Here is a 53,404-nt window from a genome sequence, read left to right as displayed (position 1 = left end):
CCGCACGGATGGCCCGTGCATTGCGCCCGATGATGTTGACGATGACTTTCTCTCCGGCAGGCGACTGCAGGTGGTCGTGGGTCACACCCGGATCGACCGCGTTGACGATGCGCACGGCCTGATTCATCTGCGGCTGCGCGGGCGGCACTTTCACCTCCGGTACCAGACCGCCCGCTGCGAAGGCCAGTTCGCCACCCTTGAAACGTGGGCCGGCCGACAAGCCGTTGAGCGAGTCGAGGAAGGCCACGCCGACTTGGCGCACGGCGGCCGCCCGCACCACGTACTCGCCTGCGGACAGACGCGCCGGGATCGAATCCGAGGTGGCGCTGCCCGGCCCGGAGACAAGGCCGCCTCCCGCGAACTTCTTGATTCCACCCAAGAGCGCCATCACAGCGGCGACCATGGCTACCATCGCGGCCACCGCGAGTGCCGGGCCAACGTAGGGAATGGAAGCCTGCGACGCCGCCGCCCCAGCTCCCGCCTTGGCCGCATCCATCGACACCACGGCGGTGGTTTCGGTGGTCTTTTGGGCGACCTTGGCGGCGCTGGCCGCCGCATCGACGGTCTGCTCCTGCTGGATGAAACCGAGCTTGAGCGCCAGCATCCGAGCCTGCATGGCGATCCACTGCTGAAACGGCTGGATCACGATCTGCTGCAGGAAGGCATCGGCCACCTGCTGAAAGATGCTCGCCAAGGCACTGCGCCAGGTCTGCGCGCCGGTGATCATCCCGTTGAGCGCACCACCAAAGCTCTCGCCGATGCGATTCCACAGCGGGGCCATTTCATCGACGGTGAGCTTGGTGCGATCCAGCTCGTTGCGCCACGCTTGCACGCGAATCACCGCATCCGGCCCGATGGCCTGCGCAGCTTGCTGCATGGTCGGCAACAGGCGCTCCATCTCGGTGGCTGATTGCTGTTGCAAGGCCACGATCTGCTGACGCGCCTGCGCTTCGGTTAGCAGCCCAGCCTGCTGCTGGGTCTGAATGGCCTCCTGCGCATTACGCAGACGCTCAGTGACTTGCCGCCACTGAGCTTCAAGCGCAGCCAGATTGGCCTGTGCAGCCTTCACATTGATCAGCCGATCAACGAGCGACACGCCGTCGGCATCGCTTTCTGCCGCCAGTCGCGCCCGTAGATCGCGGTAGCTGCGCTCAATGGCTGCTTGCCGGTCGGCATCCGTGGCGGTGCCGGTGATCTGGGCCAGTTCCTCACGCGCCTGCGCCAAGGCATCGGCCAGCTCACGCTCGGCTTGCGCTGCCTTGCGCGCATTGGCCTGCTCGATGTCCGTGCGCCGGTTGTTGAGCGTGATCAGGTCGGCTTCCGCCTTGGCGACCTCGGCCTTGGCTTTCAGTCGGTCGTTTTCCGATTTGCCCGTGGCGGCGACTTGCTGACTGCGGGCCAGCTCCTGCTGCTTGCGGGCAATCTCGGCATCGACCTCGCGCTGCTCTAGGGCAGTTTTCTGCGTGTAGTAATCGCGCACCGATACCAGACGGTCTTCGAGCGCAGCATCCAGCGCAGTTTGTTGCCGGTTCAGACCGTCCTTGAGCAGCGCGAACTCGGCGTCCAGCTGCGCTTTCATCAGCGTGGTCTGCGCGCCGGTCGTGTCCTGCGCTGGCTTGACGGCTTTGGGCTTGGTCAGGCGCTGAAGCAGTTCCGGATCGGCCTGGATCTTGGGTGCCTTGACCTCGATGGGCTTGGGGTCGAACAGGCTGTCACGAAAGGATGCCAGTTCATCCAGCCGTTTGACCAGATTGCCCTTGAGGTCGGCAATGATGGCCTTGGCCCCATCGGTATTGCCTTTGAGGGCTTCGACCGCCGCCGCCACACCGGCACCAATGGCCTCGCCCAAAGCGACGAAGGCCTTGCCAACGGTGGCGGCACCCAGTGCCAAGGTCTTGAGCACCAGCACCACGCCATCCAGGATCGCGCGCAGTGTGCCGCCTTGCTTGGCCGACTCGACCATGCCACCGGCCATATCGTTCAGGGCGGGCAGCAAGGACGCGATGATCTGGTTGCCGATGCTGGTGGTGGCCAGTTTCAGCTTGTCGAGGGCATCGTTGAAGTTGCCCGCCTGCGCCGCCGTTTCGCTGCTCATCTGCACGCCGAGCGCCTGCATCTCGGCAGCCAACTCGTTGATGCCGTCGCGCCCCTGATTCAGGAACGGGATCAGCTCGGCTCCCGACTTGCCGAACAGTTGCACTGCCAGCGCGGTTTTTTCCGCGCCGTCGGGCATGGCTTTGAAGCGTTCGGCCAGATCGAGCAGTACCTGATCGGTGGCACGCAGGGTGCCGTCCTGGCTCTTGAACTCGACACCGACGGCGGAGAATCCGCGAGCGGCATCTTCCGATCCGGTCGCAGCCTCCAGCATCGTGGTGGAGAGCTTGCGCAGACCCTTCTCGAACGATTCGCCCGAAACACCGGACTGCTCGGCTGCCGGTTTCCACACCGACAGGGTCTCGACGCTGACACCGACACGCTGCGACATCTCGTCCAGCGCGTCGCCAGTGTCGATGGCCGATTTCACCATCGCGGCCAGTCCCGCCACCGAAACTGCCACGCCGAGGTTGGCCAGCACGCCATTGACGCTCTTGGCCGTATCTGTGAGGCCACCCAGACCCCGCTTGATCGAGTCGAAGGCGGTCTTGGTCTGGTCGACGGCACTGATCAGGATTTGGGCACGATTGCTTGCCATCAGACTTTGTCCAGTTCTTGTTGAATCGCCCGCGCCAAGGCTGGCAAAGCACGCTGCACCCCACCCGCCAGATTCAGCCGCCGCTTGAGATCGACGTGCTTGACCAGTACGGCGATGGGAATCTCCTGACCGCGCTTGATCTGTTTCGCACCAGTACGACCGCGCTCGGCACGCTTGAAGCGGCCCAGCTGCCCGGCGTTCTCTTTGATGTTCTCGGCCATCAGCAGCACGCGACCGTTCTTCTCGATGAAGAAGGCATTGCCCGAACGCATCAGGCCGTCGATGACCGCCTTGAAGCGTTTGGGGCCGATGCGACCGGGCAGCAGCGGGATCAGCAGGTTGCCGCTCACCGTGCCGCCTTTTTCATGCAGACCGAGCCAAGGGATCTTGCTGCCCACCAGCAAGGCGGGCAGCTGCTCTGGCTTCTTGTCGAACACCTTCACGCCCATCGAGGAGATGAAACTGTTGCGCTTGACGGTGAAGGCACTGCGCATCTCGGATCGCGCCGCATCACGCACTTCACGCCCGCCCGATTGCATGCCCTTGGCGACAGCGGTGTGGATGGCGCGACGCCGCTCGGTGCTCCACGCCGCCAACTGGCGCGGGGCCAGCAAGCCGGTGGTGGTGAGCGAGAGACGCATGGGTCAGTCCTTGAGCAGATCGCGTTGCAGTTGTTCGATGCCACGCTTCTCGCCCTGGGCTGCCACCGCATGAATGCCGAGCAGCTGGGCAAGTTGCTGCCGTTCAATCTGTCCGTCGGCATCCAGAAAGGCTTGCGCCTGAGTGAGCGTGTAGGCCATCACGTCGCCAAGCCGGTGCCCGGCGTGGATCAGGCGGGCGACGGCACTGTCCCAGCCGAGGTCGTCAGTGAGCGCAGCGTCGGCGCGAGTCGCTGGGCCGCGCCCTGAATCGCCGGGACGACGTGCGCCACGAAAAAATCCGCGTTGACCTCGAACACGGCGGCGGCCAGTTGCACGGCGTCCTCCAGCGACAGGTCGTTGATCCACGCACGCTCGCGCCGGGTGGTGATCGCCAGCAAATCCAGCACGGCATCGCCGTGCCGTCCCAGCAGCGCCATCCAGTCCGGATCGCTGGTGATTTCCTCGACCAGCGGGCGCACCACAGCCAGCAGCCGTGGCAACTCACCCAGACGGATCGGCGTCATTTCCAGCGCGGTGCCGGACAGCGTCACGACGACAGGCTCAGGGGGGAAGGTCTTGAAGCCGTCCATCACAGCAGTACCAGACGGCCGAACTGACCGAGATCACCACCGACTGGCTTGGTCAGATCCGCCAGCACTTGGCCCGAAAGCTCGAACTTCAGCAGTTCGTCCGTGATGATCGAGAGTTCCTTGGCCGGGTTGATGGCCACGCGGTAGAGGTCGATCACCACCTCGCGGTTGCCGTCGGCGGTGTTGAGCCCCTCGAAGCGAATCCATCGCTCGGGCAAGGGCTGGGTGAACATCGCCGTGCTCTGCGCCGCGCCATAGGCGTAATCGACGTTGAACGGCTCGGTGTAGGGGCCGCCCGACGTGGCATCGAGCACCACCAGTGAACCGTGCTTGGCATTGACGCTGTACTGGCTGGCCGGGAGCGTCTTGGGCGTGGCATCCGAGTCCTGGATCTGCACGGTGGACACGTTTTGCATAGCCAACGGATACAGACTGCCCGGCGTGACCGGGTTGGGCAGCAGCTCGCCAGTCACTGTGCCGGGGGTGATCGTGGTCGTGGTGCCGTAGAGCGCGAGCGCCAAGTTGGTGGCGATCAGCTCTTCCAACGTGCAGGCGAACTCGCCTTTCTTGGTCTTGATGAGCTGGAGGTCAGTCAGGCGCTGGCCCGACTGCGCTTCCTGGTGCTCGATGGTGTCCACCGACAGCGACACCTTCAGCTCGGGCACGTTGCCAACGAAGGTCAGTCCGGCCGGGTTGCCGAGTTCATCACGTGCGCCGATGTAGACGCGGCCTTGTCCGGAAAAATAAGCCATGTTCAGTCTCCTTGGGTGGCTGCAGTTGTGGAAACACCGGACGTGGCATCACGGCGGGTGGGTTTGGAATCGGTGGCTGGGGTGGCCGCTTTGGCCGTGCCTTGTGTGATCAGCCAACGGGCGCTGGCGTCATTCAGATCAAGGCGATCACCCACGGCGAGGCGCTTGCCTGCGTGGGTATGGGGTTTCAGTAGTTCGATGTGCATGGGTTCATCCTGTTTGGGTGAGGTCGATGGCATGGGTGCGGTAGCGGATCTCGTAGCGGGCGGGCAGCGCGACGGCCCCAGCGTCGGCGTCGTCGAACTCCCATTCGCAGTCGATCTCGCGCACGGCGATGGCCAGACCGCCTAGATTCGGGTCGGCGAGCATTGCCGCGTGGGCCGCGACCAGCGCCTGGTCGGCGACGTCGAAGGCATCCGCACCGCGTGCCACCACGGCAAGCCGGACGATCAGCATCCGGTCGACCAGGTGGTTGGCGTGGGCGGTAATGCTGTCGCCATCGACGAACAGCAGCAGCGCTGGACTGGCCTCGCGGGTGACCGGCACGGCAGGCATGCGCAGCACCGGTGTCGGGGCAATCGCAGATGCCAGGCGCGTGACGATCTCCCGCAAGGCGCGCTCGCGGACGGAGTTCATGGGGAGTTCCTCAGAGTTGGGAGAGCGAGGCCCGACGCTCGGTACCGTCGCCGATGGCCCGCACGTCGCGCACCTGAAAGGTGTTGCCTGCCACCTCGACGGTGTTCCCGGCTGCCAGCGTCAGCCAGGACGCCGGGTAGTCGATCTGGTAGTCCCGCGACAGTGCAAAACCATCGAGCACGGTTTCGTCCGGGGCACGGAAGGCGCAGTGCACGGTGCTGCCCGCCACCGTGACGGCGGTCAGCAGTCCTGCACTGCGGGCCGCCTCGTACAACGTCGCGACATCCATCAGGCAGCAACGAGCTTGATCAGCACGCCAGGGCGATGGCACATCGGCAGCGGGTTGCTCTGCGTGTGCAGATCAGTGCCCCGGTCAAACTTGCGTGGCTCCTGCTTGGCATACAGCGGCTGGCCGATGGTGTTCACGGTCTCGTTGAAGTCCGCTGGCGCGAAGTAGGTCGCGAAGGTATCCACCGTGCCGACCGGGAAGGCATGGGCTTCCCCTGCGGCAATGAAGCGGCGCGACCCAAGCGTGCCGTCGGCCTGCACAAAGGACGCCTGGCCGCGGTATTCCTCGAAGGTGATGCCGCTATAGCTAAAGCCCGAGCGCATGTCGTTGATCAGCACTGCGCCCTGCTGCCAGTTCTGGTAGGCGGTCTTGACCTCCTTGTGGGTGGTCAGTGCCCGGAAGAACTCGGTCGAGCACAGCACATGCACGCCGGTCGAGAACTCGCCGGTGAGCCCATCTTCCATGAGGCCCAGCAACTCGAGGCAGGCAGTCTTGATTTGCCCGTTGTCGGCCGCCGTCGAAAACTCGAAGGACACCGATTGCGCAGTGATGTCGAACTCGTCGAACAGATCGACGAGCTCACTGCCATCAGCGTCGAGAATCTTGCCCTTGAGCGCCCCCATGCGCAGATGCTCCAGAGTGATCGCGTGCTTGTTGCGCATGGTCTCCAGATGGCGGGCCATGACACCGCCGATGGCTTCCATTTCGGTTTCGGAACCGAAGGCGCGCAGTCCTTGCACTTCCTCTGGCAGCACCACGTCGTCGTGGGGGATGTGCGGGATCACGAAGGAGCGCAGGTTGCGCTTGCCACGTTCACCCACCGTGCCGGGCGAACCGGGCGCGCGGGTGGGCAGCAGGTTCAGACGACCGGCGTACTCCTCGACGATGATCTGCCGGGTGCGCACCGGCTTGGCCGGGAACAGGTTGAGTTGCTCCAGCCGCCCATAGCGGTTGGGCAGGAGGTTGATGGCGGCCGTCAGGCTGGCCATCGAGAAGCCGGGGTTTTCAAAAGGGTTCTGCATTTGGGATCTCCAGAAATGACGAAACCCGCCAGCGGCGGGTTTTGGGGGGAGTGAAATGGATCGTCGGGACGCAGTCAGGCGCTGTCGCGCACCAGCACCCCAAGGGCGGTGAGTTGGGCAACGGCAGTTGCCTTCTGTGCAACCGTCAGACCGGTCGGCCAGACCAATGCGCCGCGCGCGACGATGGCGTGACGGGCGATCAGGATCGCGTCCTCACGGTCGATCAGCGTCGCATCGACGTCATTGCCGAGCACGCCAACGGCGGTTTCCGTGCCGTCCGAGGCGCTCGGGTCGAGGGCCTTGAGCTTGGCGGTAGCCGTTTCGCGGCCCACCACGGTGCCCAGCGACAGGTTCTGCGCGGCCGCGACGGTGTCCTGGTCACGCGAGTAGAGATTCGGCGCTTCGTACTTCAACAGGTCGCCGAGATTCTTGGGTTGAGAGACAGTGGGCATGGCTTACTCCTTGGCGGTGAGTTTCTTGACGGCAGCGACCACCGGACTGTTTTCCGGGTGCTGGCTGGTTCCTGCCTCGGCGGTGATGCGCGAGGCGATTTCGGGTTGGTCGGCACGGGCGTCGAGCAAGGCGCGGCGCACCTGCGCTTCCGAGAAGCCTGCTGCGAGGAATTCCGCCGTGCGTTGGGACTGGCCCGCGATCAGGCACATCTCTGCAATGGCCTGTGCTTGGCCGCGCCCGCTGGCAAAGGACTGCGCCAGTGCGGCTTGGGCAGCAGGCGTCGGTTGCGAATCGCTGTCGGTCTGCGGCTGGTCGCCCTGTGGGGCGGTGTCGGCCGGATCGCTCGGATTTTCGTGGTCGTCTTTGGGGTCGGTCATGGTGTTCTCCAGGGTGAAAGGTTTGCTTCGGGGCGGGTTTGAAATGGATTGAGTGGACAGGCTTCGCGGCGAGGCGCGAGCCACGCCAGGCTGCGCCAACCGCTGCTTGGCAGCCAACGCGTCGGTGAACTCGGTCATCACCGCATCAAACGGCATCACCGCGTCGGCGAGGCCTGCTGCCACCGCCTGCTCGCCATAGAACAGCCCCGCCTCGGTGGCGCGCACGGCATCCGGATCGATTCCGCGCATCTGTCCGACCTGATTCACGAAGATGTCGTACAGGCGATCCACCTCGGTCTGCAACGCGGTGGTGGCCTGGGGGGTGAGTGGCTCGTGCGGGGAGAAATCGTTCTTGTGACTGCCCGCGAAGACAGCGGTGTAGTTCAGGCCGTCCTTGGCGTCCTTCACCGACTGGTCGACGTGCAGCGCGATCACGCCAATCGACCCGACGCCAGCGGTCTGCGACAGTGTCAGGCGCTGGCAGGCAGCCGCGATGGCAAAAGCCGCCGAGTACGCGGCATCGTTGGCGTGCGCCCAGATCGGCTTGATGGTGCTGGCAGCGCGGATGCGCTCGGCCAACTCAAACACACCCGAGGCCTCGCCGCCGGGCGAATCCAGATCGAGCAGGATGCCCGCCACCTGTGGGTCGGCCAGCGCGGCGTCCAGTCGGGCTTCGATCTCGCCGTAGGACATCAGGCCAGAGGCGGCTTCGATACCCATCGAACGTCTGACCAGCGTGCCAACCACCGGGATGACGGCAATGCCCGCCTGACCCGATGTGGCGCTTTGGCGCGGCATGGGCAGCGGCATTGCCATGTCCAGATCGGGCAAGCCGATGCGGGAACCCAACACGGAGAGGATCACGTCGAGTTTGGGACGCGCAATGAGGAGCGGCGTCCCGTAGAGGCGGGACGCCAGATGAACGAGTTGCATGTCAGTTGTCCTGTTGGTCTTGCGGCACGGCCACCGTGGCGGCCGCATTTATGGGAGCGCCCAATGTCGATGGTTGGGGCGCTTTGTCGTGACGCGGGTCAGAGTCGAAGACCAGTCCGAGCGCATCGGCACGCTGGTTGTCGGCGGCGATCTCGCGGTCGATGTCCTCGGCGTCGTAGCCGAAGGCCGAGATGGCTTCCGATCGAGACAGCAGCCCGGCGCGAATAGCAGTCAGCATCGCGTCGAATTCCTTCTTGGGATCGACCCACTGCCAACCCTGTGGAATCCATTTGGCCGCGAAATAGTCGCGCTTCTTCTCGGTGAACTGCGGCAACGCCAGCGCGCCGTCAAGTAGCGCCTGCTCCATCCAGGCACGCCAGATCGGGCGGCACAGCTGGTGGACGATCACGCCGTGCTGGATGGCCTCACAGCGGCGGCGAAACTCCAGCAGCCCAGCCCGGATCGACGAGTAGTTCACTTGCGTCAGGTCTCCGGTCAGCATCTCGTAGGTGATGCCCATCGCTGCTGCCACCGCCCGGAACTGCATGCGCAGGAATTCGGCGTAGCTCGCGCCAACGTCGGCGGGCTGACTGAACTTCACGTCCTCGCCGGGCTCCAGGATCTGCATCGTGCCCGGCTCCAGCCCGGCCAATGCCGCACCGCTGGCATCCGGCAAGCCTTCACCCATCAGGTTGTCTTCAGGTGACAGGCGCGTGATGAAGCCCGCGAACATCGCGGCGGTTTTCTTGCGCACGAGCTCGGCGTCGTCGTACTGGTCGAGTTCGTTGAGCTTGACCAGTGCGCGCGCCAGCCACGGTTCGCCCCGGATCTGTCCAGGCCGCAAGGGACGAAACAGGTGGATGATTTCGCTGGCTGGGACACGCACTGTGTCGAGACCGCCCACCACGCCACCTGTGCCTGACATCGGGGCCAGTGAGCCGTCACCCGGATGCGAGCGATACAGGTGGTAAGCCACCCGCCGTCCGAGCTTGTCGAACTCGATGCCCGCACGGATGACGTTTCCGGAAGCCAACTCCTGATTCAGCGTGGCTGGCAGGTGTTCGGGTTCGAGTAACTGCAACTGCAGGCCCACCGGCAGGCCATCTTCCGGGCGGCGATAGCGCAGCCGCACCAGACATTCCCCGCCTTCGAGCATGGCGCGACAGGCCAAGGCCTGCAGGCCGTAGAAATCAGTCAGTCCGGCGGCATCGGCTTCCTCGCACCAGTCCCACCACAGGCTGTGGATCGCTTCGCGCAAGGACTGATCGGCCAGCATGCTCTGCGGCTTGATGCCGGTGCCGATGGCGTTCGAGACAAAGGCTTCAACGCCTGCCGCTGCCCAGGCATTGCGGCGAACCAGATCGCGGCTCTTGGCGCGCAATTCGTTCTGGGTGAACGCCAGTGCTGCGACTGCGCCTGGATTGCCGACCTGCCACGCCAATGCGCGGCGGCCGCCACCGATACCGTCATAGAACGGAGTGCCGCCAAGCAGACTCATGCCGACGCGTCTACGCATTCGGTCAAACCATTGCATGTTCAGAACCCTTTGCCGGTGGTGACCCGGATCTGGCGTGGCGCACCGGGCCACAGCCCGGTATCCACGGCCTGCTCGAAGAGGTCGCGCTTGACCGCTGCGATTGCAGCCTGGAGTTCATCGACGCTGCGGTACTCGACGGTCTTGTCGCCGAACGTCACGCGCTTTTCGCCCTTGACCAACGCAGATTCCAACGCGTCGAGGTGTGCTTGTGTGTAGGCCATTAGCGGAACACCGTGAGGTTGATTTCGGAGGAGTCGTCGAAGGATGCGGCCGTGGTGGCGCAACTGACGTCGACGTACTGGGCGGTCTTCTGGTCGGTACTGGATCGCACGATGGCAACGCGCTGCGTGCCGCTGTTGGTGCTGCTGCGAGCAAGCGCCGTCCAGCAATAGTTGGCGTCGGGCATGGCGGCGGCGAAGGTCACGCGGTAGCGGCCAGCCGCCGTCCGGGTCACGCTGGCCACGTTGTGCGATGCGCGCACGACGACCTGCGTGCCGACATAGCCGAAACACACCCACGCCCGGGCCACGCCGGGGTGGGTGGCGTCGATCTTGGTCTTAACCTCGAGCCCGACACGACTGGCCAGCGCACTGATGCGCGATGCGAGGCTCATCAGACCAGCGCACCCACAAAGACCGCGACGAAGTCTGTGTCGGTATTGCCGACATCGGTGGCTGCGACGGCACCGATGTTGCTGCGCGCCTGAAGCTGCTCGGCTACGGTCAGCGACTGCGCCGCATCGAATCGCACGCGGTTGTTGACGGCGGCGAGCAGGGCATCCAGACCGCTGGTGCCGTTCTGCAGCAGTTGCTGGATTTCCACCAGCGTGTCGTAGGCGGCATCGGCACCGCCCAAGATCTCGGTCTTGAGCGCATCGAGCAGCGAGACGATCTTGGTGGACGAGTACGTGCTCGTGGCCGCGACGTGCGCATCGTCGATCACCGCCGAGGACACCACGGCGGCTTTCAGTTCGTTGATGGCCGCGACCAGATTCGACTTGTCGGTGGTGGTGAGGTTGGCCAGGTTGCCTGCCTTGGCACGGACGTCGTTGAACTCCTGCGCGACGCGAATGACCAGGCTTTCGATACGGGTAGCAAGACTCATGTTTTCTCCTTGAGGTGTCAGGACAGCCAGCGGCTTTTGATCACGCGCCGACCGGTGTTGCGGTTGCCAGAAACAGCGAGGCCACCGCGTTGGGTGGCCTCGTTGATCGATTCGGTAGGTGTTTCAAGGGCTGGCGGACTGGCCAGCCCCAGTTGTCGCTCCAGTTCCCGCCAGTGACGTTCCTCGAAGCGATCCAGTCCCGCCGCCGATGCAGCCGCGCGGGCGTAGACGTAGCAGTCGAGCGCCTCATTGCGCTCACGCATCTTTTGCCACTCACGCACCGGGAAGCCGTTGCGGTCGCGGCGGGTGATCAGTTGTTCCGCGCAGAGTTGCTGGATGAACTCAGCATCGATCTTGGGCAGATGGACGAACCCGGCCGGGAACACCGTGGTCAATCCGTCCTCGCCAACATCTGCGCTCTTGCGCAGGTTGTTGTAGAACTCGAGCTTGGCGATGCTGACCGCCACCGTGTACACCTTGATGCCCCGGCGCAGCTTCTTGCCACCCTGCGAGACATCGATGGCGGTCGGCGTGCCGATCAAGGCTGCACCGCGAGGCACCCCCTTGACCGCCATCACACGCGAATCGCGGCAAGCCCGCACAAAGGCGTAGGCCTCCTGCGTTGCAAACCCGGTATCCAATGCAAAACGCACCAGCGGCATCGCCGCGCCGGAGGCGTGTGTCCAGGTTTCGGCCAGCATTTCAGCGAGGCGCCTCCACACCGTGTCGCGGGCGGTGTCGCCCATCAGCACGCGGTGCTCAACCAGCCAGGACTCTTTGCCGCGCCCGAAGGCCCAGACCGACGCCTCAATGCGATCTTTCTGCACGTCGGCTGCGCCGACCAAGAGCAGACCACCTTGTGGCACCGTGCCGACGCGGTAGTCTTCTCGCCGCTCGACCAGCCGTTGCCAGTCCGGGGCTTCGCCTTCCTCGACCCAGGTTTCACCCAGTTCGGTGTTCTTGAAGGTCTTGATGGCAGCGGCAGATCCCGACTCTTTGCTGACGGCGGCTTCCCACGCAGCAGCGATCTCACGCCACGAACGCCAGCCTACCGGGCTGTATAGCGACGACAGGTGGAAGCCTGCCGTCTTACCAGGGCCATCGGTGATCATCGCGCGCCACTCGCCGTGCTCCAGCATCCACGTCTTGTGATGCTCGGCAATGGCGGTGTCGCATGACTCGCAGATGTAGGCAGCGGTTTCCGGCTGACCCTTGTCCCAACGCAGCTGTTCGAAACGCAGCCACTGCCGGTGAGAGCAATGCGGACATGCAATGAAGTAGCGACGTTGGTCACTGGCCTCGTACTCGCGTTCGATAGCCGATGCCCCTGAGATCGTCGGCGTCGAGACGATGAAGATCTTGCGCCGCGCGAAGGTGCGTGTACGCGCCTCGGCCAGCGAGATCGCATCCCCTTCACCCTCGACGTCCAACGGATAGCCGTCGACCTCGTCGAGGAACAGATACCGCACCGGCATCGAGCGCAGCCCGACCGCGCTGTTAGCCCCGGTCATCACCAGCACGCCACCCCGGAACTCCTTGGCCAGGATGGTGTTGCCGGAATCCCGGCTGCGCGCCGGTGCAATCAGTTCAGCCAGTGCGGACGACTCCTCGATCAGCGGATCGATCCGCTGCTTGGAGTTGCGCTTGGCCATCTCCACTGTCGGCCACACCGCCATCATTGGCCCGGGTGCGTGATGGATCACATAGCCGATCCAGTTCGAGCCCATCTCGGTCGCGCCAAGCTGCGCCGCTTTCATGAACACCACACGCTCGACCGGCGAGGTCGGCGACAGGCAATCCATGATTGCTTTCAGGTACGGCGTGCGACTGGTACGCCAGCGCCCGGGTTCGGCAGATGCCTTGCTGGAGAGCATCCGATGGCGATCCGACCATTCGGACACGGTGAGCAGCGGGTCGGGCGTCAGTCCTTCGCGCCACGCGCGTTCGATCTCGGCAGCGCCTTCGTAGTCCATGTCCATCAATCCACCCTCGGGCGCATTTCGCCCAGTTCCTGCAGGTGCTCACGCACCGCCGCCTCCAGGGCGATGTGCATCGTGTGGGGATCGACGCCGAGCTTGGCTGCCATCTGTGCCGAGATGCGTGCGGGCCAGTTGAGCCAGGCATCGCGTTCGGAGCGCGCCAGCTTGAAGACATGGGCGATGGCCTGCGGCCGATCCACCAGCTCGCCCTTGAGTCGGGCCAGACGCACCTTGTTGGTTTGCGCCTTGACCACTTCGTTGACCGTCCGCGCTTGCAACAAGGACGTGCCACCTGCTGCGGATGTTGCCAATGAGGCTGCTTGCCCGTCTCCTGTGGCCCCGCTGGATTCCTGGACGGCGACCTTGGCCGCGCGGGTGGCCGTGCCATTGCGCGGTGCATCGGAATTGCGCGCCCACTCGCGGTCGACGCGCTCGGCATCAATCGTTCCGTCTGCCTCCGGCGTGATCCGCCCAGCAGCGATGGCCTTGCGCACCGCTGCATCGGACACCCCTCGGTGGCGTGCGTAGGCACGAATCGAAATACCCATATTTCCCCTTCGGGGCACCTTCAATCATTTGTTCGTCATTCCTTCGGATTGAGCTTGGCTTCCATCTGGAACAGCGCGTTCATACGTTCGTCATCAACACCATGAAAGGACACGGACATGAGCAAGCTCGAACAACTCCTGACCCAGATCGCGCAAAACAAGCTGGGCATCGAAACCCTGGAAACCCGCCGCTCGGACAGCCTCGATTTCCACGATGTAGCGGTCTGGTGCCTACGCGATGCGCTTGAAGCCGCCTTCAACGCTGGTCTCGAGCAGGGGCGCAATGCCAACCCGTCAGACAAGGCCAACACCTGATTGCGAAGCGAAGAAGCCAAGCAGAAAGCGCTTGGCTTCACTTAAGAACAGCGCGTTCATCACATCACCGTCCACCACATCGAGGGAGCAAAACATGACCACCACCCAACTGACCCCTGCCCAGGACGCGATCCTGGCCCACGCGGTTGAACACAGCAGCGGCAAGATCGACTGGTTCCCCGACAACATCAAAGGCGGCGCACGCAAGAAGGTGCTCGACGGACTTTTCAACCGCGCACTGATCACCACCGATGGCACCGACTGGCTTGTCGCTGCGGAGGGCTACGACGCCCTGGGCATTCCGCGTCCCGACGTGAACAGGAAGGGCATCGGTCAGTTCGAAGCCAATCTCGACCGGATCATCGCCAACGCTGAAGGCGCGCCTGCGGCCGCGAGCAATCCCGAACTGGAAGCCGCCTTAACCGCCGCCGAAGCAACGTGGGTCAAGCCGCGCACACGCGAGAGCAGCAAGCAGGCCGAAGTGATCCGGATGCTGCAACGCCCCGAGGGCGCAACCATCGGCCAGATCTGCACCGCCACCGGTTGGCAGGCGCACACGGTGCGCGGCACCTTCGCCGGAGCCTTCAAGAAAAAGCTCGGCCTGACCATCGTCTCGGACAAGCCGCAGGGTGGCGAGCGGATCTACCGCATCGCCTGAAAACGAGCACAGCGAGTTTCGGCGAAGCCAAAAAGATGGCGAGAGGAGCCATGAATAGCTTGGCTTCTCTCCCCACCAGCGCGTTCATACAGATGTCGTGATTGACGACGCCAAACCAGGAAAACCGCCATGAGCACCATGACCATCACCATCGAACGCACCCCACGCACTCTGCAGTTCGCAGGCCAAAGCCTCCAGGTCGAAGAGTTGAGTGTCCGCCTGCCGTTTGCACGCAAACCTGCCAACCTCGGCGAACTGGGCGGGAGCGACCAGCACAAGGTCTACGTCACCGAGACCAAGGAGCTCGCCCCTGCCGAATTCGACGCCTTTGGGCGCAGCCTGCTGGTGTCACGCGACTGGCTGCGTGGCAAGGGTGGCGGCACTGGCGACGGCTACCTCTGCGTCGAGGTCACTGCTCCCGGACGCCCTTACCTCTACGTCAATCCCGAGGGCGGTGATTACGCCCGCTACGTAGCCCGTCTCGGGTAAGCGAAATTGATCGAGGAAGAGGCCAGGAACAGCTTGGCTTCTCAATCGAACAGCGCGTTACTACAGGTGTCGCAACGATCAACCCGGAGAAGACACCATGACCACCAACCAGATACCCGCCACCCAAAACGAAGCCTGGGGTTTTTGGGGCACGATGAACGAACACGCCAGCGCCGCATGGCCCCTGGCCATGAACGCCATTTCGGACGCCACCCACCAGCCCCTCGAATCGGTGCGGACCTTCCTCGACAGTCGCCACGGACGCCACTTTGCCGACGACGTCCAGAACGGCTTGTACCAAGGCCAAGCCTTGCAGGATGCGATCAAGGCCGCCACCCAACGTTGGATGGGCTGGACGATTGGCCGCCAGACCAGCAAGCAGTACGGCATCCCGCGCGGCCTGCCTTACCTGACAGGCTTTGTGATCCACTGCGAAATCTGCGAAGAGATGGCTGCCTGATGAAAACGCCCGCCACCGAACGGGAGCAGGCGCTGCGTTGGCTGATTGCCAACCGGCGTCCAGACGTCTCCATCGAGCAGGCTGTGCGCGTCATGTGCATGGCACTGCCGCGCGATCTCACCACCCTGCAAATCCTGCGGCGCGTCGCTGAGGAAGAAGAGGCCAAGCAGCCTGGCCAGCCATTCAACTGGCGCACAATTCCTGGTCTGCTGCCTCGCGGATAGCCGTCTGGCCGGTGAAGTCCTCCCACCGGCGCACGATCACATCCACGTACTTCAGATCGAGTTCGATCAGCCGCGCGACGCGACCTGACTTTTCGGCCGCAATCAACGTTGTGCCAGATCCACCGAACGGATCAAGCACCACGTTACCCGGGCGGCTCGAATTGCGGATCGCCCGCTCGACCAGCTCCACCGGCTTCATTGTCGGATGCAGATCGTTCTTCTGCGGCTTCTTGATCGCCCACACATCGCCCTGATCGCGGTCACCACACCAGTGGCGTTGCGCACCCTCGGGCCATCCGTACAGGATCGGCTCGTACTGGCGCTGGTAGTCGGCACGGCCCAGCGTGAAGGTGTTCTTGGCCCAGATGATGAACGTCGACCACTTGCCACCGGCGGCGCGAAAGGCGGCCTGCAGCACATCCAGCTCGCTGGATGACATCGCCACATAGATGCCGCCCCGGCAGTTCGCCACGGTGGGCGCCAATGCTGCCAACAGGAAGTCGTAGAAGCCATCGCCCAGGTTGTCGTTGAGGATCGCGCGGTCCTTGCCGCGCATCTTGTCCTTGGCGCTGTTGGCATAGTTCACGTTGTACGGCGGGTCGGTGAAGACCATGTCTGCCATGTCGCCTTGCATCAGCCGGGCATAGCTCTCTGCCACGGTCGAGTCACCGCACAGCAGTCGGTGCTGGCCCATGATCCAGACATCGCCCGGGCGCGATATTGGAATTTCGCCAACCTCCGGTACCGCGTCCTCATCGGTCTGACCCTCGTTGTCCGGCTCTTCGCCCGCGATAAGTTCGGCCAGCGCGTCGGTGTCGAAGCCGGTGATGTCCAGATCGAAACCTTCCAGCTGCAAAGCCTCAAGTTCGATCCGCAACATCGCGTCATCCCAGCCAGCGTTCTCCGCGATGCGGTTGTCTGCGATGACCAAGGCGCGGCGCTGGGTTGGGCTCAGGTGATCCAGTACGACCACGGGCACGATTTCCAGCCCGAGTTTCTGCGCAGCGGCCAAGCGGCCATGCCCAGCGACGATGATGCCGTCACTGCCTGCAAGGATCGGATTGGTGAAGCCAAACTCGGCAATCGATGCGGCGATCTGCGCCACCTGATCATCCGAGTGCGTCCGCGCATTGCGGGCATAGGGCAGCAGTTTGGCTGTCGGCCACTGCTCGATCTTGTCGGCCAGCCAGTTCATGCCGCCACCTCCATTTCGCGTTCAGTGGCGATCTCGTCGAAAGATTGGCCGGTGGCGATCAGCGTGACCGGCACGCCGGGGTGGTTTTGCTGAAAGCGCTTGATGGCCACGTCCACGTACTCCGGCGCAATCTCGACGCTGCGACAAATGCGGCCAGTGCGCTGCGCGGCCAGCATCGTCGTGCCACTGCCGCCGAACGGCTCGAACACGATGTCTCCGGCGTCTGTGTAGGACTCGATGGCGAACTCCGGCAACGCCACCGGGAAGACGGCGGGGTGATCAATGTCCTGACCGATCTTGCCCTTGTGGCGCATCACACGAATCACTGAGTCGGGGATTCGGGTGTCCTGCGTCGGCTGACCCTTGTGCGTCCAGCCGCCGACCTCGCCATCCTTACCGCGCATCGCCGTGGACGACCCGTCAGCGCGCAGGTGGGATTCCTGGCCTGCGTGCTTGCAAGGAACAATCTTGTTGGGTTTGCGGGTGCTGCAATTGAAGTGGAAAACAAACTCGAAGCTGGGAGCCAATCGGCCCTGCCAGTCGCCGGGCATGCCTGGCCCCTGATCCCAGACGTACCACGCGAAGCGCCGCCACCCTTGCTGACGCATCCAGGACAGCCAGCCGTCCCAATAGGGGATGACTTCGTTGTCGCGGTGGATCAGCCCAAGATTGACCAGCACCTGTCCGTCGCCCGCCATCGGCAGATGTGCGAACACACCGCGCATCAGGACATCCCATTCGGCAATGCCGCCGGAGGTGTAGTCGCGCTGGTTGCCATACGGCGGCGAGGTGAAGCAAAGCTGCGCGGTGTCACCCTGCATCAGCGTGGCGACCACGGCTGGGTCGGTGGCGTCGCCACAGATCAACCGGTGCGAGCCGATGGCCCAGACATCGCCCTCGCGCGACACCGCCACCACTGGTTTGTCAGGTACGTCATCAGTCGTATCGGGTTCGTCGGCATCTGCATCATCTTGCGCCGCAGGTTCTGCTTCGGTGGGCGTGGCATCTGCCAGCAGCGCATCGATCTCGATGTTCTCGAAGCCGGTCAGCGCCAGTTCGAAACCCGCTTCGGAAAGCTCCGCCAGTTCGAGCGCCAACACCTCCTCATCCCAGCCAGCGTCAAGCGCCAGCCGGTTGTCGGCGATGACCAAGGCGCGCTTTTGCGCGGTGGTGAGATGGGCCAGTTCGATCACCGGCACCTGATCCAGCCCCAGCTTGCGTGCAGCAGCCAAACGACCGTGGCCCGCGATGATGCCGTTGTCGCCATCAACCAGAACCGGGTTCGTCCAGCCATATTCGACGATGCTGGCGGCGATCTTGGTGATCTGCGCATCGGAATGTGTGCGCGGATTGCGGGCGTAGGGAATCAGCGCCTCGACCTTGCGGTACTCGACGTTGAGCGTATTCAAAGAGGGTGTCCTGAAAAAAGAAAACCCGCCGACGACAACCGTGGGCGGGTTTTGGGGTTGGTGCGAACTGACGGGGTGCGAACTGCGAACCGTGCGAACCTTGGTTCGCACCCTGACGCTAAAAAAGCGCCGCGCTCGCGCCCCCCGCATTGGTTTTTGGCCAGGAAGGACCCGTTGATTTCTGGGCTGCTTCCTCTGCCGTCACCTCTGTCCAGACGATAGATGAATACTACGCAAGATCAGGTCGTTTTGTTGCAGGGGCAAAAACCGCTGATTGCCGCGTGATGGAGCACATCTCCGACCATACGCGCCAAATCACGCCAAAACCCTACGCGATCACCACACCATTGAGTTGATCTGCGACCGTCTGCAATGCTCGCTGCCAATGCCGCCATGCCGTCGTGCGGTCGCAGGCAAAGCGGATCGTGATGTCCCGCCAGCCATAGCGCTTCGCGCGCATCCATACGAGATGACGTTGCTCAACTGTGAGCCACTGCACCCAGCGCATGACCTCCAGCATTCGCTCAATCGCGTCTGGACTCGGCGGAAAGGATCGGTACACCCTCTCGTCCGCTGCAAAGGTCTCCCATTCGCTCCGGACAATGGCGGGCCAGCAGTTGAAGTATCCCTGTACTCGAACAGGAGGCAACCGTCGACTGGTGCTTGCGGCCTCTTCAAACCGAGCAGCAACGTCATCGATAGTCCACTTAGTCATTGCGTCGCCCTCCGTAGAGTCGGTCACCGATGCGTCGCACGATCTCGCGCTCGATGAAGTCCAGACGTTCGTCGGACGCGTTGACCACCAGGATGTGTTGGTCACGCCAGCCACGTTCCTTGATCGCATCCAGATCCGTGGCCTGAGGCTGCAGACGACCCAGGGGGCAGCGGTATTGGGGTGTCGGCACCTTCATGTCACAACTCCTGCGTCTCGACAGCCCAGTGCAGCAAGGCCAGGGCGTCGGCTTCGTTGTCGTCGACTGGGGTGTGACCACGCAGGCGGACGGACGCGATCATGTCGTCCTTGCCCGCATTGCCCTTGCCGGTCGCGTGCTTCTTAATCGTGCCGACTGGAACACCCTGGTAAGGGATGTTGTGATGCTCACACCACGCGGTCAGGTGTCCCATGAAGCCACCGTAGGCGTGCGCCGCATCAACGCCAGCGTGCCGTCGAACCTCCTCGAAGAACACCGCGTTGATGTGATTGCTGGCCGAGAGCAATTCGTTGAGCCAGCGCTTGAAACGGAGGAAACGCATGCCGCCCCCTTCAAATCGCTGCGGCTTGAAGTGCTCCGTGCCGCTGGTGATAGTGCCGTCCAGGTGCTGCAAAGCCCACCCGGTGTGTGTGCCCAGATCAAGGGCCAAGATTGTCGTGTTCATCGTCTTTACTCCGTGTTGGGTGGGCGAGTGACGGATGCGACGGGTTCTTTGGAAAACAGCCCTTACGTGCGCGCACGCGTAGCGCGTCAATCAGGAAACCCGTCAAATCCGTCACTCGCCCGGATTGCTCAGTCATCTCGGTAGGGGTAGCCATGGCTGTACGGCTTGGGCCTGAGGGCTATGCCCGTGATCCCACGTGCGCCCCCGGTCAGCCGACACTTCTCGAACTTGCGGGCCGCCATCAGTTCGGAGAAGCGCTTGACGGAGCCCACGTACTCACCCGCGCGCTCGGCCCATTCACGCCAGTCGGCGAACAATTCGGAAACGCCTTCGCGGTGGGTCTTGGCCAGCAGGCAACGCTCTTCGATCCACTGCCCGAGCGCGTCCTCGGCCTCGAAATACTCCTCAGTCGCCGACACCACACTGGCGGGTGGCTTCAGTCCGTGGCGTTGCCAAAGGCTGCAGCCCTCGACCGCCCACGCCAGAATGCCGTCCCGTTCCTTGAGCAGCTTTTCCGTCAGCCTGCCGTCACGCCGTTCGGGCGGGATCGTCACCGTGAACGGGATCAGGTGCAGTCGCCGCTTCATCGCCTCATCCACGTTGCGGATCGATGGCTTGTGGTTGCCTGCGATCACCAACTTGAACTGCGGTACGTACTCGAAGAAGTCCTGGCGCATGAAACGCGCAGACACCTTGTCGCCACCGGTGATGGCCTTGACCTTGGATTCGTTCCAACGCCGACCCTGTTCGGTTTCGATGGATGACACAAAGCGTGCGCCGCGCAGGCCCGCCAGATCGGTCGGATGCCGGTCGGTGCGCGCCTCCATGAACGTGTCCATCGGCGCGTTGGCCGCGTAGTCGCCCAAGATGGTGGTCAAGACGTTGACGAACACCGACTTGCCGTTCGCGCCGGTCCCGTACAGGAAGAACAGCGCGTGCTCGCTGGTCACGCCCGTCAGGCAGTAGCCGACCATCAGTTGCAGATAGGCAATCAGCTCGGCGTCGCCGCCTGTGACATCGGCCAGGAATGCGCGCCACGTCGGACTGTCGCCCTGCGGTGTGGCCGTGGTCACCTTGGTCATCCGGTCATCGCGCCGGTGCGGTCGCATGCGGCCCGTGCGCAGATCAACCACACCGCCTGGTGTGTTGAGCGCCCAGACGTCGGCATCCCACTCCTCGGCGGTGGACGCGTGCTTGGGATCGGAGCGTGCGATTTTCTCGACGGACGAGATCGTGGCGGAGCTGGCCAGCTTGCCTGTGAGCCGAGGGCTGTCCGCCTTGAGTGACGCCATCCGGCAGATACCGCGCGCCAGATGAGACACATAGAGCACCTGATCCGGATTCCAGCGCACGCCGGTCCAGACCAGCCATTTGCCCCAAAGCGCGCAGTAGCGCCAGTCCTCGCCATAGCGGCGTGTGAAGGCCGAGGACAAGCCGTCCTCCGTAGTCCAGTTGACACCGGTCAGCAGATCCGGTGGTGGCGTCTCCTCGACCGACCGCATCACCGGCATCCGCTCGCCGACGGCGAGGAAGCCCCTCACATCGAAGCCGTCCGGAATGGCGTCAGCCGCATCCCATCCTTCCGGCTTGTCATCGGGTGGCACCAGGATGGCGACCGTGGTCGCACCCGCGTTCAGGATTGCTTGCGATGCACGGTCAGCGTAATCCCAGCCTGGCGCGTCCCGGTCAGGCCAGATCAGCACGGATTTGCCCGCCAGCGGCGACCAGTCGGTCTTATCGACGGGAGCGTTTGCGCCATGCATGGCCGTGGTTGCCACCACGCCGATGGCGATCAGGGCCTGCGCACACTTCTCGCCCTCGACCAGCACAACGTGACCAGCGGCCGCCAGCCCCGGCTGGTTGTACAGCGGGCGCGGATCGGGCGGAGTCATCTTGCGCCGCTTGGCATCCCACGGCCGGAACTCCTTCTTGCGCCCGGGTGGGTCGTAGCGGTACACGACCGCAATCAGTTTGCCGGTGGCATCGAAGTAGTCCCACTTGGCCGTGGCCGGGCCGAGATCATCAACCGGAGCTTCCTTCTTGGCGCGGCGTACCGGCACTGATCGCGAACGACCGAGCAGATCAGCTGCCTCGTCGAGCACCCGGGGAAAGTCGGTGTGGACGTTGGCCCCGAGGTAGGCGGCGATCAAGGCAAAGATGTCACCGCCATCGCCCGTGGCACGATCCGTCCAGAGACCAGCCTTGTCGCCTTCGAGTACCACCTCAAGGCTGTCGCCCGGGCTGCCCAGGATGTCCCCGATCAGAAACTTGCCACGACGCTTCTTTCCTGCCGGAAACATCGTAGTCAGGACTGATTCCATCCGTGCGATCAGTTCAGTGCGAATCTCGTCCCGCTCGCTGTCATTGACGTTGCGCCGGCCCGTTTCTCCCGGTGGTGATGTGTCATTGAAATCAAGCATCGGCACCACCCTCGTGTGACGTCTGCTGCGCAGCGATCCAGGCTTCCAGCTCGTTGGGTTTGAAGCGAACCAGTTTGCCGACGCGGTAATGCGGAATGCGACGCTCCTGTCGCTCCTTGGCTTGAGAGAGCCAATACGACGGCAGATTGAACATCAGTGCAGCCTGGCGCACGTCGATCAGCTGCTCGCCCAGTACGTGATTCAAATTCGAGGTATTCATGCTTGTGTCCTCCAGCAGCGGTCTTGCCACGCGCACATCCGGCATTCAAAGTGGGTCGAGTCATGGAAGGCGCGCGGCAGGAGCTCTCCCGCCTCGGTCGCCGTGATGACCTTGACCGCCCGATCCGACATGCGTTGGGCCAGTGCTGCGTCAAAGGGCACGAGCTCGGTGTAGATCTCCATCGTGTCGGCGTTGAGTGCCGTGAAGATCGCCGGGTGCTCGTGCAGTTCGAGATAGGCTTGATAGATCGCCACTTGCGCGGCGTAGACGGGCTTGGAGAGAGTCAGGCCCTTCTTGTCCAGATCGCTCCAGGACTTGTTGCCGAGACACTTACATTCCCAGAGCGCGGGATAGGCGAAGCCCTCGGGGCCGCCGACGATGACGCCGTCGATGTGGCCTTGCAGCCGGCCATCGGCCACCGAGAAACCGAACTGCTCGCCGTCGGCCTTGCGGGTGCGCAGGTCAAAGCCCGCGTCCCGGAGCCACGCGACCATGCAGTCCTCCATGACGTGACCGCGTTCGAAGATCCGCAGCATTCGGCCCGGGGTGTCACGCCCGTGGTCGATGGGTGCCTTGGCGTACTCGAACTGCAGCGCTCGCTCGCAGGCCACGCCGAGACGTGAGGCCCCGAGGTACTGGCGCTCGGACTGGCGGGCGCGAGCCTGTTGCAGGCCCGTGTCCACCAGGGTGGTGACCTGACCCGAGATGCTCGATGAGGAGTTGAAGTCGATCATGGCTTCTTCCCCTTCGGCTCTTCCCAGGGCAGGTCGTCCTCCAGATCCGCAAACGGGTTGGCCAGAGGGTCGGGCGCAGGCGTCATGCCGCGTACCGGTGGGTACTTGCTCGCCTCGTGGTGCGCGACCATTGCCTCGGTGTAGCAAGTGACGATGGCGTCGATCACTTGCAGCGCCTCGGCTTCGGAGTAGTCGCCCAGCGGCTTGGTGAATCCAATATCGCCCGCAGCCTCGCCGAAGGCCTTGAGGCACTTCTTCATCGCGGCCAGTTCGACATCAGATGGATCGATCATGGCGACCCCCGTACTGTCGACGCGACCTTCCTTGACCCGCAGCCAGTTGCCGTACAGCGCATGAAACGCGTTTTGGCAGCGTTGTGAGCAGAACACCCAGTCGATGGGATAGCGCCGGGGATGGCCGACACCGTGACGGTTGTCGGTGTGGCCGAATCCCCGGGCCTGTCGTTTGCAGACCCAGCATTTCATCGGCCTCCCTCACTGTGCCCACGACGGCTTGCCGGTCACCGGTGCGCGTTGTGGAGCCGGTGCCTGATACGCAGGCGCAGCCGCCTGCGCCGGAGCGCCGGAATGTCCACTGCCCGGGGCCTTGGGCGGCACGCCCATCAGTTTTGCGTAGTCGGGGTGATCAGGCTCGACCGCGATCTTGACCACGTTCCGGTCTTGGCCCTTGCCATCCTTCTCAATGTCCACGCGCGCCAGAAACTCCAGGCCATCCAGTTCATGAAAACCCTGGATGCGGCGCGCGGCGGCGGCCTGCGGGCTGTTGTCCTGGGGATGAACGTTGCGGGCGCTGTTGAGCGCGGCGCGGATAAAACTGCGCCCCATCTGACCCCAGGTCGGCCCCTTCTTGGAGTGCAGGCCGATGTTGCTCCACATCTTGCGCTTGGCATGGTCGCCCGCCGTGACGACAAACTCGGCGGCGAGGTAGACAGAGCCGGTTTCGAAGGACTCGGTGGCGTAGCCGCCGCCCCAGCCTTGTTCCGGATCGTCATAACCACCGGGCTTGATGGTCATGCGCACTGGCACGACAGCCCCCTTGGGGATCAGGTCAAAGCCCGACTGTTGAGGATCGGCATCTTGGAAGTCAAAATAGTTGGAAGACATGGCGATTACTCCTTGGATTCGGTGGTGTTTGCTGTAGTGGGGGTGCCGGTGCTGCCGGGCATGGGCAATGGCGACTGGCCTGCGCACTTGGCGATCAGTGCACCGAGATGCGGCGGCTCCAGCAGGTCGAGGCGACCGCTGCGGTCTTTGGCCGGGAAACCGTAGGGATTGACGGTGTGCGTGACGAAGGCGCGGTATGTACTGCCGTCCTCGGCCTTGATCTCGGCCAGCGTCACGACCTCGTCGACGATACCGGGCAGCTCCAGGCTGGTTTTGCTGCCTTCGATCTGCGGCACGAACACCTTGCGGTTGTAGTCATCGAGACGTTCGTCGAGGATGGCGACGAACACCACGTTCTTGCCGCGTGCGTGCTGCAGATGAGTCAGTGCACCGATCATTTCCTGGCCAAGCAGGCCATAGGCGGCGCGCAGATCGGGTTTGCCGCTACGGTCGCTGGTGGCACCGGGTTGCGTCTTGCACCATGCGAAGCACTGCCGGGACAGCTGCGTGATCGAGTCGAGAAAGAAGGTCTGGTAGCGGTCGAGCTGCGTCGGGCTGCCAAATTTCTCGATGACGTGGTCGTAATGCGCCTGCGAGAACGGGCTCTCCGGCGGCAGTGACTTGTCCGGGCCTGCGAGGAACACGAAAAAGTCGCGGCTTTCCGGCCACGAGGCCGGGCGGATGGTGTCGCCCGGCCAGTCGGCCACGGCGAGATCACCCGCCTCGATATCGAGGAACAAGGTGGTGGCAGGGTCGAGGTCTTTGAGCCGGGTGGTCTTGCCGATGCCGGATTTGCCCAGCATCAGCAACTTCACACCCTTGCGCTCGGCCAAGCGCTGCTGCGCGGAAATGATCGGGAGGGACATCACGCCACCTCCTTCAGTTGTTCCGCAACCGCCGGATTCCAGAGGATCTGGTAGCCGCTGTGGCCGTTGCGCGAGTACGGCATGGCTTCGGCCCATGCTTCACCGGCCTCGGTCAGTTCCCACTCGTCCCGGTCGTTGCGGAACTGAAGGCCGCCGGATGCCAGCAACTGGTTCGTGGCCTTGGCTGAGCGACTCAGCAATTTGCCGAGCTGTGTGGCGTTGAGCGAGCAGATCGGCTCGTTGGCGGCAGGCAAAGCGCGGCGCAGCACTTCCGTGGTCAGGCCGGTGTTTTCCTGAATGCAGGTCAACGTGGCAGCCATTGCAATGCCGGTCTTGACACCCGGTACCTTGGCGACCGCTTCGCCGATCAGCAGGATGGCGGTGACGCGATCTTGGGTCGGCGCGGGCAAGGCAGCCATCGTGGTGGCGGCGGAATACGCGCCTGTCTTGCGGATTGCAGGCAGCACTTCACCGGTGATCCAGCGCTTGAAGCGCTTGGCGGCATCCTTGGTGCTACCGAGGATCAGTGCGTAAAGCCCCGACTCGTTGACGTGGTTTTGGCGTTGACGGCCACCCGCCGTAAGGGTCTCCAATTTCTGGAGATCCTCGGCATCGACGTGGGACTTGATCGCCTGAGACGGATTGCCCATCTCCAGGGCGTCGCAGACATCGGTGGCGTTGAACCACGGCTGCCCGAGTTCATCGACCTGGACGCGCACGGCGTGCGCTTCGAACTGGAAGGGAATGATCGCGCTCATGATCAGTCCTCCCAAGACACATCGGCGATACGGTCGGCTCCACGCGCGGCACGTTTGCGCACCTCGGTGTGGAGTTCTTCCAGCGCGGTGCGGCGGCGGCCGAGCGCCAGCGATTCCGCGTTGGCTGTCTGGATGGCAAAAGCCAGCTCGTCCACAGTGGCGGCATTGAGCGGGACAACGACGTCCTGACCGTCCGCGCGGCGATATCGGATTTCGTCAGGGAGGTGTTCGCCGTAGATGGACGGCAGCTGTTGACGCAGCGAGGCGATGAGATTGGTGCTCATGGTCATTACTCCGAATCGATGGAGAGGGTGAAAGACGGCTTGCCGGAATCCACAGTGCGAGCGGCGGCGAACTGCTGTTGCAAAGCAGGCGGCCAGTTCGTGAAGCGGGATTCGGAGACGGACAACTTGATGTCGAGGTAACCCTCGACCTTCTCGCCTGAGGCGACGATGCGTTCAGCGATCTCAGCCAGTTGCTTCTGATCCCAGCTGACCTTCTTGGGCAGCTCGAACTTCAGGTGCAGCGGGCCATCGCTGATGTGTGCGGTGCCGAAGTCACGGCCGGATTCGCGCAGCGCGGTGCGTGCCTGCTCGCCGTAGCACTGATCCAGTGCCGCATCGAACTTGGTGCGCGCCTTCTTGAGCCAGTCGATGGCTGCATCGAGGTTCTTGTCGATCTCGTGTTTCTGCGCGGGCGGCAATGCGGCCAGTTGGTTGACGGACATCTCGGCGATGTCGGCGGGGAAGATGGTGATGTCATTCATCGCATCTCTCCTCAAACCGCCGCGCGTTCGGATGTCGAGTCGTGCAGCGCTTCGCGCTCAAACTCGAGGATCGCGTCGACCGGGTAGCCGACACGCTTGGACAGCTTCAGGTAGCGTGGACCGCGACCCTCACTGCGCCAGCGCTGCAAAGTCTTGGGGCTCACGCCCCAGCGTTGCGCGAGCTCGTTTTCGTTGAGCACGCGGCGATCACCGGGTGACATGGTGTTGATCGCCTGCTGTGGCGACCGGGGGATACCGCTGGTTGGTGTCTGCATGGAATGCTCCTGTGACGTTGTTGAGTAACAGGTGTCATTCCAAACTTCGGGTGGCGAACCTTTAAGGGACGCAATGGCGAACCACGACGGAACTCCAGGTTCGCCAATGGCCCAGTGCAGAAAAGCAAACGGCGAGCACATGGCTCGCCGTCATCGGATGTATCTGGAAGCAGATCAGGCGTCGGAGAAACCGAGCAATCGACGCTGCGCAGCCCAATCGCGCGGCAGTTGCTCTTGGCGGCCACGCAAGGTGTGCAGATTCAGGTGGCGTGGCTGACGTCCTTCGAATATCGCCTCCACGATATCGGGGGCCAACATGGTCATGCGCAGGACCTCGGCAGCCCAGCCCGGTTCCACTTTGAAGGCGTGCGCCAAGTCTGTTGTCGTGGAGTAGGTGCCATCGTCGATCAAGCGCTTCCAGTAGAAGGCCTTGCCCAGCGTTTTGATCATCGGCACATCGAAGCCACCGATTCGGTCCGCGATCTCGGGGGCTGGCGGTATCAGCAGCTTCCGGTTCTGGCGGCGCTTGATCGTCAGGGGCACCAAGGTAACCCGCTGCCCCTCGCTGACATAACTGCGCGCCTCGGCTCCGATCTCGATGCGGACGGCGCGCTGGCGCTGGTGGGTCGTGGCATTCATGCCAAAGCCTCCTCGACACGCTCTTGGGACTCTTCGATCAAGGGATGCGTGCTGATGTCCGCACCGAATCCGATCCAACCGTCCTCTCGCCAAACGATATCCAGGCCGTGCCCGTGTAGTTGCACGCGTTCGATCAACAGCCGTGTGATCCGTTGCTGCTCGGCAGGGAACAGTTGCGACCACACGTCACCGATGCGCTGCATGGCGACCACCACCTGTGCCTCGTCCAGCGTCGCCCCCGCCGGATGCTGCTGGCAGGATCTCCACACTGCGATCAGCATTTGCGGCGATGAGAGCGCAGCATGGATTTGCGCCAACACGGCATCTTCGATCTCGGCGGCTGGCAGGTGGCCCACGTCCGGCGTATGCGGAGCCAGGCTGGCACCGGCGTTGCGCCGCTTGTGCAGGTAAGGCACGTAGTAGCGGTACTGCCGACCATTTTTCTTTTTGACGAAGGAGTGCAACATCCGTTGGCCATCCGGTGCAAACAGAAGTCCCGCCAGCAGTGCCGGATGCTTGGCTCGGTGTTCGCGCGGAGCCTGCTTTCGCCTCTCAATGAAGGCGTGTGCCGCATCCCACAATTCTTGAGAAATGATGGGGTCGTGCTGGGCCGAGTACCACGTCTCGTGATTGCAGATTTCGCCGAGGTAGATGCGGTTACGCAGCAAGGTGAAGAGGTACTGCTGATCGATGCTGCGCCCCAGTCGCTCCCGGCCGGACTGGGTGACCCATGCCTTGGTGGTATGCCCTTCGATTTCCAGTTCGCGGACGAGTCGCGCAGCCGAGCCATGCTCGGCGTATCGGCGGAAGATGTCACGCACCAGCGCGGCTTCACGGTCGTTGATGACGAGCTTGCGTTCGACCACGTCGTATCCGAGCGGTGGGACTCCGCCCATCCACATGCCTTTGGCCTTGCTGGCGGCGATCTTGTCGCGGATGCGTTCGCCGGTGACCTCGCGTTCGAACTGCGCGAATGACAAAAGGATGTTGAGGGTCAATCGGCCCATCGATGTGGTGGTGTTGAACTGCTGCGTGACCGCGACAAAGGAGACGCCGTTGCGGTCAAAAACGTCGACCAGCTTTGCGAAGTCCGGCAGGCTGCGCGTGAGGCGGTCGATTTTGTAGACGACCACGGTATCGATCTTCCCCGCCTCGATGTCGATCATCAGTCGGCGCAGCCCGGGCCGTTCCATGTTGCCGCCAGAGTAGCCGCCGTCGTCGTATCCGTCGTCGACGGCTATCCAGCCTTCATGCCGTTGGCTTGCAATGAAGGCCAAGCCTGCATCACGCTGTGCCTCGAGGCTGTTGTATTCCTGATCGAGGCCTTCGTCAGTGGACTTGCGGGTGTAGACGGCGCAGCGCTTCTTTGGCGTGACTGCGGGAATCTGGTTTCGACGCACTGAGCTCATACTGCCCTCTTCTTCGAAGCTGGTGTCTTCAAACCAAAGAACACCGGGCCTGACCAATGGCTACCTGTGATGCGTTTGGCCACAGCGGACAGGCTCTTGAAACGTTGCCCCTGGTACTCGAAATCATTCGATCCGCGTACCAGAACACGATGTTCAATGTCGTCGTAGATGCGTGTCAGGACGGTACCGGGCAGTAGGCGTTGGCTATCGCCGCGCAGTTGCTTGGGCAAGATGCCGGTTTCGCCAACCTCCTCAAGCTTCTTGCGCAGTGACGGTTTCAAACCGCCAAACGCACGCTCTTGCATCCGGTAGGCCAGGCGACTTTCCAACCAGACCCGATGGTGGTGATTCGGCCGCTCCTCAAAATGGTCGTCCCAGAGAGCCCAAAGATCATCCATCGAAAGATGGGGAATAGCCGCGACGCGGGCGGCGACTGATGCGGGCGTGGGTGAGGTTGCGTGTGCTGTCATGGGCGAACTCCGTTGTTGTGATCGGGGTTCGCATTCACGCGCTGTTGGCCGGGGAAGCCAAGGCAAACGTGCTCGCTGTTTTGGGGGATGTCGCGCGATTGGCGGACACGAAGGCGCAGCAGCGCGGCAGCCAAGAGATCAGCGATTTCTTGATGCCCGTGCCGTGGCCGTTCAGGTGATGTGCAAATGGAGATAGGTTCGATTTCTGTCATGGCAAGCGTTCCGATGGAAAACGCTGCTCATGCTAGAAACCAAGGGCACTTCGCGTAACGTGATTTAGCGGGAGTGCGCGGGTCTTGCACTATGTCTTTTTGGGCCGGTACCAAGCCGCTCGCTGGCCATTCACTTCGCGATACCGAAGCTCGAAAAGGCGGGATTCGTGCACGACCTGCCGCCAACTGCTGCACCCATACTTGGCGGGCAGTTGATCGGGGTGCCTTTCTGCAATCCATCGTCCAGCAGTAGTGACCGGCGTCCACTCGTCGACAGCCAACTGATCTGCTGCCTCATGCAATGCGCGAACAATTCCGGCTGCGGGCCAATCCACCGAGCCATCCGGCGCTATGCCGTTGATCACCAGATCGCGGAAGGCATCGGACTGGGCAAACTCCGCCGCCAGACGACGGGCCTGATCCATGTGCTCCGCCCAGCCTCGCAGTTGCTCAAAGTGTTGATCGACGCGACTGTAGGCCGCCACCAAGGACTCTTGCGCACCACGGCATCCGTCCAGACTCCAAAGGTCGTGCTGGTCGATAAAGTGGTGCACCAGGTTGTTCCGCAACAGAACCAGTTCCTTCAGATCGTTTTGCGTCGTATCGAAATCCGCGGCAGACATCCGCAAGCTCATCTTCATCTTGAACGAGATGATGTTGTCGGGCGCATCTGGTTCGGCGACCTCGTCTTGGTCGCCGCTGGTGACATACGTTCCGAGCAGCGTGCCAACCAACGTACCCAGAGTCTTGTTTGCGGCATCCGCAATGCGCTCCGCCTGGTTTGATTCGAGGGGTGATCCTGACGCGGAGATTTCGTGGTGGGCCACGATGGCCTTCATCAGTTGCTCGTACTGCTGAAGACGCAAGAGACAACGACCCAGCATTCGCTGCACCTCGCGTTGCAAGGTCTGCAGTTCTTCATCTATGGGTTGGATCGGCAAGCCTGTCATCGAGGGACTCACCGTACTGGCAATTGCCCGTTCGAGACGAACTGATCGAAGCTGTCAAAGCTCTCGCCGTCTTGCCAAGACCGATCCCATGACCGTGGTTCAGCACTTTCCAGTAGCAGAAGGGTCAGGACGCGATCTCCTGTGGTGTAGCTGTGCTTGAACTCGCGCAACTTCATGTGTGGTGCCTCCTCCGGGCACCAGATCGCGGCAGACATCTCCGTGCCATCCCACTCCTGCTCAACGGTGGAATCAGCAGCCAGGGTGCCGGGTAATGGTTCCTGCGGATCGTCAGTGCGCCGAATGCGGGCGCGCGTCTTGACCGCGCTGCTGCTGCGCCATTCGTACTTCACGAAACCGTTGTCCCAATAGACAAGGATTGCTCGCTGCGTGGTGAATTTGATGAACCGAATACACAGCGCCTCGAACGACACCTGGAACCGTTTGGCAAGGGCGCTCAGGACATGCAAGTCGATGCGCTGGTTTGAGATCCACTCGCGCAGCAAGTCGCCAGGCATCAGCAGGTTGCTGGCAAAGTCGTCCGACTCACGTTCGATGACACGGATAGTGTCCGCGCCGGAGTACACGCTTTCCTTGTCGCAGTTGAAACTTTGCCGCTGATCACGGTGAAGGATGAAGTGGCCCAGTTCGTGAGCGATGGTGAAACGCTGGCGCTCGGGGTTTGCCTTGCCGTTATAGAAGATGCCCCACTCTGCGGTGTCCTGTGGGTTGCGCACCAGCATGCCTTCGCAGCTATTGATGTCCAGCACCATCGGGGCCTTGATCTCCCGCACCCCTTTGCCGTAAGGCGTCTCTGGAAGCATTTGCCGGACGACTTCCAGATCCACGGCATCTGGCATGCCGTCGGCGTGCCAGGCCCGCAACCATCTCAAGACGGTGCTGGCCGCGATGGAACCGGTGAGGGGCTGGGATACGCTCAATTGTCAGACAGCCTTAGCTCTTGTCAGGGAACATGATTTTGAGGGCCTGACGGTAGCGATCCTTCTCCTCGTCCGTCATTCCAGCGTACTCGCGGAAGAAAGCCACATCTTCTGGACTGGCTTGGGGAACCTGATCGACGGGCTCCCCCATCACATCCTCCATCGTCACGCCCAGCACCTTGGCTATCGCCTGAATTCGCTCGGCAGAAGGGCGCTGGCCGTCCTTCATCTCCAGTTCCCATATGTACGCCTTGGTACAGCCGACAGCGTCGGCGACCTGTTGCAAGGTCAATTTCTTCGCCTCGCGTAAGCGTCGCAGGCGTGCTCCGAACGCTGAAGCCATAGCGATGCTCCTGTAGGGGAAAACAGTCAGTTAACAAAAACAAGACCGCCAGTATAGCCGCGAGATACAAACGAGGTCTAGATGTGCCGATTTGATTGACAAGCGGAAATCTGAGGTTCAGAATCGCGCTTGTATCTCGCTACTTTACTTGTGCGAGGTGCGTGTTCAGTAACCCAGTCGCTGGCCAGTGCAGTCCGTACATCGGTCGCAGACCTTCGACGCCGATCCAGAAAGGACGATCAAGATGAAGAAGACCTTTGTCGACGTGATGCTCGAGCTGCCGGTGGATGCCACGTTGCGCGACTTCCTGACCACCCACAGCCTGCCGGTGCCCCATGGCTTTGCCTGGGATGACACACCTGAGACCAGCCAGTTTCTGGTCGAAGCGGTTAAGGTCTGGCCCGACATTGCTGCCCGCGACCGGATGACAGCCAACCTCATGGCCAGCGTTCAGTTGGGCGATGCGGCAGGCAAGCAGGCGATGTTTGAGGCGGCCGTGGCCGATGGTGCTGCGCTGGCGGGCTTGGCGCTGTGTGCAAGTGACGTCCACCGTTCCTTCTGGCTCTACGTCCACCACCCGGCGCTGTTCGAGCGCGCCTATGACTTCAGCTTTTGGGAACAGCATGGGCAGCAGACGCAGCAATACGACCTTGGCTTGAAACGCCAACCGAACGGTTCGGATGCCAATCTGACAGCGTTGCGTCATGCCATCTCGGCTTTCTACAAGCGCGAACTGCAATGCGGAGACGGCAGCGTGGCGCACTTGGTCGAGCGCAGTCCGGGGGTGTTCCTGTTGTCGGTCCATGTCAAGGACATGGCGATGCTGCGCCTGGAGTTTGAGGGAGCGACCCTGAAGCGCCGGGTCGGCAACCCCAACATTCACATGGTGCTGGAGTACGCCAAGTCCACCGGTGTCGTGCGCACGCTGGTGCGCGGCGGGGCAAAGTATCAGCAAATGCTGGTCGAGGCCTTCGCGGAGCATGTGCTGGGCGTGAAAGCAAGCGCTCACAAGATCAAGTCGCCGACTCTGGATCTGTCGATGCTGCGCACCGGGTTCGATGTGCCGGAGGTCTTTGAGGACGGTTTTTCGATGGTGCAGCTCAAGGCACTCACCCTGCTCAGCCCCGACACGGCGCTGAAGATCGAATGCACGGCGATGCAGTCCAGCCAGCAACGCTCGGTACACGATTTGCTGAAGGAGAAACTCCCAGGCCCGCTGGAGGGTCAGTGGGCGGTGACAGCGGCACAGGTCAATCTCTATTACCCGCCCGAGCCGGGCAGGACTCGCCCCAAGGTGGTCACCATCGAAGTGACCAGCAAAGGGCGGCTGAACCTGCACAAGTTCGACGCCAAGATGCAGGCGCAACTGGAGGGTTACCTTGTCGCGGTGGGCATCTTGCAGAAGGGCCAGACCCTCAGTGCCCAGGAATTGCCGCCAGAGACCGACGCAGTCAGTTCATCATCGGCCTACGAGGACTGATCAATGGCGACGCACGATGCCTGGGCCTTGGTTTGCCGTCTGTTCGCGGGTGGCACGCCGGTACTGCGTGCCACGCTGTCGCCACGCGAGGTATCTGCTTTGTCTGTGCTCGGCAAAACGGTCAGGCCAGCAGTGCTGGATCAGTCTTTTGTGCTCTGCCCCCACTGCCAGCAGCATCGGGCGCAGGTCTGGAGTGACGGCCGGGGCGGTCGGATCTGCCGTTGCCCGGAGTGTGGCCAGGTGCCGGTCGAGGCAATCGATGGTGCGGCATTGGCCCTGGATGAAGACTGGCTGCGGCAGAAAATGCGCCTCGCGCTCGACATCAAGAGTCGCGACGACGTAGATGATTTGGGCGACGGTGCTTGGCGGCTCGGTAACGCCCGCCGATCTCCGGTCGTGCTGGCCCGAGATCTGACGAGAGTGCTGCATGAGCCGACCTTGCTGGATCGTGTCCGAGTTGCGGGTAGCAACATCCGAGTCATCACTCCCAGGCCGCGCACGACTCGTGGATCGCCATTCGGCTCAGGAGTGGAATGGCTGGCGCTGGAAGAACGATTCACGTTCTATGGCGGCGGGATCTCGTTCATCCCTTCGGCACCGTCTGCAGCGCCAGCAGTGGCCGATCCGGCCGCACCTGTGAACGGGCCATTCTCAGCGGACTTCAAGTGGGCGACGCTGCCGGACGTGCAGGCCACGCCGATCCGGTTCACCGATGGTCAGGCTAAGGTCTTCGAGTCGCTGTGGTCGTTCAAGGGAGTCGAGGTGGACGGAGAAAGGATCATGCAGCGCGCTGGCCAGAAGAGCGACAAGCCGATTGACCTGTTCAAGATCAAGTCGAAGGACAAGGGCAAGCCGGAGCACGAGGCTCGACTGGCGGCCTACGGAGCACTCGTCGTCACGCAGCAACGCGCAGGCTTGTATTCCATGCCTTGCGCGGCGGCAGTGTTGGCGTGACGGACTGCTGCTCCAAGCAAGCCCGACAACGAATGGCAATGGCACGCGCACAAATCATGGTCGCAAAAGGCCATGTGCGTGTGCCACGGCGAAGAAGTTAGCGCCGATTTCGAGAGAAGAGAGGGCGGAACGGAGCGCAACTGGGGATGTTCCTGCCAGACCACAGGACCCCGGTCGCACACGCAGAATGTGCGGGAACCCCGCGTGGCATGCGGGAAGCACAAATGAAAACGCCCAACTGAGAACAGTTGGGCGTTGAATTTTGGTGGCCCGGGGCGGAATCGAACCACCGACACAAGGATTTTCAATCCTCTGCTCTACCAACTGAGCTACCAGGCCAAGAGGCAAAATTATAGCAGACTTGCGCAGAAGTGCAAGCCCCCGTTTTCTGGCGATGTGACCCGCTATAATGATTGCATGAATATTCCAGCTTCCAGCGCTGCGCTGCGCGTGATCGAGAGTGATATCTGTATCGTTGGCAATGGCGCAATTGCCAAGACAACTGCGCTGGGCCTTGCCCAGGCCGGTTTTAGCGTGACTCTGCTGGGGCCGCCTTCGCCGCCGGCCGCACCGGCCGGTTCCGATCCGGGCTGGGATGCGCGCGTGTACGCGCTCAATCACACGGCCTATCGTCTGCTAACTTCGCTTAAAGTGTGGGGAGCACTCGATGCCAGCCGGGTCGCGCCAGTGGATGCCATGATCGTACACGGTGATGGCGCGCAGGCCGGTGGTCTAGGTTTCGATGCCTATGGCGCGCGCACCGATACGCTGGCGTGGATCATGGAAGACCGCAATATTGCCCAGGCACTCGATGCAGCACTCAAGTTCGCCCAGAACGTGCAGCAGGTGGAAGGGCGTGCCACGGCCCTGTTGCAGACCCAGGACAGTGCCACTGTGCAACTCGCAAATGGCAGTTGCATCAAGTCGCAGCTGGTAGTGGGGGCCGACGGCGCCCAGTCGTGGGTGCGTGGCCAGTGTGATATCGGGTTTGACTATCGCAGCTACAATCAGCGGGCCGTGGTCTCCAACTTCGCCTGCGAACTGCCGCACCATGGCGCCGCCTACCAGTGGTTCACGGGCGTGGATGGCATCGTGGCGCTGCTGCCGCTGCCCGGCAATCAGGTATCGCTGGTGTGGTCGGCACCTGATGCGCTGGCCGATACGCTGCGCAGCGAGTCGGCCGCGCAGATTGCGGCACGGCTGGCCGTGTATGCGCAGGAAAAGCTCGGCGCGCTGACGCCGCTGCAGCCGGAACTGGTGCGTGATTTCCCGCTGCGCCTGATCCGCCCTCATTCCATGGTGGCGCAGCGCGTGGCGCTGGTAGGCGATGCTGCCCATGTGGTGCACCCGATGGCCGGCCATGGCATGAATCTGGGCTTTGCCGACGTGGCGCAACTGGTGAAAACCCTGAGCGAGCGCGAGCCGCAGCGCAGCCTCGGTGACGAGCGCGTGCTGGCCCGCTATGCGCGCGCACGCAAGGAAGATGTGCTGCTGATGCAGTTGACCACGGACGGTCTGGCGCGGCTGTTCGGGGCAAATATCGAGCCGCTGCGCGTGGCGCGCAATTTCGGATTAAACTTGCTGGATAAATTGCCTGCAGTGAAGCGTCGCCTGATCTCTCACGCATTGGGAAAATAGTCGTCAAATCACGCAAAAATGCGGGTCTGTGTGTCGTTACCGGAGAAGTTATGAGTATGAGTAAGCTGGGTTTGCTGTTGTTGTCGGCACTGATGGCCGGTTGTGTGAACGCTGAAACGCCGTCGACTGAGGCGATCCGCAAACTGGTGGAGCCCCGTCTGGGCGCCAATGTGAAGGTCGACTCGGTCAAGGAAACCCCTTACGCCGGCCTGTATGAGGTGCGCGTCGGCACCGATATTCTGTACACCGACAAGACAGCCACCTATCTGTTCTCCGGCCACGTATTCAATCTGGTCACCAGCACCGACCTGACCAAGGAGCGGCTGGACGAAATCAACCGTATCAAATTCTCCGATCTGCCGCTGGACAAAGCCATCAAGACCGTCAAGGGCGATGGCAAGCGCGTGATCGCCGTGTTCGAAGATCCTAACTGTGGCTACTGCAAGCGCTTCCGCCAGACCACGCTGAAGGATACCGACAACGTCACCATCTACACCTTCATGTACAACATTCTGGCCGAGGATTCCTTCGTCAAATCGAAGAACATCTGGTGCTCGCTGGACCGCAGCCAGGCCTGGGATGACTGGATGATTCGTAACAAGCCAGCCGCACCGGCATCGGCCAACTGCGTCGCACCGAATGACGAAGTGCTGGAACTCGGTCGCAAGCTCGGTGTGAACGGCACGCCGGCGATCTTCTTCGCTGACGGCAGCCGCGTACCGGGCGCGATCGACAGCAAAATGCTGGAAGAGAAGTTCGCCAAGATTAAGCAGTAAATCAGGCTGTGTAGTGGTAGTGATTTCCCGGGCCGCAGTTCTGTGGCCCGGAACTAGTTGTCCTCGTTGTTCAACCCAAGTTTAGTTCTAGTGACGTGCAACCGCAGCACCGACAGGAGACTCGTATGATTACCTTGAACATCAATGGCAAAGACATGCAGGTGGACGCAGATCCATCGACGCCGATTTTATGGGCGCTGCGTGACAATCTGAATCTGACCGGCACCAAATTCGGCTGCGGCGCAGCGCTGTGCGGTGCCTGCACCGTGCATCTGGGCGGCCAGCCTATCCGCTCCTGCGTGACGCCGATTTCGGCCGCCGTGGGACAGAAGATCACCACCATCGAAGCGATGGAAAACGACAAAGTGGGCAAAGCCGTGCAGGCGGCTTGGGTCAAGCTCGATGTGCCGCAGTGCGGCTACTGCCAGAGCGGCCAGATCATGAGCGCCACGGCACTGCTGCGCACCAATAAGGCACCGTCCGATGCGGACATCGACAATGCCATGAGCGGTAATATCTGCCGCTGCGGCACTTATCAGCGTATTCGTGCGGCCATCAAGGATGCCGCCAAATCCATCGCCTAAAGGAGACTGTCATGCGTATCGAATGGATGCAACAGGAAACGCAGGTGGACACTCCGAAACAAGCCCAGGCTGCAGGCGGCGTTTCGCGCCGTGGCTTCATGAAGGCTGGTGCCGTCGCTGGCGGCGGCCTGGTGCTGGGCTTCTTCCTGCCTAGCGGCGGTCGTTTCGCGCAGGCGCAGCAGGCGCAGGCCAAGGTGTATCAGCCTAATGCTTTTCTACATATCAGTCCCGATAACCGCGTCACCGTGCAGGTGAACCGGCTGGAATTCGGCCAGGGCGTGCAGACGTCGCTGCCCATGCTGATCGCCGAGGAACTCGATGCCGACTGGTCGAAAGTGAACGGTGCGCTGGCACCGGCTGGCGATCAGTACAAAGACCCGGCGTTCGGTATCCAGATTACGGGTGGTTCGGGCAGCATCGCTCACTCGTACATCCAGTACCGCGAAATCGGCGCCAAGGCGCGCGCCATGCTGATCGCCGCAGCCGCCGAGCAGTGGAAGGTGCCGGCCGATCAGGTGCGCACTTCGCGCAGCATGCTGCTGGGACCAGCGGGGCAGAAAGCCAGCTACGGCAGCATGGCCGATGCCGCCATGGCGCAACCTGTACCGGCCAGCGTCAAGCTGAAGGACCCCAAGGATTTCCAGTTTATCGGCAAGCCCATGAAGCGGCTCGATGCGGCTGTTAAATCCAACGGCAAGCAGCAGTTCGGTATGGACTTCAAGGCACCCAACAGCAAAGTGGCGGTGGTGGCCCGGCCACCGGTGTTCGGCGCACGCGTCGCCAAGTTCGATGCCAGCAAGGCCAAGGCCATCAAGGGCGTGATCGAAGTACTGCCCGTGAATACCGACCGGGGCGGCAATGGTGTGGTCGTCATTGCTGATGGCTACTGGCCTGCCAAGTTGGGGCGTGATGCACTGCTGATCGAATGGGATACCAGCGCCGTTGAAAAAGTCAGCAGCAGCGAGCAGATGGCCAGCTACAAGGCACTGGCGCAGCAGGCCGGCAAGCCGGCGCGCAAGGCCGATACTTCGAAGCTGGCCAGTGCGGCGAAAAAAATCTCGGCCGTCTACGAATTCCCTTATCTGGCGCATACGCCGATGGAACCGCTCAACTGCGTGATCGATCTGCGCGCCGATGGCTGCACAGTGTGGGCCGGTTCGCAGTTCCAGACCATCGACCAGGGCGCAATTGCGGCTACCGCTGGCCTCAAACCGGAGCAGGTGGTGCTGAATACCATGATGGCCGGCGGCGGTTTCGGGCGCCGTGCCGTGCCTAGCTCGGACTATCTGGTGGAGGCGGTCAACATCGCCAAAGTCTGGCGTGCGGCCGGCAAGACCGAACCTGTCAAAGTGATCTGGAGCCGTGAGGACGATATCAAGGGCGGTTACTACCGTCCTTCCCATGTGCACCGTGCCGATCTGGGGCTGGATGACAAGGGCAACATCGTCGCTTGGGACCACGTGATCGTCGGCCAGTCCATCATCAGCGGCACGCCGTTCGAACCTATGATGGTCAAGGATGGCATCGATGCCACCATGGTAGAAGGCATGGGCGAGCCGTATGAAGTGCCGCTCAACCTGAGCGCGCATACCGTCAAGGCCAATGTGCCGGTGTTGTGGTGGCGGTCCGTCGGTTCCACCCACACGGCGTTTGTGATGGAAACCCTGATCGATGAAGCGGCCCATGCGGCCGGCATGGATCCGGTGGCCTACCGCAAGAAGCTGATCGGCGAGAAAGGCAAGCGCCATCTGGCCGCGCTCGATCTGGCGGTGGCCAAGTCCGGTTATGGCAAGAAGGCTTTGCCGAAAGGGCAGGCTTGGGGTGTGGCCGTGCATGAATCGTTTAACACGGCGATAGCCTATGTGGTGGTGGCCTCGGTGAAGAATGGTGTGCCCAAGCTGCACAAGGTCACGGCGGGTGTGCATTGCAACCAGCCTGTCAATCCGCTCACCATCGAAGCGCAGATACAGGGCGCCGCTCTGATGGGACTGGGCATGACCTTGCCCGGCGCCGCCATTACGCTCAAGGATGGCGTGGTGGAGCAGCAGAACTTCAGCGACTACACGCTGGCGCGCATGACGGATATGCCGGTGATCGATGTGCACATCGTGCCTTCGCATGATGCGCCTACCGGCATGGGTGAACCGGGCCTGCCGCCACTGGCGCCGGCCTTTGCCAACGCCCTGTTTAAACTGACCGGCAAGCGTCTGCGCAAACTGCCGTTTGACCTCGCCAGTGCCTGAGACCATGGAACTGGTCGGCATTTTGCTGGCCGCCGGACGGGGGCAGCGCTTTGACCCGTCCGGAGTGCAGAACAAGCTGTTGCAGCCACTAGCCACCGGCGAGCCGGTGGTGGCGGCCAGTGCGCGCAAGCTGCTGGCGGCCGTGCCGTGCGTACTGGCAGTGGTGCGGCGTGGCGACGCTGCGCTGGCAGATCTGCTAGCGCAGCTTGGTTGCGAGGTGCTAGTCTGTGATAATGCTGACGATGGCATGGCCGCTTCCCTGACGCTGGCGCTGCGCAGCAGCAGCACGGCAGCAGGCTGGCTGATCGCGCTCGGCGATATGCCCTATGTGCAGCCGCAGACCATGCGCGAACTGCTGGCCACCATAGGTCGCGGTGCGCGCATTGCGGCGCCCATGTATCAGGGCCAGCGCGGAAATCCGGTGGCCTTCAGTGCTTATCATTTACCATTGCTGCTGGCGCTGCAGGGCGATCAGGGCGCAAGGGCCATACTAAAGAACCATGCAGTCAGTGAACTGGTGGTGGACGATGAAGGCGTGATCCGCGACATCGACACCCGCGCAGATTTGTAATCAAGGAATCAGATGAAAAAACCTAACAAGAATAAAGCAGCGATCGCCTACAGCATCATCGGCCACGATCTGGCCGCACACCTGTTCCGCGTGACGCTGACAGTAGCGCAGCCGGCCGAAGGCGGGCAGATTTTTGCCTTGCCTGCGTGGATACCGGGCAGCTATATGATCCGTGAATTCTCGCGCAACATCGTGCGCATCCGCGCCGAGGCCAATGGCGAGCCGGTCGCGCTGACCAAGCTCGATAAGCATAGCTGGCAGGCCGCGCCGCTCAAGGATCGCGGCGCCAGCCTGACGCTACACTACGAGATTTATGCATGGGATCTGTCGGTACGTGCAGCCCATCTCGATCAGAACCACGCTTTCTACAACGGCACCAGCGTATTCCTGCGCGTGCTGGGGCAGGAAGACCAGCCGCATGTGGTGGATATCCAGCGCCCGGCCGATCCCGCAGCGCGCAACTGGCGCGTGGCTACATCTCTGCCCGAACTCAAGGCCAAGCGCTACGGCTACGGCACCTATGTGGCGGGCGATTACGATGAACTGATCGACCATCCGGTAGAGCAGGGCGAGTTTGCGCTGGCCACCTTCAAGGCGCATGGTATCCCGCACGATATCGTCATCACCGGCAAGGTGCCGCATCTGGACATGGCGCGCCTGAGCGCAGACCTGAAGAAAATCTGCGAAACCCAGATCGCCTTCTTCGAACCGAAAACCCGCAAAGCGCCGATGAACCGCTACGTGTTCATGACCATGGCGGTGGGTGATGGCTATGGCGGGCTGGAACACCGCGCCTCGACGGCGCTGATCTGCGCCCGTGCCGATCTGCCCAGCACCAAGGCCGCCAGCAAGGACATCAGCGACGGCTACCTGCAGTATCTGGGCCTGTGCAGCCATGAGTACTTCCATACCTGGAACGTCAAGCGCATCAAGCCTGCCGTGTTCGCGCCCTACAACCTGCAGGTAGAGAATTACTCGCCGCTGCTGTGGCTATTCGAAGGCTTTACCAGTTATTACGATGATCTGATGCTGGTGCGCGCCGGTCTGATTAACGAGCAGACCTATTTCAAACTGGTGGCCAAGACGGTGGGCAGCGTGCTGCGCGGCAGCGGCCGCACCAAGCAGAGCGTGGCCGATTCCAGTTTCGACGCCTGGGGCAAGTACTACCGTCAGGACGAGAATGCACCGAACGCCATCGTCAGCTACTACACCAAGGGTTCGCTGGTGGCGCTGGCGCTGGACCTCAGCATCCGTGCCAAGACGGGCGGCAAGAAGTCGCTCGATGATGTGATGCGCACCCTGTGGCAGCGCTATGGCGCCAGCTTCTATCAGGGCGCAGGCCGTGGCGTCACACCCGCCGAAGCGGAAGCTCTGTTCGATGAAATCAGCGGTGGCCGCTTCAAACCCTTCTTCGACAAATACGTGCGCGGCACGGACGACCTGCCGCTGGCTAAATTGCTGGCACCGTTCGGCGTCAAGTACGCTGATGAGCGCAAGTCGGCCAAGCCTAGTCTGGACGTCAACCTCGGCAAAGATGGCAACGACTGCAAGCTCAATAGCGTGCACGAAGGCGGCGCAGCCCACCGTGCCGGTCTGTCGGCTGGCGATGTGCTGGTGGCAGTGGATGGCTTGCGCGTCACGGCAGCCAATCTGGATACGCTGCTGTCGCGCTATGGCGTCGGATCGGAGATCGATGTACACGCGTTCCGCCGTGATGAGCTGATGACGTTCACGGCCACCCTGCAGGGCGACCGCGTGCCCGGCGTCAGCCTGACCGTGGATGCCGCCAGCAAGAAGGCCGGTACGCCGCAACGTCCTAGCCAGGCTGGCTAAGTTTTTATGCTGCTCGATCCCGCAACGCTCATCTTCATGTCGGTACTGATGGCCATCGCCATGAGCATCGTGCTGTTTTCGTCTTATTTCAGCTATCCGCCCGAGATCAGGGGCTTGAACTACTGGGCCTGCAGCCTGCTGATGCTGGTGGCCGGTGCTGGATTGTTCGCTTCGAGCAGGCTGGGGGTGCCGGATCTGGTGGTACTGCTGACGGCGAATTCGGCGTTTGTCTGCGGTGTCGGCCTGACGTTGATCGGTACGCAGAAATTCTACGGTCTGAAGCCCTCGTGGTCGCTGTTCTCGCTACTATGGCTACTCTGCCTGGCCGGCATCAGTTACTGGCATGTGTGGGAGCCCAGCTTCAGCGCCCGGGTGGCCGTGTTCTCGTATCTGGTGTCGGTGTATTACTTCTACCTCACCATCATCGTCTGGCGCCATGGTGAGCCGCATTTCTCGACCCGCTTCCTGTACGTGCTGTTGAGCATACAGTCGGTGGTGGTGTTCACGCGTGGTACGCTGGCCATGCTGTTTGGCTCCGAACTGGTGAATATCATGGCCAGCGGCCCTTTCCAGAGTTTGTATCTGGCGCTGGCCCAGTTCATGATCCTGTTGCTAGCCGTGAGCTTCAACACGGTGTCCACGCGCCGCCTGCAAGGTTTGCTGGAGCGCCGTTCCACGCTGGACCCGCTGACGCAGGTACTCAACCGGCGCGGCTTTGCCGATGTCTATGCCAAGGAACTGGGCCTGATGCGGCGCCAGTTCACCGTGATGACGGTACTCAGCATCGATCTCGATTACTTCAAGAAGATCAACGATACCCATGGCCACATCATCGGCGACCGTGTGCTGGTGGAGGTGGCAGGGCTGATCGGCAAGGCGTTGCGCGTATCGGATCACATTGCCCGCTTCGGCGGCGAGGAGTTTGTCGTGCTGTTGCCGGAAACGGGGCTGGACCGTGCGCTGCAGATTGCCGAGCGTGTCCTCAAGGCTGTGCGGGCATCCGGTGCTCACGGTCTGCCGCCTTACACGGTCAGCATCGGTGTGGCTTGCCAGAGTAGCCCCGATGAAAAGCTGGATGGTTTGCTGCTGCGGGCGGATCAGGCGCTCTACCGCGCCAAGAGCGGTGGCCGCGATCGTATCGAGATCGCGGCTCCGCTGGTGACATCGGGCGTAGTGCCTGTGATGCCGCCGATTGCGCCGGTGATGGCGCCAGCCAGTGTTGTGGCTAGTAATGGATAACTGAGGGCTAACTGAGAGCTAACCTCGGGCTAACCGAGGCTTACCTCAGGCTTAGTTGAACAGGCGCGCCAGTTCGGCGCCCGGATCGGCGGCGCGCATGAAGGCTTCACCAACGAGGAAGCTGTGCACATTGGCGGCGCGCATGCGTTCCACATCGGCCGGCACCAGTATGCCCGATTCGGTGATGACGATTTTCTCGGCCGGGATACGGTCGAGCAGGCCCAGCGTGGTATCCAGCGTCACATCGAAGGTGCGCAGATTGCGGTTGTTGATACCTACCAGCGCCGTCTTCAGGCGCAGGGCTGCATCCAGTTCGGCCGCGTCGTGAGTCTCTACCAGCACGCCCATACCCAGCTCGTGGGCGCAGGCTTCCATCTCGGCCATCAGGCCATGATCGAGCGCCGAGACGATCAGCAGGATGGCATCGGCACCCATGGCACGGGCTTCATAGATCTGGTACAGATCGATCATGAAATCCTTGCGCAGTACCGGCAACTGGCAGGCCGCACGGGCTTGCTGCAGATAGGCCACCGAACCCTGGAAGAACTGTTCGTCCGTCAGCACGGACAGGCAGGCCGCACCATGCTGGGCATAGCTGGCGGCGATCTCGGCAGGACGGAAATCGGCGCGGATCACGCCTTTCGACGGCGAGGCCTTCTTGATTTCGCTGATCACGGCAGGCTTGCCAGCGGCGATTTTGCTACGCAGGCTGCCTTCGAAACCGCGCAGGCCGGTGCGCAGTTCGTTATTGCTTTCTACCTCGGCGCGCAGGCTGGCATAGCTGCGCTGGTTTTTTGCAGCGGCCACTTCCTGTGCTTTGACGGCGAGGATTTTATTCAGTATGTCGGACATGATGGATACCTGAGTAAGTATGTGTGGTGCGGGCGGGGCGCTTAGTTATGCTGGCCCAGCGTCTGTGTGACCTGCACAAACTGTTCGATTTTCCTGATCGCGGCGCCGGAAGTGATGGCTTCGCGCGCGCGCACCAGACCATCTTCGATCGAGCTAGCCACGCCGGCTGCATACAGCGCAGTGGCGGAGTTGAGCGCGACAATATCGAAGGCTGCACCGGGTTCACCGCGCAGCGCTTCCATCATCTTAGCCTTGGATTCGGCGGCATCGGCCACTTTCAGATTGCGGCTGGCGATCATCTGCAGGCCGAAGTCTTCCGGATGGATTTCGTATTCGCGGATTTCGCCGTTGACCAGTTCACCCACCAGCGTACCGGCACCGAGCGAAACTTCATCCATATTGTCGCGGCCATACACCACCAGCGCATGCTGGGCGCCGAGGCGCTGCAGTACGCGCACCTGAATACCGACGAGGTCGGCGTGGAACACGCCCATCAGGATATTCGGCGCACCGGCAGGGTTGGTCAGCGGGCCCAGAATATTGAAGATGGTGCGCACGCCCAGTTCGCGCCGCACGGGTGCCGCGTGCTTCATGGCGGCGTGGTGGTTCGGTGCGAACATGAAGCCTATGCCCGTCTGGGCGATGGACTGGGCAATCTGTTCCGGCTTCAGATTGATGTTGGCCCCTAACGATTCGATCACGTCGGCGCTGCCGGACGAAGACGAAACGCTGCGGCCGCCATGCTTGGCCACGCGCGCGCCGGCAGCCGCGGCGACGAACATGGAAGCGGTCGAGATATTGAACGTGTGGGCGCCATCGCCGCCGGTGCCGACGATGTCGAGCAGGCCGCGCGTGTCGGCCATCGGCACTTTGGTGGAGAACTCGCGCATGACTTGCGCGGCGGCGGTGATCTCGCCTATGGTTTCCTTTTTCACGCGCAGGCCCATGGTCAGGGCAGCGATCATGGTGGGCGACATTTCGCCCGACATGATCTGGCGGAACAGATGCAGCATCTCGTCGTGGAAAATCTCGCGGTGTTCAATGCAGCGCAGCAGTGCTTCTTGATGGGTGATAGGCATGGCAATCCTCGCAATAATTTGGCACAGATAGTCAGTTAACGTCGCCCTTGCGGACGCAGACAGCAGCGCGCACGCAGCGCGCCGCCAGCCTTAACGAACCAGGAAGTTTTTCAGCAGTGCGTGACCGTGTTCCGACAGGATGGACTCGGGGTGGAACTGCACGCCCTCGATGTCGTATTCCTTGTGGCGCACGCCCATGATTTCGCCGTCGTCGGTCCATGCCGTCACTTCCAGGCAGGCCGGCAGCGAGCTGCGTTCGATGGCCAGCGAGTGATAGCGGATCACTGTGAAAGGCGAGGGCAGATTCTTGAATACGCCCACGCCGGTATGCGCGATGAGAGAGGTTTTGCCATGCATGACCTGCTTGGCGCGGATAACTTTTCCGCCAAAGGCTTCGCCTATGGCCTGATGGCCGAGGCAGACGCCCAGTATCGGTTTCTTGCCAGCGAAGTGCTTGAGCACTGCGATGGAGATGCCTGCCTGCGCCGGGTCTTTAGGGCCCGGCGAGATGCAGATGTGGTCGGGATTGAGGGCTTCGATTTCTTCAATCGTGATTTCGTCGTTGCGGTAGACCCGCACGTCTTCGCCCAGTTCGCCGAAATACTGCACGATGTTGTAGGTGAAGGAGTCGTAGTTGTCGATCATTAGCAGCATCTTAGTACTCCCCATCCAGACCATCTTGCACTTGTTCGGCAGCGCGCAGCACGGCGCGCGCCTTGTTTTCAGTTTCCTGCCATTCCATTTCCGGTATCGAGTCGGCGACGATGCCGGCGGCGGCCTGCACATACAGCATGCCGTCCTTGATTACGCCAGTGCGGATGGCAATCGCCACATCCATTTCGCCGCCGAAGGACAGGTAGCCGCAGGCGCCGCCGTAGATGCCGCGCTTGGAGATTTCCAGTTCGTCGATGATTTCCATGGCACGCACTTTCGGTGCGCCCGTCAGCGTGCCAGCCGGGAAGGTAGCGCGCAGCACGTCGAGATTGGACAGGCCGGATTTCAGCTTGCCTTCCACGTTGGAGACGATGTGCTGTACGTGCGAGTACTTTTCGATCACCAGACGGTCGGTGACTTTCACCGTGCCGATGTCGGAGATGCGGCCCAGATCATTGCGCGCCAGATCGATCAGCATCACGTGTTCGGCGATTTCTTTCGGATCGGCCAGCAGTTCGGTGGCCAGTTCGGCGTCGCGTTCCGGGGTCGAACCGCGCGGGCGGGTGCCGGCAATCGGGCGCAGCGTCACGCGCTTTTCGCCGTCCGGCAGGGTCTCGTTACGCACCAGGATTTCCGGCGAGGCGCCCACAATCTGCATATCGCCGAAATTGTAGAAGTACATATACGGCGACGGGTTCAGCGAACGCAGCGCGCGGTACAGCGTCAGCGGCGAATCCACATACGGCTTGCGGATGCGCTGGCCGATCTGCACCTGCATCAGATCACCAGCCATCACGTATTCATGGGCGCGCTCCACGGCTTTCAGATAGTCTTCCTTGGCGAATTCGCGGATCGCTTCGGTGCGCACGGAAGCGCTGGTGACTGGCGCGTCAACGCCACGGCGCAGCATCATGCGCAGGTCTTTCAGGCGCTGACGGCCTTTGGAATAAGCTTCCGGCTGGGTCGGATCGGCATACACGATCAGATACAGTTTGCCGGACAGGTTGTCGATCACGGCCAGTTCTTCCGTCACCATCAACTGGATGTCGGGCAGGCCCAGATCATCTTTCGGCTGGGTGTTGGCCAGCGTTTTCTCGATATGGCGCACCGTGTCGTAGCCAAAGTAGCCAGCCAGACCGCCGCAGAAGCGCGGCATGCCGGGGCGCAGCGCGACCTTGAAGCGTTTCTGATAGCTTTCGATAAAGTCGAGCGGATTACCTTCATGCGTCTCGATCACCGTGCCGTTCTTGACGATCTCGGTGCGGTGGCCGAAGGTGCGCAGCACCGTGGTAGCCGGCAGACCGATAAAGGAGTAGCGGCCGAAACGCTCGCCACCCACGACCGACTCCAGCAGGAAGGTGTTCTTGCCGGCGTTCTGGGTCTGGGCCAGTTTCAGGTACAGCGTGAGCGGGGTTTCGAGATCGGCAAAAGCTTCGGCGATCAGAGGGATGCGGTTGTAGCCGTCGGTGGCCAACGATTTGAATTCGAGTTCGGTCATGTCTGTTCTCCATGCCGCCTGTAGAGCGATGGATGTGGTACAGGCGGTGGTGGTTCAAAAAACCTGTCGCGCAGCAGCGCAACAGCAATCAGTTCGGCTTAGTTTTGCCAGGATTGCCAGCGTCGCCAAAGCCAGGCCTCAATCGCGCCGGTTTGGTTGACTTGGTGTTTTTTGAACAGAGACATTACGGTCAGCGTTGGTTCAGCTAAGGTTAATTTTGCGAACGAATCAAAGTCGCTGCGGATAGCAGCGTGTCTACTATACCATCGGAATCGATGGTGTGTATAGCCTCTCCGTGATTGTAGCCGTAAGGTACCGTCAGCACCGGGCAACCCGCTGCCCGTGCGGCTTGCGCGTCATTCGACGAGTCGCCGATGGCCACTACCTGTGCGGCCGGCAGGCCGAAATCGGCGCAGACCGTCTGCAACGGCAGGGGATCGGGTTTTTTGCGCGCCAGCGAATCGCCGCCGTACACCACCTCGAAATAGCTGCTCAAGCCTTTGGCGGCCAGCAGCGGAGTGGTGAAGCTGATCGGTTTATTGGTCACGCAGGCCAGCCGCAGGCCTTGTTGTTTTAGCGCACTCAGGCCTTCCAGCACCTCGGGATACAGGCTGCTGAATTGACCGTTGATGCGTAAGTAGTGGCGCTGGTAGGCGTCCATCGCCTGGGTAAACTTCGCCTCGACCTGATCGGCTGCCAGATCGAGCGCCAGTACGGCGCGGATCAGGTTTTCCGAACCTTTACCCACCATCAGCGTAATCTGTTCCTGGGTGATAGGGGCGAGGCCCAGTTCTTCACGCATGCTGTTGATCGCGACGTGGAAGTCGGGAATCGTGTCCAGCATGGTGCCGTCGAGGTCGATGATTGCGGCGCGTACGCCTGCCAGCACACTCATGCTTACACCTTGGCCAGATTGGCGCGCATGGCGTCGATCACGGCCTTGTAGTCAGGCTGGCCGAAGATGGCCGAGCCGGCCACGAAGGTGTCGGCGCCGGCTGCAGCGGCGGCGGCGATGTTGTCGATCTTGATGCCGCCATCGACTTCCAGCATGATGTCGCGGCCCGATTCGTCGATCTTGCGGCGTGCCAGCGCGATCTTTTTCAGCGCTTCGGGGATGAAGGACTGACCGCCGAAGCCGGGATTGACGGACATAATCAGGATCATGTCGATCTTGTCCATCACGTGATCCAGATAGTGCAGCGGCGTGCCCGGATTGAACACCAGACCGGCTTTGCAGCCATGGTCGCGGATCAGTTGCAGGCTGCGGTCGACATGTTCCGATGCTTCCGGATGGAAGGTGATGATGTTGGCGCCGGCCTTGGCGAAGTCAGGAATGATGCGGTCCACCGGCTTCACCATCAGGTGCACGTCGATAGGCACGTCCACGTGCGGGCGGATGGCCTGGCACACCATAGGGCCTATGGTCAGGTTGGGCACGTAATGGTTATCCATGACGTCGAAGTGGATAATGTCGGCGCCAGCGCTGACGACGTTACGCACTTCCTCGCCCAGACGGGCGAAGTCGGCGGACAGAATGCTGGGAGCGATGCGGAAATTGGACATGGGATGGGCCTGCATTAAAAAAAGATGCGCTATTTTACGCTGCACAGCGCCTGTGCGCCTGTTTTCAGGCGCGTCGTCCTTGCATACGGGGGCAATTTGGGGTGCAATGACAGTCTGGCGATATACAATCGCCAAGCTTGCTGAGAGTGCCAGTGCACTCGCCCCGATTTAAGGAATTTGAATGGCCACTTATGAAATGACGGTGACGGTCAGAACCCAGTATCTGCCGGAGCAGTCCGACCCTGAACGTACCAATTTCGTGTTCACCTACTCGATCACGATCAAGAATACCGGTACGGTGGCCGCCCAGCTGATCTCGCGCCACTGGGTCATCACGGATGCCAACAACCACAAGGAAGAGGTCAGCGGCCTCGGCGTGGTGGGCCATCAGCCGCTGCTGCAGCCGGGCGAACAGTTCGAATATACCAGCGGTACGGCGCTGCGCACCCAGCAGGGCTCCATGTATGGCGAATACTTCTGCGTGGCGGAAAATGGCCACCGCTTCGAAGTGCCAATACCGGAATTCGTGCTGTCACTGCCACGCACCCTGCACTGAACCGGCGCTAAGCCGGACGCTTCAAGGCTGATCGTCCTGCTGCGTCTTGTCCTCATCGCGCGGTTTGGGTTTAGGTGCATACATGGTCCACCAGACGATGAACACCAGCAGGAAAAACGCCACGCATGCTTCTATCATCAATATCCACATAACAGTCCTTATGTTCTTTACACGCCGTAGTCTACCTGTTCCGCTCACTCTCGTCGCGCTGGCTTTAGCTGCCTGTACCTCGACCCCGCTGCCGCCCGATACCAGCCGCGCTCCGGTCACGCCGGTCCCGGTGCCGGTGCCTACACCGGAGCCCACGCCGGCACCGGCCAAGCCGGCCGTGATGCAGCTAGTGCCAGCACCGTTCAGCGCCTTGCCGGGCTGGGACAAGGATGACCTGCGCGCAGCGTGGCCGGCCTTCCTGTCCTCGTGTTCTGTGTTGGCCAAGCAGGCCAACTGGAAGGAATCCTGCAGCATCGCGCGCAGTGTGAACAGCGGCGATGAGCAGGCAATCCGCACGTTCTTCGAAGCGTTCATGGAGCCGAATCAGGTGATCGCGCCCGACGGTGCCAATGAAGGACTGGTGACGGGCTATTACGAGCCGCTGCTGCGCGGCGCCCGCAAAAAAGGCGGCCCGTACCAGACCCCGCTCTACAAGGTGCCGGACGATATGATCACCGTCGATCTGGCCAGCGTGTATCCGGAACTGAAGGGTATGCGGCTGCGCGGCAAGGTGGTGGGCAAGAAGCTGGTGCCGTATGCCACCCGCGCCGATATCGAGAAAGCTGACTTCGGCGGCAAGGAGCTGCTGTGGGTAGATGATCCGGTCGAATCGTTCTTCCTGCAGGTGCAGGGTTCGGGCCGCGTGCAACTGACCGATAGCAAGGAGACAGTGCGCGTAGCTTATGCTGACCAGAACGGCCATCCGTATAAATCCATCGGCAAATATTTGGTGGAGAAGGGCGAGCTGACGCTGGAGCAGGCGTCGGCGCAAGGCATCAAGGCGTGGATCGCTGGCCATCCTACCCGTATGCAGGAACTGTTCAATGTGAATCCCAGCTATGTGTTCTTCAAAGAAGAGCGCCTGCCGGATCCGAAAATCGGTCCGAAAGGTGCGCTGGGCGTGCCGCTGACGCCATCGCGTTCGGTCGCTATCGATGCATCGCAACTGCCGCTCGGTGCACCCGTATTCCTCTCGACTACCATGCCGAACAGCGATATCCCGTTGCAGCGGCTGGTGATGGCGCAGGATACGGGCGGTGCTATCCGTGGCGCCATCCGCGTCGATTACTTCTTTGGTTTCGGTACTGAAGCGGCGGAAAATGCTGGCCGCATGAAGCAGCGTGGCAATGTCTGGGTGCTGCTACCCAAGCAAGTGCAGTAAACCTTGTGCGTGCCGGCGCTGCTGTCTCGCAGGAACGCGTTGGCGGTACCGCGTCGGCACAGGCCGCGTTTCAGGAGGGCTGTGCCGGCGCCAGATGTTCGGGCACGTTCCTGAGGGCTGGCGCAAATACCATGGCCAGCGTCAGTGCAATGCCGCCTACGGCGACGCAGGTCAGCCCCGTACGTATGCTCAGGTGCTCGCCCAGATAGCCGGCCAGCAGTGCGCCTGCCGGAGCGCTGGCCACCGTGAGGAAGCGCATGGTCGATACCATGCGGCCCAGATACGCGTCCGGTGTGACTTTCTGGCGTAGCGTCATATATGGCATAAAGAACAGCATCACGCCGCAATCGAGTAGCAGCGAGACCAGAGTGCTGGCGACGGCACTCCCCGTGGCGCTGCCGAACAGATGGGCGGGAATGGCCGGCATGGCAGCAAAGGCGCAGGCTGTCAGCCCTATACCGGTCAGCATGGCGCCGGTCGGGCCATAGCGCGCGCTGAGCGGCCTGACCAGGATGGAGCTGAGTAGCACGCCGACGCCGCCTACCATCTGCGCTATGCCCAACAGACCGGCCGTCATGCCCAGTTCGCGCGTGCAGAACAGGACGCTGAGCGCGGCATAGCCGTAGAACAGCATATGCCAGATGCCCGCACCCCATGCGAGTGTGCGCAGCAACGGTGTGCGCCAGATGAATAGCAGGCCATCGTGTATGTCGCGCAGCATGTGCTGCTTGCTGGGTTCCGGTTTGGGATCGTTGGCCTTCAGATTGCGCAGGATGAGGATGGAGCAGATGAAGCCCAGTGCATTGACGATGACGGCAAACGGCGCGGTAAGCCACTGTATCAACACCCCTGCGATGCCGGGCGCAACCACCCGTGCCACCGAATCAACGGCGGCAAACTTGGACTGAGCTTCGATCAGGCGTTCACGGCCGATCAGGCTGGTCAGGAAGATCTGCTCCGCACCACCTCCCACCAGTGAACAGCAGCCGCTGATCAGTGCCACCCCATACATCCACTCTATGCTCAGGTGGCCTAGCCAATAGACGAGCGGCACGCTGCCCAGTGTCAGTGCCTGCACCAGTTTGCTGGCCAGTAGCACCGGCAATTTGCGATGGCGATCAAGAAATACGCCCGTGGGCAAGGCCAGCAGGGCAAACGGAATCGCGGAGGCGGCGCCCAGTATGCCCATCTGGGCCGGCGTGGCATGCAGCAGGATGGCGGAGCACAAGGGCAGGGCGAGTGCACTGATATAGCTGCCGAAGTCATTAAGGATGGCGCTGATCCAGTAGCGCACGAAATTCCCGTTGCGCAGTAGAGCATCACGCTCCAGATATTGCTGAACTTTGAGGCGTAGGGCGGACAGAATGGCGGCTTCCTATAATCTAGGCGGGACGAACTATGATACCAGCGCAACGGATAGGCGCTACAATCGCAGAGTAAATATCCCACCATCTAGGAGACAGCTATGCAGTATGAAGACCTGATCGTCGAAGTGCACGAGAAAGTAGCACTGATCCGTTTGAATCGCCCCAAGGCGCTGAATGCCCTGAACGACCGCATGATGAACGAACTGGGCGATGCCCTGCAGAAGTTCGATGCCGACCCTGCGATCGGCTGCATCGTGCTGACGGGTAGCGAGAAGGCTTTCGCTGCAGGTGCCGACATCGCTGCCATGGCTGACTATACCTATGTCGATACCTATCGCGACAACTACATTACCCGCAACTGGGAACATATCCTGCGCATCCGTAAGCCGGTGGTGGGCGCTGTAGCGGGCTACGCGCTGGGCGGCGGTTGCGAGCTGGCCATGATGTGCGATTTCCTGATCGCGGCCGATACGGCCAAATTCGGCCAGCCGGAAATCAAGGTTGGCGTGACGCCGGGCGCGGGCGGTACCCAGCGTCTGCCGCGCACCATCGGTAAAGCCAAGGCCATGGATCTGCTACTGACTGCACGCACCATCGACGCGGCAGAAGCCGAGCGCATCGGTCTGGTATCGCGCGTGGTGCCAGCCGACAAACTGATCGAAGAAGTGCTGACGGCGGCCAAACAGATCGCCGCTATGCCGACCTCGGTCGCCATGATGATCAAGGACGCCGTGAACCGCGCCTTTGAAACCACGCTGACGGAAGGCGTAAATTACGAACGCCGTCTGTTCCAGGCGGCCTTCGGTACGCCTGCTCAAAAAGAAGGCATGCATGCCTTCCTGGAGAAACGTGCGCCGAATTTCGACGGCCTGTAATTAGCCGGATGTCGATAGTCCCTCGCTATTCATTTCAAGTAATTGCATAGCGAGGGTTGACGACTTCCAGAAATCCCTGCATAATCTCATTTCTCTGCTGCTGACAAACAAAACGATTTGTCGAAACGCAGCAAGCAGTGCCAAAGAGTTCTTTAAAAATTCACAGTCGATAAGTGTGGACGTTTGATGAAAGTGCACACGAAGCTAGTCTTCGTGATACTTAAAAAATATCAAATGTTCACAAGAAATAATTGAAATAGGACGCTTCGTAAAAGAAGCGAACTGTCAGTATTTTGAGTGAGCGACCCGTTAAAAATAACGGTGCGAGAAATCGCAAACAAACAGAGATTAAACTGAAGAGTTTGATCCTGGCTCAGATTGAACGCTGGCGGCATGCCTTACACATGCAAGTCGAACGGCAGCACGGAGCTTGCTCTGGTGGCGAGTGGCGAACGGGTGAGTAATA

At 61.8% G+C, this 53,404-nt stretch carries 63 protein-coding genes, 1 tRNA gene and 1 rRNA gene (1 of these 65 cut by a window edge); 18 read left to right on the top strand and 47 right to left on the bottom strand.

Going from position 1 to position 53,404, the window contains the following annotated elements:
- The 17 genes from GM655_RS18595 to GM655_RS18520 form a co-directional block, all read right to left on the bottom strand.
- Nucleotides 1-2,692, bottom strand: the 5' portion of a protein-coding gene (locus GM655_RS18595; protein ID WP_155436176.1) for a phage tail protein. 14 nt of this gene lie to the left of the window's left edge; the window shows 2,692 of its 2,706 coding nt (coding positions 1-2,692); it begins with the start codon at nt 2,690-2,692; its stop codon lies beyond the left edge, outside the window.
- Nucleotides 2,692-3,333, bottom strand: coding sequence for a DUF6441 family protein (locus tag GM655_RS18590; protein ID WP_155436175.1), 642 nt, complete (start codon nt 3,331-3,333; stop codon nt 2,692-2,694). The genes GM655_RS18595 and GM655_RS18590 overlap by 1 nt, the downstream gene beginning before the upstream one ends.
- 3 nt (nt 3,334-3,336) lie before the next feature.
- A complete protein-coding gene (locus GM655_RS22775) occupies nt 3,337-3,492 on the bottom strand; it encodes a hypothetical protein (RefSeq protein ID WP_009521710.1) in 156 nt (51 codons plus the stop codon).
- A 29-nt stretch (nt 3,493-3,521) separates the two neighbouring features.
- Nucleotides 3,522-3,923, bottom strand: a complete 402-nt coding sequence (locus GM655_RS18585; protein ID WP_155436174.1) for a DUF6631 family protein — start codon at nt 3,921-3,923, stop codon at nt 3,522-3,524.
- Nucleotides 3,923-4,675 carry a phage tail tube protein gene (locus GM655_RS18580; protein ID WP_155436173.1) on the bottom strand — a complete coding sequence of 251 codons (753 nt, stop codon included), beginning with the start codon at nt 4,673-4,675 and terminating at the stop codon, nt 3,923-3,925. Before GM655_RS18580 ends, GM655_RS18585 begins: the two co-directional genes overlap by 1 nt.
- A gap of 2 nt (nt 4,676-4,677) precedes the next feature.
- A complete protein-coding gene (locus tag GM655_RS18575) occupies nt 4,678-4,881 on the bottom strand; it encodes a DUF7210 family protein (RefSeq protein ID WP_082306638.1) in 204 nt (67 codons plus the stop codon).
- Between the two features lie 4 nt (nt 4,882-4,885).
- Nucleotides 4,886-5,311 carry a hypothetical protein gene (locus GM655_RS18570; RefSeq protein WP_155436172.1) on the bottom strand — a complete coding sequence of 142 codons (426 nt, stop codon included), beginning with the start codon at nt 5,309-5,311 and terminating at the stop codon, nt 4,886-4,888.
- A 10-nt stretch (nt 5,312-5,321) separates the two neighbouring features.
- A complete protein-coding gene (locus GM655_RS18565; protein ID WP_155436171.1) occupies nt 5,322-5,600 on the bottom strand; it encodes a head-tail joining protein in 279 nt (92 codons plus the stop codon).
- The gene (locus GM655_RS18560; RefSeq protein WP_020200538.1) at nt 5,600-6,622 is read right to left on the bottom strand and encodes a major capsid protein; all 1,023 of its coding nucleotides are present in this window, start codon (nt 6,620-6,622) and stop codon (nt 5,600-5,602) included. Before GM655_RS18560 ends, GM655_RS18565 begins: the two co-directional genes overlap by 1 nt.
- A 74-nt stretch (nt 6,623-6,696) precedes the next feature.
- Complete coding sequence (locus tag GM655_RS18555; protein ID WP_009521717.1) at nt 6,697-7,074, bottom strand: head decoration protein; 378 nt, start codon at nt 7,072-7,074, stop codon at nt 6,697-6,699.
- Nucleotides 7,075-7,077: 3 nt separating this feature from the next.
- Entirely contained in the window at nt 7,078-8,385 is a 1,308-nt protein-coding gene (locus GM655_RS18550; protein ID WP_155436170.1) for a S49 family peptidase, read from the bottom strand.
- Nucleotide 8,386: 1 nt separating this feature from the next.
- A complete protein-coding gene (locus GM655_RS18545) occupies nt 8,387-9,919 on the bottom strand; it encodes a phage portal protein (protein ID WP_155436169.1) in 1,533 nt (510 codons plus the stop codon).
- A 2-nt stretch (nt 9,920-9,921) separates the two neighbouring features.
- Nucleotides 9,922-10,143 carry a phage head-tail joining protein gene (locus GM655_RS18540; RefSeq protein ID WP_155436168.1) on the bottom strand — a complete coding sequence of 74 codons (222 nt, stop codon included), beginning with the start codon at nt 10,141-10,143 and terminating at the stop codon, nt 9,922-9,924.
- A complete protein-coding gene (locus GM655_RS18535) occupies nt 10,143-10,535 on the bottom strand; it encodes a hypothetical protein (RefSeq protein ID WP_155436167.1) in 393 nt (130 codons plus the stop codon). The genes GM655_RS18540 and GM655_RS18535 overlap by 1 nt, the downstream gene beginning before the upstream one ends.
- Complete coding sequence (locus GM655_RS18530; protein WP_155436166.1) at nt 10,535-11,026, bottom strand: hypothetical protein; 492 nt, start codon at nt 11,024-11,026, stop codon at nt 10,535-10,537. Before GM655_RS18530 ends, GM655_RS18535 begins: the two co-directional genes overlap by 1 nt.
- 17 nt (nt 11,027-11,043) lie before the next feature.
- Nucleotides 11,044-13,005, bottom strand: a complete 1,962-nt coding sequence (locus tag GM655_RS18525; RefSeq protein ID WP_155436165.1) for a phage terminase large subunit family protein — start codon at nt 13,003-13,005, stop codon at nt 11,044-11,046.
- On the bottom strand, nt 13,005-13,553 hold the full coding sequence (locus GM655_RS18520) for an elements of external origin (RefSeq protein WP_155436164.1): 549 nt from the start codon (nt 13,551-13,553) through the stop codon (nt 13,005-13,007). The genes GM655_RS18525 and GM655_RS18520 overlap by 1 nt, the downstream gene beginning before the upstream one ends.
- 117 nt (nt 13,554-13,670) lie before the next feature.
- Here GM655_RS18520 and GM655_RS18515 point away from each other — a divergent pair, with 117 nt between their 5' ends.
- The 5 genes from GM655_RS18515 to GM655_RS18495 all read left to right on the top strand — a co-directional run bounded on the left by GM655_RS18515 (nt 13,671) and on the right by GM655_RS18495 (nt 15,699).
- The gene (locus GM655_RS18515) at nt 13,671-13,868 is read left to right on the top strand and encodes a DUF6900 domain-containing protein (RefSeq protein ID WP_055451284.1); all 198 of its coding nucleotides are present in this window, start codon (nt 13,671-13,673) and stop codon (nt 13,866-13,868) included.
- Nucleotides 13,869-13,962: 94 nt separating this feature from the next.
- The gene (locus GM655_RS18510) at nt 13,963-14,526 is read left to right on the top strand and encodes a DUF3489 domain-containing protein (protein WP_155436163.1); all 564 of its coding nucleotides are present in this window, start codon (nt 13,963-13,965) and stop codon (nt 14,524-14,526) included.
- A 129-nt stretch (nt 14,527-14,655) separates the two neighbouring features.
- Nucleotides 14,656-15,015: a hypothetical protein gene (locus GM655_RS18505; protein ID WP_155436162.1), complete on the top strand. Its 360-nt coding sequence runs from the start codon at nt 14,656-14,658 to the stop codon at nt 15,013-15,015.
- A gap of 97 nt (nt 15,016-15,112) precedes the next feature.
- Nucleotides 15,113-15,475, top strand: a complete 363-nt coding sequence (locus GM655_RS18500; protein WP_009521728.1) for a hypothetical protein — start codon at nt 15,113-15,115, stop codon at nt 15,473-15,475.
- On the top strand, nt 15,475-15,699 hold the full coding sequence (locus tag GM655_RS18495) for a hypothetical protein (protein WP_062794252.1): 225 nt from the start codon (nt 15,475-15,477) through the stop codon (nt 15,697-15,699). The genes GM655_RS18500 and GM655_RS18495 overlap by 1 nt, the downstream gene beginning before the upstream one ends.
- Here GM655_RS18495 and GM655_RS18490 read toward each other — a convergent pair.
- The 22 genes from GM655_RS18490 to GM655_RS18385 all read right to left on the bottom strand — a co-directional run bounded on the left by GM655_RS18490 (nt 15,659) and on the right by GM655_RS18385 (nt 31,804).
- Nucleotides 15,659-16,894, bottom strand: coding sequence for a site-specific DNA-methyltransferase (locus GM655_RS18490; RefSeq protein WP_155436161.1), 1,236 nt, complete (start codon nt 16,892-16,894; stop codon nt 15,659-15,661). The two genes, GM655_RS18495 and GM655_RS18490, sit on opposite strands and share 41 nt — an antisense overlap.
- On the bottom strand, nt 16,891-18,303 hold the full coding sequence (locus GM655_RS18485) for a site-specific DNA-methyltransferase (RefSeq protein WP_155436160.1): 1,413 nt from the start codon (nt 18,301-18,303) through the stop codon (nt 16,891-16,893). Before GM655_RS18485 ends, GM655_RS18490 begins: the two co-directional genes overlap by 4 nt.
- A gap of 328 nt (nt 18,304-18,631) precedes the next feature.
- A complete protein-coding gene (locus tag GM655_RS18480; RefSeq protein WP_155436159.1) occupies nt 18,632-19,018 on the bottom strand; it encodes a DUF6362 family protein in 387 nt (128 codons plus the stop codon).
- On the bottom strand, nt 19,011-19,214 hold the full coding sequence (locus GM655_RS18475) for a hypothetical protein (RefSeq protein WP_020200558.1): 204 nt from the start codon (nt 19,212-19,214) through the stop codon (nt 19,011-19,013). Before GM655_RS18475 ends, GM655_RS18480 begins: the two co-directional genes overlap by 8 nt.
- A 1-nt stretch (nt 19,215) precedes the next feature.
- Nucleotides 19,216-19,680: a crossover junction endodeoxyribonuclease RuvC gene (locus GM655_RS18470; protein WP_155436158.1), complete on the bottom strand. Its 465-nt coding sequence runs from the start codon at nt 19,678-19,680 to the stop codon at nt 19,216-19,218.
- 128 nt (nt 19,681-19,808) lie between these two features.
- Complete coding sequence (locus GM655_RS18465; protein ID WP_155436157.1) at nt 19,809-22,100, bottom strand: phage/plasmid primase, P4 family; 2,292 nt, start codon at nt 22,098-22,100, stop codon at nt 19,809-19,811.
- Nucleotides 22,093-22,320 (bottom strand): helix-turn-helix domain-containing protein, encoded by a 228-nt coding sequence (locus GM655_RS18460; protein ID WP_024958067.1) that lies wholly within the window; start codon nt 22,318-22,320, stop codon nt 22,093-22,095. Before GM655_RS18460 ends, GM655_RS18465 begins: the two co-directional genes overlap by 8 nt.
- Complete coding sequence (locus tag GM655_RS18455) at nt 22,317-23,054, bottom strand: hypothetical protein (RefSeq protein ID WP_062794259.1); 738 nt, start codon at nt 23,052-23,054, stop codon at nt 22,317-22,319. The genes GM655_RS18460 and GM655_RS18455 overlap by 4 nt, the downstream gene beginning before the upstream one ends.
- Nucleotides 23,051-23,539: a DUF6511 domain-containing protein gene (locus GM655_RS18450; RefSeq protein ID WP_155436156.1), complete on the bottom strand. Its 489-nt coding sequence runs from the start codon at nt 23,537-23,539 to the stop codon at nt 23,051-23,053. Before GM655_RS18450 ends, GM655_RS18455 begins: the two co-directional genes overlap by 4 nt.
- Nucleotides 23,540-23,548: 9 nt before the next feature.
- Nucleotides 23,549-24,178: a hypothetical protein gene (locus GM655_RS18445; RefSeq protein WP_088861529.1), complete on the bottom strand. Its 630-nt coding sequence runs from the start codon at nt 24,176-24,178 to the stop codon at nt 23,549-23,551.
- A 5-nt stretch (nt 24,179-24,183) separates the two neighbouring features.
- Entirely contained in the window at nt 24,184-25,044 is an 861-nt protein-coding gene (locus GM655_RS18440) for an ATP-binding protein (RefSeq protein ID WP_155436155.1), read from the bottom strand.
- Nucleotides 25,044-25,802: a BRO-N domain-containing protein gene (locus GM655_RS18435; protein ID WP_024541975.1), complete on the bottom strand. Its 759-nt coding sequence runs from the start codon at nt 25,800-25,802 to the stop codon at nt 25,044-25,046. Before GM655_RS18435 ends, GM655_RS18440 begins: the two co-directional genes overlap by 1 nt.
- A 2-nt stretch (nt 25,803-25,804) precedes the next feature.
- Nucleotides 25,805-26,086: a hypothetical protein gene (locus tag GM655_RS18430; RefSeq protein ID WP_024541974.1), complete on the bottom strand. Its 282-nt coding sequence runs from the start codon at nt 26,084-26,086 to the stop codon at nt 25,805-25,807.
- A gap of 5 nt (nt 26,087-26,091) precedes the next feature.
- Nucleotides 26,092-26,568: a hypothetical protein gene (locus GM655_RS18425; RefSeq protein WP_155436154.1), complete on the bottom strand. Its 477-nt coding sequence runs from the start codon at nt 26,566-26,568 to the stop codon at nt 26,092-26,094.
- Between the two features lie 11 nt (nt 26,569-26,579).
- Nucleotides 26,580-26,843, bottom strand: a complete 264-nt coding sequence (locus tag GM655_RS18420; RefSeq protein WP_020200569.1) for a helix-turn-helix transcriptional regulator — start codon at nt 26,841-26,843, stop codon at nt 26,580-26,582.
- Between the two features lie 174 nt (nt 26,844-27,017).
- A complete protein-coding gene (locus GM655_RS18415; RefSeq protein ID WP_024541971.1) occupies nt 27,018-27,482 on the bottom strand; it encodes a hypothetical protein in 465 nt (154 codons plus the stop codon).
- A complete protein-coding gene (locus GM655_RS18410; protein ID WP_155436153.1) occupies nt 27,479-28,891 on the bottom strand; it encodes a recombinase family protein in 1,413 nt (470 codons plus the stop codon). Before GM655_RS18410 ends, GM655_RS18415 begins: the two co-directional genes overlap by 4 nt.
- Nucleotides 28,888-29,361 carry a DUF2924 domain-containing protein gene (locus GM655_RS18405; RefSeq protein WP_155436152.1) on the bottom strand — a complete coding sequence of 158 codons (474 nt, stop codon included), beginning with the start codon at nt 29,359-29,361 and terminating at the stop codon, nt 28,888-28,890. The genes GM655_RS18410 and GM655_RS18405 overlap by 4 nt, the downstream gene beginning before the upstream one ends.
- On the bottom strand, nt 29,358-29,573 hold the full coding sequence (locus tag GM655_RS18400) for a hypothetical protein (protein ID WP_081201542.1): 216 nt from the start codon (nt 29,571-29,573) through the stop codon (nt 29,358-29,360). The genes GM655_RS18405 and GM655_RS18400 overlap by 4 nt, the downstream gene beginning before the upstream one ends.
- A gap of 89 nt (nt 29,574-29,662) precedes the next feature.
- Entirely contained in the window at nt 29,663-30,523 is an 861-nt protein-coding gene (locus GM655_RS18395; protein ID WP_150981280.1) for an OST-HTH/LOTUS domain-containing protein, read from the bottom strand.
- Nucleotides 30,524-30,531: 8 nt separating this feature from the next.
- Nucleotides 30,532-31,461, bottom strand: a complete 930-nt coding sequence (locus GM655_RS18390) for an ImmA/IrrE family metallo-endopeptidase (RefSeq protein ID WP_229632638.1) — start codon at nt 31,459-31,461, stop codon at nt 30,532-30,534.
- A 13-nt stretch (nt 31,462-31,474) separates the two neighbouring features.
- Nucleotides 31,475-31,804 (bottom strand): helix-turn-helix domain-containing protein, encoded by a 330-nt coding sequence (locus GM655_RS18385; protein ID WP_062794267.1) that lies wholly within the window; start codon nt 31,802-31,804, stop codon nt 31,475-31,477.
- 244 nt (nt 31,805-32,048) lie between these two features.
- Here GM655_RS18385 and GM655_RS18380 point away from each other — a divergent pair, with 244 nt between their 5' ends.
- Nucleotides 32,049-33,284, top strand: coding sequence for a hypothetical protein (locus tag GM655_RS18380; RefSeq protein WP_062794268.1), 1,236 nt, complete (start codon nt 32,049-32,051; stop codon nt 33,282-33,284).
- Between the two features lie 3 nt (nt 33,285-33,287).
- Nucleotides 33,288-34,238 carry a hypothetical protein gene (locus GM655_RS18375; RefSeq protein ID WP_155436151.1) on the top strand — a complete coding sequence of 317 codons (951 nt, stop codon included), beginning with the start codon at nt 33,288-33,290 and terminating at the stop codon, nt 34,236-34,238.
- Nucleotides 34,239-34,501: 263 nt separating this feature from the next.
- On the opposite strand, the gene GM655_RS18370 is transcribed toward GM655_RS18375, so the two are convergent.
- Nucleotides 34,502-34,577, bottom strand: a tRNA-Phe gene (locus GM655_RS18370).
- A 78-nt stretch (nt 34,578-34,655) separates the two neighbouring features.
- On the opposite strand from GM655_RS18370, the gene GM655_RS18365 reads away from it, so the two are divergent.
- The 7 genes from GM655_RS18365 to GM655_RS18335 all read left to right on the top strand — a co-directional run bounded on the left by GM655_RS18365 (nt 34,656) and on the right by GM655_RS18335 (nt 43,122).
- Nucleotides 34,656-35,876: an FAD-dependent monooxygenase gene (locus GM655_RS18365; RefSeq protein WP_155436150.1), complete on the top strand. Its 1,221-nt coding sequence runs from the start codon at nt 34,656-34,658 to the stop codon at nt 35,874-35,876.
- A gap of 50 nt (nt 35,877-35,926) precedes the next feature.
- On the top strand, nt 35,927-36,652 hold the full coding sequence (locus GM655_RS18360) for a DsbC family protein (RefSeq protein ID WP_155436149.1): 726 nt from the start codon (nt 35,927-35,929) through the stop codon (nt 36,650-36,652).
- Between the two features lie 125 nt (nt 36,653-36,777).
- Nucleotides 36,778-37,236 (top strand): (2Fe-2S)-binding protein, encoded by a 459-nt coding sequence (locus GM655_RS18355; RefSeq protein ID WP_155436148.1) that lies wholly within the window; start codon nt 36,778-36,780, stop codon nt 37,234-37,236.
- Nucleotides 37,237-37,247: 11 nt separating this feature from the next.
- Nucleotides 37,248-39,479, top strand: a complete 2,232-nt coding sequence (locus GM655_RS18350; protein WP_155436147.1) for a xanthine dehydrogenase family protein molybdopterin-binding subunit — start codon at nt 37,248-37,250, stop codon at nt 39,477-39,479.
- A 4-nt stretch (nt 39,480-39,483) separates the two neighbouring features.
- Nucleotides 39,484-40,050, top strand: coding sequence for a nucleotidyltransferase family protein (locus GM655_RS18345; RefSeq protein WP_155436399.1), 567 nt, complete (start codon nt 39,484-39,486; stop codon nt 40,048-40,050).
- 12 nt (nt 40,051-40,062) lie between these two features.
- On the top strand, nt 40,063-41,883 hold the full coding sequence (locus tag GM655_RS18340; RefSeq protein ID WP_155436146.1) for a M61 family metallopeptidase: 1,821 nt from the start codon (nt 40,063-40,065) through the stop codon (nt 41,881-41,883).
- Between the two features lie 6 nt (nt 41,884-41,889).
- Nucleotides 41,890-43,122: a GGDEF domain-containing protein gene (locus tag GM655_RS18335; RefSeq protein ID WP_229632637.1), complete on the top strand. Its 1,233-nt coding sequence runs from the start codon at nt 41,890-41,892 to the stop codon at nt 43,120-43,122.
- 51 nt (nt 43,123-43,173) lie between these two features.
- Here GM655_RS18335 and trpC read toward each other — a convergent pair whose 3' ends face one another.
- From trpC to rpe, 6 genes are all read right to left on the bottom strand, one after another.
- Entirely contained in the window at nt 43,174-43,974 is an 801-nt protein-coding gene (trpC, locus tag GM655_RS18330; RefSeq protein WP_155436145.1) for an indole-3-glycerol phosphate synthase TrpC, read from the bottom strand.
- Between the two features lie 41 nt (nt 43,975-44,015).
- Complete coding sequence (trpD, locus tag GM655_RS18325) at nt 44,016-45,053, bottom strand: anthranilate phosphoribosyltransferase (protein WP_155436144.1); 1,038 nt, start codon at nt 45,051-45,053, stop codon at nt 44,016-44,018.
- A 90-nt stretch (nt 45,054-45,143) separates the two neighbouring features.
- The gene (locus GM655_RS18320) at nt 45,144-45,707 is read right to left on the bottom strand and encodes an anthranilate synthase component II (RefSeq protein WP_155436143.1); all 564 of its coding nucleotides are present in this window, start codon (nt 45,705-45,707) and stop codon (nt 45,144-45,146) included.
- Between the two features lies 1 nt (nt 45,708).
- Nucleotides 45,709-47,205 (bottom strand): anthranilate synthase component I, encoded by a 1,497-nt coding sequence (gene trpE, locus GM655_RS18315; RefSeq protein WP_155436142.1) that lies wholly within the window; start codon nt 47,203-47,205, stop codon nt 45,709-45,711.
- A 211-nt stretch (nt 47,206-47,416) separates the two neighbouring features.
- Nucleotides 47,417-48,100, bottom strand: coding sequence for a phosphoglycolate phosphatase (locus tag GM655_RS18310; protein WP_155436141.1), 684 nt, complete (start codon nt 48,098-48,100; stop codon nt 47,417-47,419).
- 2 nt (nt 48,101-48,102) lie between these two features.
- Complete coding sequence (gene rpe / locus GM655_RS18305) at nt 48,103-48,768, bottom strand: ribulose-phosphate 3-epimerase (protein ID WP_155436140.1); 666 nt, start codon at nt 48,766-48,768, stop codon at nt 48,103-48,105.
- A 181-nt stretch (nt 48,769-48,949) separates the two neighbouring features.
- Here rpe and apaG point away from each other — a divergent pair, with 181 nt between their 5' ends.
- Nucleotides 48,950-49,324 (top strand): Co2+/Mg2+ efflux facilitator ApaG/CorD, encoded by a 375-nt coding sequence (gene apaG, locus GM655_RS18300; RefSeq protein ID WP_155436139.1) that lies wholly within the window; start codon nt 48,950-48,952, stop codon nt 49,322-49,324.
- Between the two features lie 160 nt (nt 49,325-49,484).
- The gene (gene mltA / locus GM655_RS18295) at nt 49,485-50,696 is read left to right on the top strand and encodes a murein transglycosylase A (protein WP_155436138.1); all 1,212 of its coding nucleotides are present in this window, start codon (nt 49,485-49,487) and stop codon (nt 50,694-50,696) included.
- A gap of 70 nt (nt 50,697-50,766) precedes the next feature.
- On the opposite strand, the gene GM655_RS18290 is transcribed toward mltA, so the two are convergent.
- Nucleotides 50,767-52,008, bottom strand: a complete 1,242-nt coding sequence (locus GM655_RS18290) for an MFS transporter (protein ID WP_229632653.1) — start codon at nt 52,006-52,008, stop codon at nt 50,767-50,769.
- Nucleotides 52,009-52,161: 153 nt separating this feature from the next.
- Here GM655_RS18290 and GM655_RS18285 point away from each other — a divergent pair, with 153 nt between their 5' ends.
- Both GM655_RS18285 and GM655_RS18280 read left to right on the top strand, forming a co-directional pair.
- Nucleotides 52,162-52,938 (top strand): enoyl-CoA hydratase, encoded by a 777-nt coding sequence (locus GM655_RS18285; RefSeq protein WP_155436136.1) that lies wholly within the window; start codon nt 52,162-52,164, stop codon nt 52,936-52,938.
- A 350-nt stretch (nt 52,939-53,288) separates the two neighbouring features.
- Nucleotides 53,289-53,404: ribosomal RNA gene (locus GM655_RS18280) — 16S ribosomal RNA — on the top strand; the annotation flags it as partial.

It is taken from the genome of Pseudoduganella danionis (genome assembly GCF_009720775.1).
In the GTDB taxonomy this organism is placed as follows: domain Bacteria; phylum Pseudomonadota; class Gammaproteobacteria; order Burkholderiales; family Burkholderiaceae_D; genus Rugamonas; species Rugamonas danionis.
The sequence above is the reverse complement of the archived record's forward strand: the minus strand, read 5'-3'. Positions and strand labels throughout refer to the sequence as shown.

What these genes read in the sequence shown, in the direction of transcription:
- GM655_RS18360 (WP_155436149.1), top strand. Translation starts at nt 35,927, where the DNA reads ATGAGTATGAGTAAGCTGGGTTTGCTGTTGTTGTCGGCACTGATGGCC.
- GM655_RS18580 (WP_155436173.1), bottom strand. Translation starts at nt 4,675, where the DNA reads ATGGCTTATTTTTCCGGACAAGGCCGCGTCTACATCGGCGCACGTGAT.
- GM655_RS18285 (WP_155436136.1), top strand. Translation starts at nt 52,162, where the DNA reads ATGCAGTATGAAGACCTGATCGTCGAAGTGCACGAGAAAGTAGCACTG.
- GM655_RS18420 (WP_020200569.1), bottom strand. Translation starts at nt 26,843, where the DNA reads ATGCAGACACCAACCAGCGGTATCCCCCGGTCGCCACAGCAGGCGATC.
- GM655_RS18520 (WP_155436164.1), bottom strand. Translation starts at nt 13,553, where the DNA reads ATGGGTATTTCGATTCGTGCCTACGCACGCCACCGAGGGGTGTCCGAT.
- GM655_RS18440 (WP_155436155.1), bottom strand. Translation starts at nt 25,044, where the DNA reads ATGTCCCTCCCGATCATTTCCGCGCAGCAGCGCTTGGCCGAGCGCAAG.
- GM655_RS18555 (WP_009521717.1), bottom strand. Translation starts at nt 7,074, where the DNA reads ATGCCCACTGTCTCTCAACCCAAGAATCTCGGCGACCTGTTGAAGTAC.
- GM655_RS18545 (WP_155436169.1), bottom strand. Translation starts at nt 9,919, where the DNA reads ATGCAATGGTTTGACCGAATGCGTAGACGCGTCGGCATGAGTCTGCTT.
- GM655_RS18510 (WP_155436163.1), top strand. Translation starts at nt 13,963, where the DNA reads ATGACCACCACCCAACTGACCCCTGCCCAGGACGCGATCCTGGCCCAC.
- rpe (WP_155436140.1), bottom strand. Translation starts at nt 48,768, where the DNA reads ATGTCCAATTTCCGCATCGCTCCCAGCATTCTGTCCGCCGACTTCGCC.
- GM655_RS18430 (WP_024541974.1), bottom strand. Translation starts at nt 26,086, where the DNA reads ATGAGCACCAATCTCATCGCCTCGCTGCGTCAACAGCTGCCGTCCATC.
- GM655_RS18335 (WP_229632637.1), top strand. Translation starts at nt 41,890, where the DNA reads ATGCTGCTCGATCCCGCAACGCTCATCTTCATGTCGGTACTGATGGCC.
- GM655_RS18435 (WP_024541975.1), bottom strand. Translation starts at nt 25,802, where the DNA reads ATGAGCGCGATCATTCCCTTCCAGTTCGAAGCGCACGCCGTGCGCGTC.
- GM655_RS18500 (WP_009521728.1), top strand. Translation starts at nt 15,113, where the DNA reads ATGACCACCAACCAGATACCCGCCACCCAAAACGAAGCCTGGGGTTTT.
- GM655_RS18405 (WP_155436152.1), bottom strand. Translation starts at nt 29,361, where the DNA reads ATGACAGCACACGCAACCTCACCCACGCCCGCATCAGTCGCCGCCCGC.
- GM655_RS18345 (WP_155436399.1), top strand. Translation starts at nt 39,484, where the DNA reads ATGGAACTGGTCGGCATTTTGCTGGCCGCCGGACGGGGGCAGCGCTTT.
- GM655_RS18535 (WP_155436167.1), bottom strand. Translation starts at nt 10,535, where the DNA reads ATGAGCCTCGCATCGCGCATCAGTGCGCTGGCCAGTCGTGTCGGGCTC.
- GM655_RS18365 (WP_155436150.1), top strand. Translation starts at nt 34,656, where the DNA reads ATGAATATTCCAGCTTCCAGCGCTGCGCTGCGCGTGATCGAGAGTGAT.
- GM655_RS18425 (WP_155436154.1), bottom strand. Translation starts at nt 26,568, where the DNA reads ATGAATGACATCACCATCTTCCCCGCCGACATCGCCGAGATGTCCGTC.
- apaG (WP_155436139.1), top strand. Translation starts at nt 48,950, where the DNA reads ATGGCCACTTATGAAATGACGGTGACGGTCAGAACCCAGTATCTGCCG.
- GM655_RS18505 (WP_155436162.1), top strand. Translation starts at nt 14,656, where the DNA reads ATGAGCACCATGACCATCACCATCGAACGCACCCCACGCACTCTGCAG.
- GM655_RS18415 (WP_024541971.1), bottom strand. Translation starts at nt 27,482, where the DNA reads ATGAATGCCACGACCCACCAGCGCCAGCGCGCCGTCCGCATCGAGATC.
- GM655_RS18490 (WP_155436161.1), bottom strand. Translation starts at nt 16,894, where the DNA reads ATGAACTGGCTGGCCGACAAGATCGAGCAGTGGCCGACAGCCAAACTG.
- GM655_RS18355 (WP_155436148.1), top strand. Translation starts at nt 36,778, where the DNA reads ATGATTACCTTGAACATCAATGGCAAAGACATGCAGGTGGACGCAGAT.
- GM655_RS18450 (WP_155436156.1), bottom strand. Translation starts at nt 23,539, where the DNA reads ATGAAATGCTGGGTCTGCAAACGACAGGCCCGGGGATTCGGCCACACC.
- GM655_RS18310 (WP_155436141.1), bottom strand. Translation starts at nt 48,100, where the DNA reads ATGAGTGTGCTGGCAGGCGTACGCGCCGCAATCATCGACCTCGACGGC.
- trpE (WP_155436142.1), bottom strand. Translation starts at nt 47,205, where the DNA reads ATGACCGAACTCGAATTCAAATCGTTGGCCACCGACGGCTACAACCGC.
- GM655_RS18465 (WP_155436157.1), bottom strand. Translation starts at nt 22,100, where the DNA reads ATGCTTGATTTCAATGACACATCACCACCGGGAGAAACGGGCCGGCGC.
- GM655_RS18570 (WP_155436172.1), bottom strand. Translation starts at nt 5,311, where the DNA reads ATGAACTCCGTCCGCGAGCGCGCCTTGCGGGAGATCGTCACGCGCCTG.
- GM655_RS18525 (WP_155436165.1), bottom strand. Translation starts at nt 13,005, where the DNA reads ATGGACATGGACTACGAAGGCGCTGCCGAGATCGAACGCGCGTGGCGC.
- GM655_RS18410 (WP_155436153.1), bottom strand. Translation starts at nt 28,891, where the DNA reads ATGAGCTCAGTGCGTCGAAACCAGATTCCCGCAGTCACGCCAAAGAAG.
- GM655_RS18540 (WP_155436168.1), bottom strand. Translation starts at nt 10,143, where the DNA reads ATGGCCTACACACAAGCACACCTCGACGCGTTGGAATCTGCGTTGGTC.
- GM655_RS18475 (WP_020200558.1), bottom strand. Translation starts at nt 19,214, where the DNA reads ATGAAGGTGCCGACACCCCAATACCGCTGCCCCCTGGGTCGTCTGCAG.
- GM655_RS18380 (WP_062794268.1), top strand. Translation starts at nt 32,049, where the DNA reads ATGAAGAAGACCTTTGTCGACGTGATGCTCGAGCTGCCGGTGGATGCC.
- GM655_RS18575 (WP_082306638.1), bottom strand. Translation starts at nt 4,881, where the DNA reads ATGCACATCGAACTACTGAAACCCCATACCCACGCAGGCAAGCGCCTC.
- GM655_RS18495 (WP_062794252.1), top strand. Translation starts at nt 15,475, where the DNA reads ATGAAAACGCCCGCCACCGAACGGGAGCAGGCGCTGCGTTGGCTGATT.
- GM655_RS18480 (WP_155436159.1), bottom strand. Translation starts at nt 19,018, where the DNA reads ATGACTAAGTGGACTATCGATGACGTTGCTGCTCGGTTTGAAGAGGCC.
- GM655_RS18560 (WP_020200538.1), bottom strand. Translation starts at nt 6,622, where the DNA reads ATGCAGAACCCTTTTGAAAACCCCGGCTTCTCGATGGCCAGCCTGACG.
- trpC (WP_155436145.1), bottom strand. Translation starts at nt 43,974, where the DNA reads ATGTCCGACATACTGAATAAAATCCTCGCCGTCAAAGCACAGGAAGTG.
- GM655_RS18530 (WP_155436166.1), bottom strand. Translation starts at nt 11,026, where the DNA reads ATGAGTCTTGCTACCCGTATCGAAAGCCTGGTCATTCGCGTCGCGCAG.
- GM655_RS18460 (WP_024958067.1), bottom strand. Translation starts at nt 22,320, where the DNA reads ATGAATACCTCGAATTTGAATCACGTACTGGGCGAGCAGCTGATCGAC.
- GM655_RS18445 (WP_088861529.1), bottom strand. Translation starts at nt 24,178, where the DNA reads ATGTCTTCCAACTATTTTGACTTCCAAGATGCCGATCCTCAACAGTCG.
- GM655_RS18340 (WP_155436146.1), top strand. Translation starts at nt 40,063, where the DNA reads ATGAAAAAACCTAACAAGAATAAAGCAGCGATCGCCTACAGCATCATC.
- GM655_RS18350 (WP_155436147.1), top strand. Translation starts at nt 37,248, where the DNA reads ATGCGTATCGAATGGATGCAACAGGAAACGCAGGTGGACACTCCGAAA.
- GM655_RS18565 (WP_155436171.1), bottom strand. Translation starts at nt 5,600, where the DNA reads ATGGATGTCGCGACGTTGTACGAGGCGGCCCGCAGTGCAGGACTGCTG.
- GM655_RS18320 (WP_155436143.1), bottom strand. Translation starts at nt 45,707, where the DNA reads ATGCTGCTAATGATCGACAACTACGACTCCTTCACCTACAACATCGTG.
- GM655_RS18400 (WP_081201542.1), bottom strand. Translation starts at nt 29,573, where the DNA reads ATGACAGAAATCGAACCTATCTCCATTTGCACATCACCTGAACGGCCA.
- GM655_RS18395 (WP_150981280.1), bottom strand. Translation starts at nt 30,523, where the DNA reads ATGACAGGCTTGCCGATCCAACCCATAGATGAAGAACTGCAGACCTTG.
- GM655_RS18550 (WP_155436170.1), bottom strand. Translation starts at nt 8,385, where the DNA reads ATGCAACTCGTTCATCTGGCGTCCCGCCTCTACGGGACGCCGCTCCTC.
- trpD (WP_155436144.1), bottom strand. Translation starts at nt 45,053, where the DNA reads ATGCCTATCACCCATCAAGAAGCACTGCTGCGCTGCATTGAACACCGC.
- GM655_RS18515 (WP_055451284.1), top strand. Translation starts at nt 13,671, where the DNA reads ATGAGCAAGCTCGAACAACTCCTGACCCAGATCGCGCAAAACAAGCTG.
- GM655_RS18585 (WP_155436174.1), bottom strand. Translation starts at nt 3,923, where the DNA reads ATGGACGGCTTCAAGACCTTCCCCCCTGAGCCTGTCGTCGTGACGCTG.
- GM655_RS18470 (WP_155436158.1), bottom strand. Translation starts at nt 19,680, where the DNA reads ATGAACACGACAATCTTGGCCCTTGATCTGGGCACACACACCGGGTGG.
- GM655_RS18590 (WP_155436175.1), bottom strand. Translation starts at nt 3,333, where the DNA reads ATGCGTCTCTCGCTCACCACCACCGGCTTGCTGGCCCCGCGCCAGTTG.
- GM655_RS18385 (WP_062794267.1), bottom strand. Translation starts at nt 31,804, where the DNA reads ATGGCTTCAGCGTTCGGAGCACGCCTGCGACGCTTACGCGAGGCGAAG.
- GM655_RS22775 (WP_009521710.1), bottom strand. Translation starts at nt 3,492, where the DNA reads ATGGCCTACACGCTCACTCAGGCGCAAGCCTTTCTGGATGCCGACGGA.
- GM655_RS18375 (WP_155436151.1), top strand. Translation starts at nt 33,288, where the DNA reads ATGGCGACGCACGATGCCTGGGCCTTGGTTTGCCGTCTGTTCGCGGGT.
- mltA (WP_155436138.1), top strand. Translation starts at nt 49,485, where the DNA reads ATGTTCTTTACACGCCGTAGTCTACCTGTTCCGCTCACTCTCGTCGCG.
- GM655_RS18455 (WP_062794259.1), bottom strand. Translation starts at nt 23,054, where the DNA reads ATGATCGACTTCAACTCCTCATCGAGCATCTCGGGTCAGGTCACCACC.